The sequence below is a fragment of the Pedobacter africanus genome (genome assembly GCF_900176535.1).
Taxonomy (GTDB): Bacteria; Bacteroidota; Bacteroidia; order Sphingobacteriales; family Sphingobacteriaceae; genus Pedobacter; species Pedobacter africanus.
In genome coordinates, this window is the sequence record NZ_FWXT01000001.1 from 115344 (window position 1) to 173014 (window position 57671).

The following is a 57671-nucleotide window of genomic DNA, read 5'->3' on the forward strand; positions in this document are numbered from 1 at the left end:
TCTTACGTCGCTCACCAAAATGTACCGGCGTATATTCGGCATGTCCGGCAATAAAACGGGTAAAAGGAAGGGTTACGTTATGCCCGGCCCTATCGGCCAGTTTACTGGCTTCCATCCCCTTAACTGCTTCACGGGTGAGTTCATTTGGCCAGGTACGTTCTGTACCGGTAGGTTTATTTGCCCCGTGAAAGTCTAACATCAGCTGCAAAGCCGCTGTTTCTTTAAGGATGTCCTGGTACAGGTCTACTACATCCTTACCTTCGTGGTCAAAGAAATCCAGTTTCAGACCGGCAATGCCCATGTCATGGCACTTCTTAAAGAAGGCCTGTCTTTTGCCCGCATCCCATAAATCTTTTGAATGTTCCCAGAGCCAGATCCCCACTCCTTTTTCTTTTGAATAATTCACCAGGTCCTGCAGTTCATTGTCGCTCCAGCGCCTCCAAAACCCTTCCAGGATATTGTGCTTAAACCCTAGTTCTGCAGCCATTCTTGAAAACTCCTTCATATTGGCCACGCTACTTTCGCCGCCATCGTCCAGGTATTTCCATACTGCAGGCCCTGGTTTTATCCATGCTGTTTTGATTCCTTCAGGAAACAGTTGTTTATCGGGTGGCGGACAAAGGTTATGCACCATATCATTGTTGACCAGGCTATTCAGGTTCTCTGCAATCATAATTACCCGCCATGGTGTATGAATGGTTCCGGTAATTGCCGCGGGTTTTGAACGTTTCAAGGTGTCTTCCGGACTATAGCGCAGTTTATAAGGATATGAGGTAGGCTGGTTTTGCGGCAAGCGCAGCACCATTCCCCGTCTTCCATTGCTTTGCAAAGCCATACCACCATAATTTTTAAGATCTGCCTCGGTTATAGCCACATATAGCTTGCTGCCAGGCAGCTGAAACGTAACTGAAGGTGCTGCCCATTGCCCGGCTTTTACCGTATCCAATAACCTCTTTTCATAAACACCCTCATAATGCATGTATAAGTCGTGATACCAGGCGGCAGTGCCTTTTGGCAAGGTAAATACCGTAGCCTCGTCTGCAATTCTCTTCTGTTGTTCTTTACCTGGAACGATTAGCCTGAAAGCAGCGCCATCATTAAAAACACGCACGTCTAAAAAATAATTCAGGCTTCCTTTTGAAACAGGGATTTTTGCACCTTTATAATGGTTACGGGCAGTTGAATGTGCGCCATACCATGGATATTGTTCGTTGAGCTCATAAACTTCGGCCTTGCCCAAAGTTACCCCCTCTGTAATGGTGGCTAAATCCAAAGCCATGCTGATAGCAGAAGGTTCAATTACCTTGATATTATTGCCGGAAATGAAATAGCTTAGTTTGTTCTTTTGTACAGAAAGGTTAAACGATATTTTCTGATTGGGGCTTTTTACCACAATATTGGTCTGTGAAGAAGCTTTTGCTGCCACCAACAGCAGCAGCAAAAGCAGGTAATTAATCCTAACCATAACCAAATATATTTACAAAAAGTCAGGATTCTGTGTCCAAACGTTCCTCATGATATCCATCTGCCCGAGAGGTATCGGGAACAGGTAAGATTTGAATTTACGTTTTGCCCCCGCGTTATTGTAAGGTATTTGAGGGATAACCTGGGCTGCAATCTTCCAGCGGATCAGGTCGTTATAGCGCAAACCTTCGAAAGCGAGCTCCACGCGGCGCTCATTTCTGATGATCTCGCGAGTGAGTGCCAGTTTAGGCGGCATATTTACACCAGGCCTTGCCCTTACATCGTTCAAGGCTTTCAACGCGCGGCTGTCTGCGCCTTGCCCGCTTTCAAACATGGCTTCAGCATACATCAGCAAAAAGTCTGCATAGCGGATCTTTATCATGTGCTGATCGCTCAACGTTGCCCCAGAAGCATTATTTATGGAAAGGTTTACCCATTTTTTAATGGCCATCCCGGTATAAGGGATCTGCCCCTCAGCTGTACTTCCCAATTGTTTAAAACCCGCGGGATTATAAGCCCATGGATCGCCCGCTTCGAAAATGGTCATTTTCCTGCGCGGATCGTTGGGTTCATAGGCGTTTCTCATTTCTACTGTTGGAAATATAGACATACGTCCGCCGATTACCTGATCCAGCGAATGATAATCATCTGGGGCACGGAACTGTACCGAGAACATGATTTCCTTATTGTTGGCCTGGCCGCCAAAGAAAATACCTGCATAATCTGGTGCCAGCTGGAAAGGATTGGCAGGATCGCCAATCAGGCTCCATGCTGTGGTAGCCGCCTCGCCAAAACGCTCATTGTTTAACAGCACTCTTGTTTTTAAAGCAATAGCCGCACCTTTAACTGCACGCCCGTCTGTATAGGCAATTTGCGGCAGATTGGCAATGGCATAGTCAATGTCCTTGAGGATCTGGGTAACAACATCAGCTTTCGGCGAACGTGGGGTATTTAAAAAATCTCCCCCTGGTACTGCAGGTTGTAAAATCAGGGGCAGATCGCCATAAAGCTGCGTCAGTTCGTTATAATAATAAGCCCTCAGGAACATCGCTTCGGCCTTCATCTTTTTATTGGTTGACTCAAGCAGATTTGGCACACGGTCTACATTGGCCAGAAAATAATTGCATGCTGCAATCCCCTGAAAGCCAAAAGTAAAGGTCTTGCTTATAATACCAGTTGTGGCAGAGTTGTGATCGCCCCGCATCACCACATCAAAGGACTCATAACCCGATGTATTCGAGGCATTGTCCGACAGTGCTTCCCAATACAGGCCATTTCCACTCTGGTTTTTGCCATTGGAAAAAATAGGTTCTTTGAGTTTGGCATAGCAAGCTACCAGGGCTTTATTGGCCTCTCCCTCTGTACGCCAGTAGTTCTCTTCTTTAGGGTTGGAAAGCGGATCCTTGTCCAGTTCTTTTTTGCAGGATATGGCCAGCGCAGCCAATATCAACAGCATTCCGGTTTTTATTTTTAGTTTCATGTTATTCCTGTTTAAAGCGTAACCTTAAGTCCGAATGAATAAATTTTTGCCTGCGGGTAAATGGCTGCCCTTCCGTTTGCCGAAGCCCTTTCCGGGTCACTTCCTTCAAAGAAATTGGTGAAGGTAAGCAGATTATCACCCGACACATATAACCTTAGGGCCTGAATTTTTGCCTTGTTCAGCAATTTGGCTGGCAGGTTATAACCCAGCTGCAGGTTCTTTAACCTCAGGTAAGAAGCATCCTGTAACCACCAGTCAGAAACCTGTGTATTCGGCGCATAGAGCTCATTAAAAATATGTGGAATGGTATTGGAAGTCCCTTCGCCGTCCCAGGCATTTCTCCAGAAAGTAGGTGGCGGCCCCGCTTGTCTGAAAGGCGCAATTCCCCATTCCCTTACATAAATTTTACGTCCCTGTACCCCCTGGAAAAAGAAGCTGAGGTCAAAGTTTTTGTAATCGGCATTTACTGTTAAACCGTAATTAAATTTGGGAAAAGCCCCGCCCACCACTACACGGTCATCCGTTGTTATTTTACCATCTGGCACACCATTCGGCCCGCTTACGTCCCTATACTTCATATCGCCCGGTTTTGGTTTTACCAATGGAGTCGGTCCATTGTCAATCTCTGCCTGATTCTGATAAATCCCATCAAACAGGTACATATAAAAAGAGTTGTAAGGCAAGCCTTCCTGCCTGATGTAACCATTGGAATTGTCTATTTCACGTGCGCCAAACTTTACCAGTTTATTTTTATAGGTTTCAAAATTACCCTGTACCTTATAACGGAAATCATTTATTTTACCCTGATAGCCCAGCAGGAACTCAAAACCAGTGTTTTTCATTTCTCCGTTGTTTACCGTTGGCCCGGCAAGACCAATAAAATCAGGCACCTGTAGTTCTCTTAAAATATCTGTAGTCCGTTTGTTGTACCATTCTACCGAACCAGACAAACTTGAGTTGAACAAACTGAAATCCAGACCTAAATTGGTAACCGTTGTGGTTTCCCATTGTACATTGCGGTTGATTAGGTCGGTTTGGGTAACCCCCTGCTGTAAACTACCCCCTATAAAATAGAGATAAGGGTTTAAAACCGATTGATATGGATAAGGCATCGCTTCCCCTAAAAGCGTACGGTTTACGTTCTGGTTACCTACCTGTCCCCAGGATGCCCTTGCTTTTAGGCTATTGATCCAGTTTACATCTTTAAGAAAATCTTCCTGGTTGATCCTCCATCCTGCTGATGCCGAAGGGAAAAAGCCCCATTTATTTCCTGTTGGGAAACGTGAAGAACCATCATAGCGGAAATTTAGTTCTAAAAGGTATTTTTCTTTATAATCGTAGTTTAACCTTCCAAACAGGGATTGCAAGGCCCACTCATAGCTAAAGCCTTCAACGGTTTGTCCGCCTGGTTCAAAAATACTTGGGTCCAGCAGGTCATCTGATGGTGCATTTCTTTTAAAACCCTGCAAGCGGTCGTACCTGAAGGTTTCCTGACTAACGCCAAGCAATGCATTCAGGTTATGGTTTTCTGCAATTTTTTTGTTGTAGTTCAGGGTTCCGAAAATCGTGTACTGTACGTCCTTGTCATCGCGGACCGTCAGGTTGTTTTCACCAACCGTTCCATTCCACTGCGTGTTGTACAAGTAGCTGCCATTGGTTTCTGGCAGGAACATGTATCCTGGAACACCAACGATATGCACCTTGGTTTCTCTTTCATTGTATTTTACGGCACCTTTGATCTCGCCTTTTAAGCCTGGAAGGATGTCCACGTTCAAATAAGCAGAAGCCAAAGCATAGTGGTTATTCAGGTACCTCCCACCGTTTTCGGCCATGGCTACCGGGTTTTTATTACCGCCTTCAAATATATAGGCTTTGGCGGCATATCTTCCGCTACCGTCGGGTAACTTAGGGGTAAATGTAGGGTGAGCGGCAAGGGCGCTCAGGATCTGATCTTCGGTGGAATTCCCATCAAAATTTCCGTTTAGTGCCGTTTCATTACGTTTTCCTTTTGAGAAGGAAATATTGGTTCCGAAAGTTACCCTTTTGTTCAGCTCCGTTTTGAAGTTAAATTGTGCATCGTAACGTTTGTAACCAGTGGCAATCAGCATACCATCCTGATCCAGATAGCCCGCACCAAAATTATAGGTTGTACCTTCTTTACCTCCGTTTACACTCAGATAGTGCTGCTGCATAGGCGCTTTACGGAAAATCGCATCCATCCAATCAAAACTAGGGTACTGAGCAGGATTGGTAATCGCACCCTGACGATAAGCTTCAATTTGTGCAGGCGTATAACGCTGATTGGTACTTGTTCCGGTATGATCAATTGCCTTGTTCAGCAATTCCATAAACTCTACAGAATTGGTAATCCTGTCGTACATGGAAGTGGCACGCTGGCTACCAAAATTATAGTTGTAGTCGACATTTAACCTGCCGGCCTTACCTGCTTTTGTGGTCACCAAAATTACACCATTTGCTGCCCTGGATCCATAAATGGCTGCAGAAGCGGCATCTTTCAGCACTGATACATTTTCAATTTGATTGGGGTTCACATTATTTAAATCCCCTTCAACTCCATCAATTAAAATGAGTGGGTTATTGCTGGCCTTACTGAACGTGCCCATACCACGAATCTGGATACTTGCGGCCTCCGCTCCCGGCTGTCCGGAATTCTGGGTTACCTGTACACCAGGCATACGGCCCTGTAGCAAAGATGTTGTATTGGGTGCCTGGCGGGTGGTAAGCTCATTACCAGAAACAGAAGCAACAGCTCCTGTCAGGTTCACTTTTTTCTGGGTACCATAGCCCACCACTACCACTTCCGTAAGCGCTTTATCTTCTTCCTTCATGACTACATTGAAGCTGGTCCTGTTGTTTACCTGGACTTCCTGTGGGGCGAAACCAATAAAAGTAAAAACAAGCGTTCCTGAACCGTCGGGCAGTGTCAATGCAAAATTACCATTGCTATCGCTCATGGTTCCGGTATTGCTGCCTTTCAACTTGATGCTTACACCCGGCAGCGGCCCACCCTTATCGTCAGTTACCTTGCCCTTAATGTCTATTTTCTGCTGTACAACAGCAGCGTCGTTTACGGCCGACTGGCGCTCCCTTGGTTTTACAATTACCGCCTTGTCTTTAATCACAAAGGTAAAAGGCTGGTCTTCAAAGCAGCGTTTCAGCACTTCTTCCAACGTCTCATTTTGTACAGAGAGATCTATTCTTTTGGCATTCTTCAATGCATTCAGGTCATAAAAGAAATCGTATCCGCTCTGCTTGCGGATTTCCTTAAATAACTGTTCCAGTCGCGCACCTTTTTGCGACAAAGTGATGCGTTGTGCCCTGCTTGCCTGGGCAAATTGCAAAAATACGGTGACCAGTAATATGGTGGCTATTTTCATCACCAGTAGAAATTTGTGTACAAAGCCCCTTGGCTTACATACAGATTGTGTGTAAAAGTTCATACATTTGGTTAGTTGGGGTTTAAACGAAAATTAACTGTTGGAGGGCAATCCCAGCCATTTTTTTACCGGGGGTGGTTGCTACACTTCCGGTTTTTTTATGGCATCATCACCTCAATTTAGGGACTATCCGATATCGTATCTCTTTTTCTCATGCTGTTTAAATTTTTGGTTTTGCTGTTTATTTTGTTGTATCTGTTACGGTAATACGCTTGCCTTCTATATGGAAATGCACGCTGCCGGTTTCTTCCATAATTCCCAATACGGATGAAATATTTTTTGAGCGCGATATGGATCCTCCGAATTTAAGGTGGTCGAATACGCCTTTATAGATTACTTCTACATCGTACCAGCGGGCTACCTTTCTCATGATGCTTTTCAGGTCTTCCCCATCGAAAATAAAGTCACCTTGCTTCCAGGCGAGCACTGCTTCAAGATCTGCTTTCTTCACCTTTATGCCCTTGTTGTCCAATTCGCTTTGTTCTCCTGGCTTTAAAGTTATCTTTTCAGCTTCCGCAGCCGGGATTACACGAACTGAACCTTCAGCAAGGGTAGTTTTAACACTGCCTTCATCGGCATAACTGTTGATATTAAAATGGGTACCCAGTACATGTACTTCCTGACCGGCGGTTTTAACGATGAAAGGCATTTCCCGGTTTTTTGCTACTTCGAAATAGCCTTCTCCGGTTAGGGTTACCATCCGCTTATCTCCCACGAACTTTGCAGGGTAGCGCAATGAAGAGGCTGCATTTAGCCAAACCCGGGTACCGTCGGGAAGATTAATCTGGTATTTGCCCCCTTTAGGGGTTTCAATAGTATTCAATAAATTGGTGCTGGTTTCAGTATCTTCTTTTACTGTATAAACCAACTGTCCGTCTGCAGTTTTAGTAATACTTAATCCGGCTTCTTTGGCTATTTCGCCATTGGCAGCATCGGTAAGGGAAATTTTCCGGCCATTGGCCAGGGTCAGAAAAGCTTTATCCCCGCCCGGCACGACATCATCTTTTGCGCTGCCATTTGCCATAGGTACATCTTTCTGGCGATTGCCGGTTAAATACACAACTGACACCACTAAAAACACTACAGCTGCCCAGGCAGCAGCTTTAAAAAGATATACCTTTCCGGAGGCAGTTTTTTCTAAAGGCCTGGTAGTCTTTTCAGCCAGTGAGGTCCAGACCTGATCTTTGCTTTTCGTGATGACCTCATGCGCAGGTGCCTGCTGCCGCTCCAGTTCCAGGTACCAGCTTTCCACAATTGCTTTTTCTTCTTCAGAGCAATTACCGGATTTATATTTTTCCAATAATTTATGCGGGTCCTTTTGCATGCCGTTTACCTGTTTTTTGGTTTTATAACAGTATGACAGGAAACTCCGGGGGTATAGGGTACTCTGTTTTTAAAAAAAATAAAAAAAAATACCAACCCCGGCCGGTCTTGCCTTTCAGGGTTGGTATTTGACAAATGGAGAAGCCTACAATTTATCCAATATTGCTTCCAGCGCTTTCATGTTTAAGTCCCGGCCTATGATCTTTCCCGTCGGGTCGACCAGCACCGTAGTCGGATATTTGCTAATTGCAAATTGCTCCAGGGATACACTTTTATTGCCCTGCTCATCTATCACCTGCAACCAGGGCAATTTTTCCTTTTCCAGGTCCTTGAGCCAGGCAGCCTTACTGTTTTCTGTAGCCAGCCCTAAAATCTCAAATCCCTTACCCTGGTATTTGGCATATAAGGTCCGCAGCTCCTTAAAAGCTACATGGCATGGACCGCACCAGCTTCCCCAGAAATCGATCAGGACATACCTGCCCTTTAGCGAAGAGAACTTTAACGGCTGTCCTTGCGGATCATTTAAAGTAAAATCTTCTATAAAATTGCCGATAACGGAATTCTTACGGCCATTGATCTGACTCAGTAAATTATGGCCAAAAAAATTATCCATTACCATGGGAGCGAGCTTTTTACTCAAGGCTTCCGCAGTAGGGAGATCCAGGTTCTCTACATAACTTTGCATCAACAGCACCGAAGCGAAGGAGTTTGGGTACATATTTACTGTACTGATCAAATGCTTTTTCAACAGTTCATTATAGACTGCTTTTCCTGTGGTATACTCCGCAATCATATCTTTATATTTCTGCGCCGTGGTATCCCGCTTCATATCATACAGGTATGCCTTACCGTATTTATTGATCAGATCGTTCATCAGCTTTTCGTAAACGGGGTCTGTGGCTTTTGCAAATGCATCATAAATAAAAAAACCGCTGCTCCCCTTTACTTCCGATAGATTAAAACGCCGCATATCTGCCTTGATGCTCATTTCTGAAGCCTTTTCGAAAGGAATGATCAGCACCGAATAATCTCCAGTGGTTCTTTTCTCGTAACCACTGTAAAAGGCGTATTCACCAGCCTCTGTAAATGGCCTCGAAAAGCGGAAAGCACCGTTGCTGATTTTTGCGCTGTCGCGGACCATTTTTGGTTGATTAGAAAACAGGTAAACATATTCCCCGTTGTATTTCACATCGGCCTTGCCTTTAAAAACAACTTTTTCTGCTGTTGCTGGAGTTTGTGCAAGAGCATTGATGCCTGATCCTGTAATCAGGATCAGGGCTAATGTATAGAATTTAGTCATCATTATTCAGCAGGATTTGGTTCCATCAGACCGTTGGCGCTCATCTCGGCCACCGGAATTGGAAGTATAAAAGAGAAGCGGGATTTAACGGCAGGCCTTATGCCCTGCAGCGTGGCCATAGGAAGCCTGCGCATAGCCAACCAGTCCAGTCCGCTTTCCTGCAGGAAATTTTTCCTTACTTCCTGTACAATGAGCAATTGCAGGGCGTCAGGTGTAACTGCTTCGTCTACTTTACTGAAATCAGTTAGCCCTGCGTGCCCCATCACTGTTTTCAAATTTGATTTTGCCTTTGTAAGGTCTCCCTTTGCCAGAGTAATGGCCTCGGCCTGGGTAAGGTAAGCCTCTGTTAAGCGGAAAGCATAACTGTTGCATACCAAGGGGGCCTTAAGCGGTGCCATCACATTTCCTGAAAAATACTTTGTGATGGAAGGCAGGATGCCATTGATGTTTTTGGCGTCTTTATACATCCAGTCTTTCCTCGGATCGTTGGCCAGCAAATCCTTCAAAGCCGGTGTGACATAAAAATCTACGCTCGTGTTGTTCAGGTAAAATTTGTAACGCTCAGTCGGAAAAGGCTGTACTGCCAGCATCACCTCCTCACTGCTGAAACCCTTTACATGGAACAGGTCCTTTAAATTTGGTTCAAGTTTAAAATTACTGTTTAGAATGATGTCCTCGGTCAGGCCAACTACCTGTTCATAGTCACCTGCTGCCCCGCGGTTGATCAGCACACGGGCCTTTAACATTTTGGCTGCCCACAGATTGGCATAGTGGATCTTACTGCCTCTCGGGGGCAAACCGGCAATCGCGTCGTCCAGATCTTTAAGTATCGCATTATAAGAAGCCGCTACAGAACTTCTGGCCATTCGTATCTGTTCTGCTGATACAAACTCGTCCCTCAGTATAATCCCATATTTACTGTTTATGTCATAATATTGCCCGAAATAAAGGAGCAGGTCTGCATTTGCAAAAGCACGCAGGAACTTCGCTTCTCCGATCATTTGCTTTTTCCGCTCTGCCGGGATGTTTTCTACTGGTGCTACATTCTTTAGAAAACCATTGGCTGCGTTTACCATATCGTAGCCATACTCCCATTTAGAACTTAGGATATTGTTGGGATTGCGGTAGGCCATATTCATGAATCCATCCTGTCCGTAAGCATAAGCTACAGTTCCGGCCAGTTCTGAAGGCATGATTTCGTTAACGGTAGCCCACCTCACAGATTCTATTCCCGTAATGTTATCTGTACCTGCATAGGCAAAGGCATAATAAACACCATTTAATACGGTTTCGGCACTTTTAAGGTCTATGATCACATTACCATCTACCAGCTTGTTGGTAGGATAAACATTTAGTTGCTTGTCGCAGGAGATAAAAGTACCGGCGACCAGCAATAGCAGCAATAATCTGAATTGTATGTATTTCATTTCAATGTTGTGTTAAAATCCAAGTTTAAGTCCTAATGAAAATGTGCGCACTACCGGGTAATTGCTCACGTCAAAATAACCACCACCCACACTATAGGTATCATTGGTAGTTTCAGGATCATTTCCGGGATATTTTGTAAGGGTAAACAGATTAGTGGCCGACATAAAGACCGAGGTATTGTTCAGTCCGGCGCGCTGCATCCATTTTGCTTTGTTAAACCTGTAATTCAGGTTCATGGTCCTTAATTTAATGTACGAAGAACTGAACACATCGATGCTGGAAGGCATCGGCATGGTTCCCTCCAGCACCAGGCGCTCGCGGTCGGTACTGGTATTGCCGGCATGATAGCGGTTAAGCATAATCACATTGGCATTGGCCGCACCCGAGAACTGGCGACTGCTCACATGATCGCCCCATAGCAACCTGCCTCCCTGCGAAAAGGTAAAGAACAATTGCAGGTCCAGGTTTTTATAGCTGAAAGCCTGGCTCATTCCCCCATAATACTTAGGTGCCGCATGCGCCATGATCGTCCTTTGATCGGCAAAGGCGGAATTGCGCGATTTAAAATACTCGTAATCCAGCTGGTACATCGGGTCGCCAATGCCCAGATAAGGATATAGGATAGGCTGCAGGGGGCCGATCTCTTTTTTATAGGCATCCAGCTGTTGCTGGGTTTTAATGATGCCTACAAAGGTATAGCCCAGCATCATTCCCAACGGCATCCCTTCCCTCATCAGGGTGTTCTGCCATTCCAGACCAGTCATATTTCCAATCTGACGCAAACTGGCTGTCGGATCCAGCCTGGTCACAATAGTTTTGTTCCAGGTCAGGTTTAAGGAAGCATTCCATCTGAAATCTTTGTGCTTTATAATATCACCCTGTATGCTAAACTCAAAACCTCTGTTTTTCAAATCGGCCGTATTGGCGAGCAATGTATAATATGAGGTACTTGGTGCAATCGGCAGGTTAAGCAGGGCGCCATTGGTGCGTTTATCGTAATAATCGGCTGTAAGCTGCAACCTGTTGTCAAACAAGGAAATATCCAATCCCAGATCGACAGATTTAGTGCTCTCCCACTTGATGTTCTCATTACCAAGTTGAGTTGGCGTTAGTGCATTGGCACCGGCGTAGGCCTTAGGTGTATACAGTGTACGGTACATCTGGTCGCCAATATTCTGGCTTCCGGTAAGTCCGTAACTTCCCCTCAGCTTAATGTCTTCTATCCATTTCACATCTTTCAGGAAGTTCTCTTTGGAGATCCTCCAGCCCAAAGCCGCCGAAGGGAAATAGCCAAATTTATTGTTGGTACCAAACTTGGAGGAACCGTCTGTCCGCCCGGTAAAAGTGAACAGGTATTTGTCCAATAAAGTATAATTTGCACGCAAATAGAAGGACAACAAATAACTCTGCGGCCCGCCTGGTTCATCGCCACGCGTAAACAAGGGTGTTATGGCAGAGGAAAGGTTATTTAAGGAATGATCATTTGGATATCCCGAAGCCGTGGCACTGAAAAAGCTGTTCTTCCTGGTTTCATAAGATGTACCGGCCAACACGTTGATGTCGTGAATGTCGGCTATGGTTTTATTATAGGTAAGTGTGTTTTCCAGGAACCAGTTGCTCATCCTGCTGTTGGAATTACTGCCAATACCGGAATTTCCAGAAGTGCTGCCAAAATAATTTCCGGTAAGGATAAAGCTGGGCATGTAATTGCGCTGGTTATAGGTTTGCATGTTCAGAGAAACCGTGCTCTTAAACTCCAGTGCTTTAGTGATGTCGTATATTGCAGACAATGAGCCCAGCATACTGAATGTTTTGGCATTGTTAGTGGCCTGCAACAGGCCAACAGGGTTTTCATAACCCATGTAATCTTCGCCCGCTCGTCCTGCGAAAGAAACCGGCATGCCGTTTTCATCGTACGGTGCAAGATCGGGCCTTGCCCTTAATGCCTGTCCGTAAGCTCCATCGCCAATGTTCTGATTGGTATAACCCAGGTTTAAATTGGTGATGAACCGGAATTTGCTGCCAATCTCGTTCTCAATGTTCAGCTTGCCCGCTACACGTTCATAGTTGGTAGACTTTAGCACGCCAGGTGTCTGGTTAAAGGAAATGGAGCTGAAATATTTGGATGCAGCACCACCTCCCTGTACAGAAAGATCAGCATTGTGCGACACTGTATTGCGCGTTACTTCTTTCAGCCAGTTGGTGTTGGCCTTGCCGAAAAAGTCCTTGGGATTATTCAGTATCTGTTCTACATTTTCCGGGATATAATCATCGCCTGCCGCCTCGGCAGCATCAAATAAATTCTGTGCCGATTCGGTAAGCAACATCCTGTACTGCTCTGCATTTAACAATTTGGGCAGTTTGGGTGTGGTTAAGGTGGAATAATAATTTGCAGAGATTTGCGGTTTCATGTCCTTCTTACCCCTTTTTGTGGTAATCATGACTACCCCATTTGCAGCCTTTGAGCCGTAAATTGCAGTGGAAGAAGCATCTTTGAGGATACTGATGGATTCGATGTCCTCTACATTCAGGCCACCAAGACTATTCAGACCATTGGTAAAGGCAGTAGATAAACCAGCGTTCATGCTCCCCATTCCGTTAATTTCATTGCCGACCGGGCTGCCTACATCAAATCCCGGGTTAACGAAGTTATTGGTTATCTGCACCGGTACACCATCGATGATATATAGGGGATCGTTTCCGCCCAGTAAGGAGCTGGATCCCCTGATCCTGATGCGCACGGCGCCACCCGGAGAACCATCGGCCTTGGTTACCTGCACGCCGCTGGCCCTGCCGGCCAGTGCATTGTCTACCGTAGCAAAAGGTGCGTCTTTGATATCTGCCGCATTTACTACAGCCACAGAACCGGTAAGGTCTTTCTTTTTAGTATTGCCATATCCCACTACCACCACCTGGTCCAGGCTCGAAGTCTCGGGCTCCAGGGAAATGTTGATGGTTGTTTGATCGGCAACAGCGACCCTCTTTTGCTGATAGCCAATATAGCTGAACACCAGCAAGTCGCCCTTATCGGCTTCAATGCTGTAAGCACCAGACCCCTCAGAGATGGTGCCCTTTCCGGTCGTTTGGTTTAAGATGGTGACACCCGGTATCGGACGTCCCCCCTCATCGGTAATTTTGCCCTTAACGGGGTTCTTTTGGTTAAACAGGTTCAATACCTTGTCCGCGAGCGATTGAGGCGCTTGTTTTACAACAATGTTATTGCCGTTAACAATGCTGAACGTTAAGGGAAGTGATTTGAAATGCGTGTTCAGCACTTCTTCTATACCGGCATTTTTTACATGGATGCTTACGCGTTGCCTGTAAATATTGTTGTCGTACAGAAACACATAGCCCGTTTGTTTCTCAATTGCTTTAAAGACCTTTTCTATCGGCACGTTGTGCTCCGATAAAGATATCTTTTGGCCGTATCCTACAGCACTTGCCTGCATTAATGTTACAAATAACATCAAGGTGGTAAGCTTCATAATTCTTACTAGAAATTTTAATTTCACTACTTTTGTAAAGTTTGGATTAATAAAAAATGGTTTAGATGAATTGTTTTTCCCTTAAGGGATTGGTCCGGACGCTTATGCGGGGGTGCTGGTAACACCTCCGCAATTTTCCATTCCTAAGTATGGCTCAGGTTAGTATTTTAATCATTCTTTTTCTGGTTTAAGGTTTAACAATATTTTTCTGAGGCACTTTCGGCATGCCTTTTTCCAGGCTCAGCTCTACGTCAAGGAGTTTCAATACCTGCAGCGCCTGAGGGGCATCCATGTTTCTGTATAACTTGCCCGAGAATTTCCTGTCGGCGGGAAGTTCTGTTGAAATGAGGTCGATATCATACCAGCGTGAAAATGTGCGCAATATGGTTTTCAGGTCAGCATCTTTAAAATAGAACAACCCGTTTTTCCAGGCTATAGCCATTTCCAGATCGGCCTCGGTTATTTTTATGCCCGAACCAGAGCCAACAACAGCTTGTTGCCCTGGCTTCAGGATAATACTGCTCTGTTCGTTCGACAGGGTGTTTCTCACACTCACGCGCCCCTCCAGCAAGGTGGTTTTTACATTATTTTCATCAGGGTAACTGCTGATATTGAAATGGGTACCCAACACTGCTACCTCCTGATTTTTACTGATCACTATAAATGGCATTCTCTCTCTGCTCTTTGCTACTTCAAAGTAAGCCTCACCGCTCAACTGTACCTTTCTTTCCCTGTCATTAAATTTAGAAGGAAAGACAAGCTTAGTGGCCGCGTTTAACCAGACGCGAGTGCCGTCAGGAAGGGTTACCTGGTAGGTGCCGCCACGCGGGGTAGCAGCTGTCAGCTGGATTTCGGCAGCTGTTTTTGGCTCTTGCGGTGTGTTCACCGGACTGCCATCATTGTAACTTAGCTGATCCCTATGGACTACCACTCCTGTTTGTGCTTCACTAAGCTGAATGATTTCGCCATTGGCAAAGGTTAAGGTAGCCCGATTGTGACCTGGAGCGGTTTGGTTTACTGCAATGACCAGCTCGGGATTTGAGCCGGGTAGCTTATCCCTGAAAAACCACAGGGTTACCAAAATAACAGAGGCTGCTGCAACCATGCGCAGCCAAAGCTTTCTCACCGGTTTTTTAGCTGGCAGCAGTCCAGCCCTTTCTATAGTACCCCGCCAAAGTTCGTCGTTAAGTCTTTCAAAACTATCCATATCGGTCAGTTTTCGCTCATCCGAAGCATTTAAATACCAACATTCGATAAGCGCAGTTTCTTCTGCACTAGCCTGGCCGGCCAAATATTTTTCTAAGATTCTGTCTGCTCCCTCTTTATTCATTGATAACATGGCCTCCCTATATGGCCTTTAATAACAAAACACATCAAAAACGGACTGGGGGTATTGCCTGGCAAAATATTTTTACTTTTGCCATACCAGCAGGCTACCTTAACAGTAACAGCAGCGCCAAAGCGGTAGTTCCTGCGTCTTTTAAGCCCAGTTTAATCTGTTTTAACGATTTGTTGATCTGTTTTTTAACGGTCTCATCTGATGTGCCCAGACGTGCTGCAATTTCTTTATGACTCAGGTTTTCCTTGCGGCTCATTTCAAAAACCTGGCGCATTCTGGGTGGCAGATTTCGGATTTCGCGCTCAATGGCTTCCATCAGGTCACGCTCGTTCAGCAAATCCAGGGTCGCGTTACTGGCTTCATTGGCAAACGTAGCGAGCGAGCCAAGATAATCGTCGCGGTATTTCTGTTTACGTATCAGGTTCAGTACTTTGTTACGTGCAGACACATAAAGATACCCCGACAAATTAACCTTTTCCGGAAAGCCAGCATGGTTAATCCATAAACCACTAAACAAGTCTTGCAGCAGGTCCTTCGCTTCGTCCTCATCACGTAGCATTTTATAGATATGCGCATACATCAGGCGCCAGTACCTGTGGTAAATTACAGTAAACGCCGGTTCATCCCCGCTCCGCAGCAAGTCAGCCAGCTCCTCATCAGAAAGTTCACTGTAATCCTCCATCCTTAATGCAAACTTAGCTAAAATGTAAGGGAAACAGCTGCTAAAGCGTTCTTGTTCATAGTAAACATTTGTGTATGCTAAAACTACAAACATTTTCAGAGCCTGGAAAATTATTCAAATTTAAAAATGATCAATTGTTTATAGAGGCTGCAAAAAAACTTTTGGTGAAAAGGTATTCTGGAACAGGGCAGCCGCATCCCGGGCGCGCACTGCATGCACATCAAACTGAGGTTTTCCAATCAAATCAATACAGGTAATAAACCAGGAACAAATAGGTAATCAAACTCAACTTTGGCTTCAGTATCCTGAGGGCTTTTTTAACATGCGTCCGCACCGTATGTTCAGAAAGCTGCAGTTTAACCGCTATTTGCTTATAAGACAGATAATCCTTTCTGCTGAGTTCAAAGATCTCTTTCATTTTAGCCGGTAACGACGAAATTTCCCGCTCTACAATCCGCTTCATTTCTCTTTCCCTAAGCCTGTAATCGGCCATATAGGTATCGCGGTCAATAAAATCGCGGAGCGACTCTATATATTTATTTTCTACCTGCCGGTGCGAAATGCGGTTAATGATGCGGTTTCGGATGGCCGCATACAGGTAGGCCGATAAGCTCTGTTCAAAAGTGATACTTTCACGGCGCATCCATAAGGTCTCAAACAACTCCTGAACCACATCTTTCGCTTCTTCTTCGTCACGTATGGTCTTACAGGCATGTATAAAAAGTAAGCCGTAAAAGCGGTCAAAAATAACACTAAATGCCATATGGTCTCCGGTTTTAAGGAGATCAGCCAATTCCTCATCAGTTAATTGGTTGTAAGGCATAGTTCAATTGTCTATTATAAATTTAGTGATTAATCACCGTTTTCCATTGCAAATCGCCCGATACTTCCATCTCCCGGCTGTCGGTTACCGACAAATACCATATCCTTGTTCCGGCAGGCAGGTCTGGTAAAGTTATTTTGTTATTTTCAGTTTTCAGTTCTATCCTCTCCCATTTTTTATCTTTTAGCAAAGCCGATGCATCTGTAGTGTAATTCAGATAAGCCTTATCAACAGGTACAACAGCTTTAAAACCTGCAGTAATTTTTTTTCCGGAAAACTTTGGCGCCTGCATAACCGGCAAAGGCGCTGTGTTGTTCAGATAGCTATCTATAAAAGTGAAAATCTCTTTGTTTGCCCAGCCATAGGAATGGTTATGTTTGAGGCCGATTTTCACGGACAGGTTCCTGTTTTTAACCGAGCTGTAGGTTTTGGCATAGCTATCCAGGTAAAAATGGCTGTCGTTCGTACCATTTACAAACAGCATGGGCATTTTTGCTTTCTTTAGGTATTGAGATGGATCGTATTGTTTAACCCAGGTAGCGCTATCGGTCTTACCCAGTTTTGCCAGGTCGTTACGCATGGCGGTATTATAAAACAGATAACCACAGCCATACACCGGTACTACAGCTTTGTACCGGTTGTCAATACCGGCTATAGCACAACTGATGATCCCACCCCAGCTGATCCCTGTAAGCGCTGTGCGGTTGCTGTCTACTTCCTTAAAACTGCGGATCAGGTTATGCGCTAGTATCACATCGCCTATAGCCTGGTACATCCACTGCTCATTTAACTTTGGTGTGATGGTAAAATAAGGAGTTCCCGAACCTGGCTCATCAAAACCACCAGCAATATGTTTTTTATTGAAATCATTACCGCGTAAGTCCATAGCAATTGCTGCGTAACCTTTTTTGGCCCACATAATGGCCCAGTTTTTAAAAGCAGTACCCCCACCGCCATGAACCAGCACTACCGCAGGCAATTGCCTATCGGCCGAGCGGTTGCCGCTCAGGGTACCCGGACTGGCGTAAAAGGCATATACATTTTTGGCTTGCCCTTTATAGCTAAGCCCCTTGTAAATGATACCTATAGCAGAATCGGTACTTACCGTCTCATAAGAAGGTATGTTGTAAATCTCTTTGGTATCCCAGATGGTATGCCTGATCTGGGCACTTCCGCGGGGCATGGTAATGATGCCCCATACAGCTGTTAGCAATATAATTTGATATCTGGTTAGCATCCTCACCAAAGATACTGGATTCAGGACGGGTTAGCCCTCAAATTTTTGGCCTTTTATTCAGCGATTTTGGCTTATGGTCACACTCCACTCTTGTCCGCTGCCAATTTTAAAGGCATCGGCAAAGCTGCCCTGGTTCAGCGCAAAAGACAACTGCATCAGGCTGTTAAGGTAAGCCAGCGGTTTTCCTGTAGCCACAGCCCCAAAAGTTTCCAAAAATGGCATATCCCCTTCGTATACCTGTTTGCCGTTATGAAAAACAGAGAGCTGCAATGCATCACCATATTTAATACCTGCTTTCTTAAGCAGTTGCTGGCTGATGTTTGTCCAGACGTTGCCATACTGGATATCGAGGATAGCAATATTGCCCTTTAGCCTTCCATTTTCAAGCACTGCTTTTTGGTACGGAATGCTAACCACGGCTAAAGGCAGCGCTGCCCCAACCTGCTCAAATGTAATCCTGCCCGATGCCAGACGTGCTCCGGTGTAGGCATATACATCGCGGCCGTGAAAAGTATAGGACTGGCCCGAATTGCTGCGCCTGTTGATGGCTTCATCAATCTGTCTGAGCCCTGCAATGCCCAGCTCTTCTGCAATGAGTGTTAAGGTGCCATTATCTGGTGTCACTATAAACTGCCCGGTTTTGGTTTTTAACACTACAGATTTCCGTTCGGTACCCACTCCGGGATCTACTACAGATACAAATACCGTTCCTGCCGGGTAATAAGGCACCGTTTGAACCAGCCTGTAAGCTGCCTCCCAAATGTTGTATGCAGGAATCTCGTGGGTAAGATCGAATAGTTTCAGATCGGTGCATACGCCCATGGCCACCCCCTTCATTGCAGATACCGCACCGTCTTTTAAACCGAAGTCGGATTGAAACACCAGTATCTTGTTCTGGGCACAGGCAACGCTGCCGAACCCTACAAACAAAAGCATAAAAATTGTCCTCAAATGCTTCTTCATTTCCATAGGCTTTAAAATTCCTCCGTAATATAGTCGCTCGGTGTTCTTCCAAACTGCTTCACAAACTCTTTGCTAAAGTACTTGCTATCACTGAAGCCCACCATATAAGCCACCTCGTAAACCGTATAGGTATCCTGTCTAAGCAGTTGTGCCGCACGTTTTAAACGTACAGATTTGATAAAGTTGTTGACAGTAAGCCCTGTTAGGGTCTTGATTTTTTTGTATAAAATAGGTGTGCTCATCCCCACTTCGGCGGCCAGGATATTTACATTAAAATCATCTACACTAAAATTGTTTTCAATGATACCCATGATCTTGTTCAGAAACTCCTCATCGGAAGATTCGATCAGGATGTTGGAAGGCTGCAAGGTAATCTGCTGACTGAACTTACGGCGCATATTGGCCTGCAGCGACAATAGGTTTTTGATGTTGAGTTGTAGCACATCTATACTAAAGGGTTTGGTGATATAAGCTTCGGCTCCGGTTTTTAGCCCACTTACTTCGTGGATGTTCCCGGAACGTGCTGTAAGAAGGATAATAGGAATATGGCTGGTGCGGGGATCTGTTTTCAGCGTGCGGCACAGCTCAAGCCCATCCATAACAGGCATCATTACATCGCTGACAATGATATCCGGTATCTTTTCAAAGGCGACCTCCACTCCCCTTCCTCCATCTTCAGCTTCCAGAATATGGTAAAACGGTTTCAGCGAGGCTTTCACAAAATCACGTATTTCCGGGTTATCTTCAACGATCAGCAAAGTCACCCTTTCTTCGGCTATACTTTGTTCTGTGAAGGCAGGCTCCTCTTCCAGGGCAACTTCCTGCGGCAGCCGGTACAGATCCGGACTTTCAACATTTACGTACTGCGGTATCAGCTCTTCTTTTTTAAAGTGCTGGCTACCAGTTTTTAGTTTAAGGCAAAAGCAGGTTTGCATACTGGTCCCGTTAGGCAGCTGGTTAGACAGCAACAGCAGATCACCATGATGTAAACGGGCTATTTTTTTTGAAAGTGCCAGTCCTATTCCTGTTCCGCTGTGCCTGGAAAGCGGGTCTTTTACCTGGTAAAAATTGGTAAATATTTTATCCCGGCTATCTTCCGGTATCCCTTTACCATTGTCAATTACGCTAATCTCCACATAACCTTTTTCACCTCGCTTTACAGAAAGTACAATTACCCCATAATCGGGAGTAAATTTAAAGGCGTTGGAAAGCAGGTTAAAAAACACCTTTTCCAACTGACTGTGATCAAAATAGACTTCAATATTGTCCTCGCTGCTGTTAAACTGGTAGTCAATATGGTGTTTAATGGCCAGGTACTGGAACGAAAGGTAAATCTCTTTGGCAAATTCAACAATATTTTCGGGTGAAACATTAAGGGTCATCTTACCTGCCTCTTCCTTCCGGAAATCCATCAGTTCGTTAACCAGGCGCGTTAGCCGGCCAGCATTTTTCTTAACGGTAAGCAGTCGCCTGTTTAGGCGTGGCGACTCTTTTGTATCGTTGATCAGGTTTTCCAGCGGGCCAACAATAAGCGTTAATGGCGTCCGGATCTCGTGCGAAACATTGGTAAAGAAGTCCATTTTCATCTGGTATACTTCGTGTTCTTTCCTTAACAAAGCCCTTATCCATAAAAACCTGAACACCAGGAAAAGTATGGCAGACAGGCAGATCCCGTAAATGAGATAGGCCCACCAGGTTTTCCAGAATGGTGGGAGTACATGGATAATCATCTCCTCCGGATAATCTGCCCAGACCCCATCGTTATTGGCACCCCTGATCAACAATTTATAGGTGCCTGAAGGTAAATTGTTAAATGTAGCTGTAGGCGATGTTACAAAATTCCAGTCTTTATCTGCTCCTTCAAGTTTATAGGCATATTTGTTCTTTTCCGATTTGATATAGTTGAGTACAGCAAAATCGAAGCTGAAAATATTTTGTGAATGGGAAAAGGTGATCTCTTTGGTAAGGCTGATGTTGCGGCTCAGCAAATTGCTTTCATCGCCAATAGCAACAGTTTTATTGAAAAGCCTGAGCCTTGTAAAAATAACTTTCGGTACCTTTTTATTTTCTCTGATCTGATCGGGAAAAAAGCTGACCAAACCATTGTAACCTCCAAAAAAGAACTCGCCTTTGCTGTCTTTAAAAAAGGAATTGTAGTTGAACACGTTTCCTGGCAAGCCATCCTGAACGGTAAATGTTTTGAATACCTTTTTATCGAATTTGGCCAGCCCGTCGGCTGTGCTGATCCACAGGTAACCATGATTGTCTTCCAAAACGCCGAGCACCACATTGCTGGGCAGGCCGTTTGCTGTGGTATAGAATTTTATTTTGTTACGCGCAGGATGGTAGCGGATAAGGCCGGAATCGTAACTACCCAGCCAGATGGTACCCGTTATGTCTTCCTGTATCAGGTTGATGTCATCAAAAGCAGTGGACTTATCGGCTATCGTAAACCGTCTTACCTGCTTTGCATTTGGCCCCAGGATATAGGTTCCGGAATTGGTTGCAATCCAGATGTTCTTTTTTGAATCTTCAAACAGGTAGCGGGTAAACCTTAGGTCCTGCTGGTTACTTTGCCGGTTAAACGGACTGAAATTGTCTTCATTTTCATTATACAAAAATAAACCATGGGCCCTGGTACCCACCCACAGCCTGTCCTGACTGTCGTGCAGCAGACAGACAATCCTGTTTGAATTCAAGGCTTTGGGGTTCGATGGGTCGGGTTTATAATGCTTAAAACTGTTGGTGCCTGGCAGGTATACATCCAGTCCTCCTTCATAAGTACCTATCCATACCTTCCCTTTTTGATCTATGGAGATGGCTTTAACCAGGTTGGAGCTTAAAGAACTCGGATTTTCCGGATCGTGCTTAAAGCTGGTAAACTTTCCTGTGGTCCTGTTGTAATAGTTCAGTCCCTCGGCCTCGGTACCTATCCATAAATTATGGTTTTCATCTTCTACAATAGAACTGACCACATTACTGCTAAGACCATTTTTGCCTAAGGTAGATTTGTAACCTTTAAAAGGGGTTGAATTGGCATGATAAAAATTTACCCCCCCGTAATAAGTCCCCATCCACATAGATCCGGCAGCATCCTTTAAAATATCGTAAATAGAGTTCTGGTTCAGGCTTGAGGCATCTTCAGGATTGTGGTTAAGTACGGTAAATGTATCGGTTTCAGGATTAAAAATATTGATCCCGTTTAGGGTGGATACCCATAAGCGCCCATCCTGGTCAACCTTGATCTTCCGGATCACATTGCTGCTGATGCTGCCAGGTACACCTCTTCTGGCTGTAAAATGTTTAAAGACACCGGTTTTTGGGTTGAACAATTCAAGTCCATTATTATGTGTACCCACCCAAAGATTATGTTTTAGGTCCTCAAAAACCACACTGATATCGTTATCTATCAAGCTGTTCGGATCGCCTGTTTTATGATAATAAGATTCGAAGCGGTAATTACCTTTTTGCAGACTGATTTTGGTAAGCCCCTGCAGGGTACCCACCCAAAGGTTACCTTCATGATCTTCACAAATGGTCTTCACCAGCTGATGTGCCAGGCCTGAGCCCATTTTTCCAGGCAAGAACCGTTGAAATTTTCCATCATTGCCCAGCTTGTTCAAACCGCTGTCGGTACCCACCCAGATGTTGCCTTTTTTATCCTCGTAAAGGCTCCTGATGATATTGTTGCTCAGGCTGTTCCTATCTTCTGCATTATGCAGGTAGCGTTTAAAGGCATTTTTTTCAGGCAGGTAACGGTTCAATCCCTTTTGTGTACCCACCCATAAATTTCCCTTGCGATCGGTAATAAGTGCATTGATGTTCTGGCTGCTGCTCAATGAACTTTTATTCCCCTTTTCTCGCTTGTAGATCTCAAAACTGCGGGAATTGTATTTATTCAAACCATCCTTGGTCCCAAACCACATAAAGCCCATACTGTCCTGCGCTATAGAAAGGACACTGCTTTGGGAAAGTCCGTTTTCTACCGTCAGATGGTTGAAACTCATCTTGGTTTTTTGGCCATAAGCCACGCCATAGCCCAATATCAGGGCCGCCAGGAGCAACAGGTTAATCCGGCAAAATAATGGCGACATGTGCAGCAATTTGGTTCAGTGTAAAAATAAGGTTTTACTTCCACATTCGCTATCGCCCCCTTACAAAAAGCATCCTTTGCACTATGGCTGCAACGCTGTCATTTCCTGACACTGAACTTATACACGGTAACCGTATGGTAATCTTCTCCGGGTTTCAATACAGTTGAAGGAAAAGATGGCTGATTGGGTGAATCAGGAAAATGCTGGGTTTCCAGACAAAATGCCGAACGGTGCGGATAGCTTAGCTGGCCCTTGCCATCGCGTTCTGCACCGGTTAAGAAATTACCACTGTAAAACTGCAGGCCGGGCTCTTCAGTCAGAATCTCCATTACAATACCTGTTTTTTCACTGCTTACACTCGCTACTTTTTGTAATCCCTCTGCCTTCCTTAACACAAAGTTATGGTCGTAGCCTTTTCCGAATTTCAGCTGCGCATTGGTGTCATTAATCCTGGCACCAATCTTTGTGGGTATATTGAAATCAAAAGGTGTACCTGCAACATTTTCTATCTTCCCGGTTGGGATCAGTGTAGAATCAACCGGTGTATAGCTATCGGCATCAATGTTTAGTAAATGATCAGTAATGGTAGCATCGCCTGCACCATTCAGGTTAAAATAAGCATGATTGGTCAGGTTTACAACTGTACTTTTATCGGTTGATGCGTTATAGCTTAATTTAAGTTCATGGTTATTTGTGAGTTCATAAGTTACCTTAACTATTAAATTGCCAGGATATCCGGCCTCACCATCTTTAGAAAAATAAGTCAGTTCCAGCGTTTGATCATTTACCTTTTTCGCATCCCATACCTGTGCAAAAAAACCATCGAAACCACCATGAAGTGTATTTACACCATCATTTAACTGTAACTGGTAATCCCTTCCATCCAGACTAAACCTTCCCTTTCCTATCCTGTTGCCATAACGTCCAATAGTTGCCCCAAAAAAGGGTTCCCCTTTTTTCTGATAGGATTTCAGGCTATCGTACCCCAGTACCACATCTGTAAAGCCATTTTTATTATCAGGTACCCATAAAGAAACCAATCGGCCACCATAATTGGTAATTACCGCCTTCGCCCCTCCTTTGTTGGTTAACGTATATAAACCCACTACCTTCCCGTTCACATCTCCTTTAAAAGCCAGTGAATCTGGCAAGACTATGTTTTGTACGGCAGTGCTATCGTTAAATGCTGCACTTTTATTTGCCGAATTGGTACAGCTGCTTAGTGCCCACAGGAAAATCAAAGAAAGGCAAATGGAATTTAGTCTGTTGTTCATAAGTTTGTTTTTATATTTGACTGGTATCTAATGTAGAAAAAGAATATTAAATGTCAAAATAACAATTAATATTTGCAGATTTAGAATGTTAACCATAGCACAGCATCACCACAAATAAAAAATAATTATAAATATATGAAAAAATACACCAATCAAACCCGTTTCTTAATTGCTGTTGACTGTATTGTATTTGGCTTTGATGGTGAACATTTAAAAATCCTGCTGATCAAAAGGGGCTTTGAACCTGAAAAAGACAAATGGAGCCTGATGGGCGGTTTTGTAGGCGAAGAAGAAAGCCTGGATGATGCCGCGAACCGGGTGCTGACCCAGCTTACCGGACTTAAAGGGGTATACCTGGAACAGATCCAGGCTTATGGCAATCCTTTAAGGGACCCGATAGAAAGAACACTTTCTGTAACTTATTTTGCCTTGATAGACATCCATAAATATGAAACTCAGCTTAACGACCAGTACCATGCAGAATGGTTTCTGCTTAAAGATGCCCCGCCGTTGATATTTGACCATGATGATATGGTAGAAGCCGCAAAAAAGAAAATACGATACAAAGCAGCCCTGCATCCTATCCTTTTTGAGCTTTTACCTAAGAAATTCACCATACCACAGCTGCAGAACCTTTACGAAGATGTTTACAATACACAAATAGACAACAGGAACTTTATCCGGAAACTGACTGCGACCAAACTGCTGATTAAACTGGACGAGAAGGACAAATCGGGCTCTAAAAAAGGGGCATTTTATTTTAAGCTGGACAAGAAAAAATACAAGGCAAACTTCCAGGCCTTCCTGAACTTCATCCCTAACCCCGATAAATTACTTACTGTATAATAGCTTTTTAGCGGCTTTTAAAGCTTTGTTCAAATAAATTCTTTTATTAAAATAAATAAACGTTAATTAGACGTTTATTTAACTAAATATGAACAAAGATCAATATGTGATTGGGGTCGATTACGGGTCGGATTCTGTGCGTTCCGTGATTATTGATGCAAAAAATGGAGCTGAACTGGCTTCATCTGTATATTACTATCCCCGCTGGCAAAAGGGTTTGTACTGTAATCCTTCAAAAAACCAGTTCAGACAACACCCTTTAGATTATATAGAAGGGCTTGAACAAAGCATAAAGCACTGCATTCAAAAAGCAGGTGGCACAACTGCCGCGGCAGCCATCAGGGCCATAGCTGTAGATACTACGGGTTCCTCTCCTGTTGCTGTAAATCAAAAGGGCATACCCCTTGCCCTGCTTCCCGGATTTGAAGAAAACCCAAATGCTATGTTTGTGCTCTGGAAAGACCATACCTCTGTGAAGGAAGCCATGCAGATTAACAAGCACGCAGCACGTTACGAGACCAATTACCTTAAATATTGCGGCGGCATTTATTCTTCTGAATGGTTCTGGGCAAAGCTGTTGCACATTTTACGGGCAGACGAGGCTGTAAAAGCAGCCTGCTATTCCTGGGTAGAACATTGTGACTGGATCCCCTTTCTGCTTACCGGGGGAAAAGACATTACTGAAATGAAACGCAGCCGCTGCGCTGCCGGGCATAAGGCTTTATGGGCAGAAGAATTTAATGGCTTACCACCGAATGAATTCTTTGCTGCGCTAGACCCATTGCTGGACGGTTTTACCGGGCGTTTGTTTACGGAAACTTATACTGCCGACGTACCTGCGGGTACCATCAGCCCGGAATGGGCCGAAAGATTGGGTTTAAATACAGATGTGCTAATTGGTGTAGGTGCTTTTGATGCGCATATGGGTGCCGTAGGTGGACAAATAGAACCTTATCATTTGAGTAAAGTAATGGGTACTTCTACCTGTGATATCCTGGCTATTCCCAATGAAGATATTGAGGGCAAATTAATTAAGGGCATTTGCGGGCAGGTAAATGGTTCTGTGATACCAGGCATGCTGGGGCTTGAGGCCGGACAATCGGCCTTTGGCGATACCTACGCCTGGTTTAAAGAGCTGCTTTCCTGGCCTATTAAAAACCTGCTGCGTAATACTTCAGCTATTGATGCAATTGCCGCAGCAACCCTGGAGCAGGAACTTTTGGACAAAATGATCCCTGAACTGAGCAAACAGGCAGCCCTGCTTCCAAAAACAGAAGATGATGAGCTGGCAATAGACTGGCTGAACGGAAGAAGGACACCTGATGCCAACCAGGAGCTCAAAGGAGCTATCAGTAACCTTAGCCTGGGCAGTGATGCGCCAAGGGTATTCAGGGCGCTGGTTGAGGCCACCTGTTTTGGCGCCAGAAACATCGTAGAACGTTTTGTAGCCGAAGGTGTACCGGTGAAAGGCATTATAGGCATAGGAGGCGTGGCCAAAAAATCCCCCTTTGTGATGCAGACCATGGCTAACGTTTTAAACATGCCCATCCGCATACACCAGTTTGAACACACCTGCGCATTAGGGGCCGCGATGTTTGCTGCCGTAGTTGCCGGTATTTACCCAACCGTAGAAGCAGCCATGACAGGCATGGGCAGTGGGTTCGACAAAGAATACCTCCCTGAACCCGAAAATGTAGCTTATTACGCAAGCCGCTTTACAAAATATAAAACACTCGGTGTTTATCTGGAGAATGTTAAATCAGGAAAACAATAATAGCTATAGCCATGAGTAATTATCAGGACATCAAAGAACAGGCTTACCATGCAAATATGCTGCTGCCCAAACTGGGGCTGGTGCTGTTCACCTTTGGCAATGCAAGTGCGGCCGACAGGTCCAAAGGCATTTTTGCCATTAAACCCAGTGGGGTTGCTTATGAAGACCTAAGCCCCGAAAAAATGGTGATTGTTGATTTTGAGGGCAATACGGTTGAGGGAACTTTACGCCCTTCATCCGACACCAAAACCCACGCGGTACTGTACAAACACTGGGAAGGAATTGGGGGCATTGTACATACCCACTCTACCTATGGTACCGCATGGGCACAGTCGCAACGCCCTATTCCAATTTATGGTACTACCCATGCCGATCATCTCACGGTAGATATTCCCTGCGCCCCCCCTATGGTCGACGACAGGATCAAAGGGAATTACGAATACGAAACAGGTTTCCAGATCATGGATCACTTTAAGGAAACTGGCCTCAGTTACAAAGAAGTAGAAATGATCCTGGTAGGCAACCACGCTCCCTTCACCTGGGGCAAAACAGCCGAAAAGGCAGTTTACAATAGTGCAGTACTGGAAGAAGTGGGCCGAATGGCCCTCTTAACCGAACAAATACGAAAAGAAGTGCCCAAATTAAAAGAAGCATTAATCAAAAAACACTATGAAAGAAAACATGGTGCAGATGCGTACTACGGACAATAAAATCACGCTAAATATTCAACAATGATCAATTTAAAAAATCTGGAAGTATGGTTCATTACCGGAACCCAGGACCTATACGGAGAAGAGACCTTAAAACAGGTAGCCTTACATGCACAGCAGGTTGCAGCCTCACTTAATGAGGCCAACTCCATCCACGTCAGCATAGTTTACAAACCTATTGTAAAAACACCTCAGGAGATTTTTGATACCCTGCAGCAAGCTAACCAAAGCAAAAACTGCATTGGAGTGATGACCTGGATGCATACTTTTTCGCCTGCAAAAATGTGGATCAGGGGCTTGAATATCCTTCAAAAGCCCTTGTTGCATTTACATACCCAATTTAACCGCGACATTCCATGGAGCAGTATTGATATGGACTTTATGAACCTGAACCAAAGCGCCCATGGCGACCGTGAGTTCGGCTTTATGGTAACGCGTATGCGCAAAGACCGCAAAGTAGTAGTCGGTCATTGGCAGGACGAAGAAGTAATTAAAGAAATTGACACCTGGACCCGCGCCGCCGCAGGCTGGCACGACTGGCAGGGCGCCAGGTTTGTGCGTTTTGGTGACAACATGCGTTATGTAGCTGTAACGGATGGTGATAAAGTAGAAGCCGAACTTAAATTTGGTTTTGAGGTGAATACCTATGGCATCGGCGACCTGGTAGCCGTAATTAACAGCATCCCTGAAAATGCTATCCAGCAATTGCTGGATGAATATGAAGCCAGCTATACCATGACTGACGACCTGAAAAAAGGTGGGGAAAGGCACGATTCGGTTTACCAGGCTGCAAAAATTGAACTGGGTCTCCGGAAATTCCTCGAAGATGGGAATTTTAAGGGCTTCAGCGATACCTTTGAAGACCTGCACGGCATGGTACAGCTGCCCGGGATTGCGGTACAACGCCTGTTGGCAGCGGGTTACGGATTTGCAGGGGAAGGTGACTGGAAAACTGCCGCCCTGGTAAGGGCCTGTAAGGTAATGGGTGCCGGGCTGCCGGGCACCAGTTCATTTATGGAAGATTACACCTATCATTTCGACCCTGCAAACGCAATGGTACTGGGTTCGCATATGCTGGAAGTGGACGCAGCCTTGGCCAGTGGTAAACCACGTCTGGAAGTACATCCCTTGGGTATAGGCGGAAAAGCCGACCCGGCCAGGCTCATTTTTAATGTAGCCGGCGGCAATGCAATCAACGCTTCTATTGTGGATATGGGCAACCGTTTCCGCTTGCTGGTCAATGAAGTGGAAGCCCTGGAACCGCAGCATGAACTGCCCAAGCTACCTGTAGCACAGGTATTATGGAAACCGCTTCCAGATATGAAAACAGGCTGTGCAGCCTGGATTTATGCCGGAGGTGCACACCATACGGCCTACAGCCAGAACCTTACGACTGCACATTTGCTGGATTTTGCAAATATCGCAGGCATTGAGTATGTTAACATTGGCAAAGAGACCAGCATCAACCAGTTCAGAAATGAGCTGCACTGGAACGAAACCTTTTATAGATAACCAGATATGAACAACAGTTTAGTTACCACAGACTATGTAGTTTTCCTCATCTATTTTATAGTTGTTGCAGGCTATGGCTACTACATTTACCGGCAGCGTAAAAAGAACGAGCACGATGCCAAAGCCTTTTTCCTGGCCGAAGGCACATTAACCTGGTGGGCTATAGGCGCTTCGCTCATTGCATCCAATATCTCTGCAGAGCAGTTCATTGGCATGAGCGGCGAAGGTTTCTTTCTGGGTATTGCTGTAGCAGCTTACGAATGGATTGCGGCCATCGCCCTTATCATTGTGGCCGTTTGGTTTATCCCGGTGTACCTTAAAAACAAGATCTACACCATGCCGCAATTCCTCAAAACGAGGTATAATGAATCGGTAGCACTCATCATGGCCATATTCTGGCTGTTCCTGTATGTTTTTGTAAACCTGACCTCCATCCTGTACCTGGGTGCAGTAGCCATTAACGGCTTAACTGGCGGCGACTACCTGCATGTAATTATGGTTGGCCTGGCTGTTTTTGCACTCATCATTTCCCTCGGCGGAATGAAGGTAGTGGCCTATACAGATGTGATTCAGGTTGCCGTGCTGATATTTGGCGGGTTGGTGACCACATACATTGCGTTAACGGTAGTTGGGCAAAAGTTTGGTGTGGGCGCCAATGCCATTGCAGGGTTTAATGTACTGATGGAACAGGCACCAGAGCATTTCCGGATGATGATCCCAAAGCCTACCGCAGCGTCTGAACAGGCAGAGATCAGCAAGTACCTCACCTTTCCGGGCCTGGCCTCTTATGCAGCCGGTATCTGGATCATTAACCTGAACTACTGGGGCTGCAACCAGTACATTACCCAAAGGGCCCTGGGTGCCGACCTGCATACCGCCCGAACGGGGATCCTGTTTGCAGGTTTTTTAAAGCTGCTGATGCCTTTAATTGTAATGCTACCTGGCATTGCTGCTTATGTGTTGTACAAAGGCGGGCACCTGCCCCAGCTTATTGGCGGTAAAGACGGGGCTTACTCGGCTATCCTCACTTTCCTGCCTACCGGTTTAAAAGGCCTATCGGTAGCTGCTTTAACTGCAGCTATAGTAGCCTCGCTGGCGGGCAAGGTAAACAGTATCTCTACTATTTTTACACTCGATATATATTCGCGCTATTTCAGCAAAGGTTCAGAACAAAAGAACCTGGTACTGGTGGGCAGGGCTACGGTATTTGCGGGAATGATCCTGGCTGTGCTCTTTACCTGGGATGACCTGCTGGGTATAGGTGGCGAAGGTGGCTTTACCTTTATACAAAAATATACGGGCTTTATCAGTCCGGGTGTATTTGCCATGTTTATCCTGGGAATGTTCTGGAAAAGGACTACCGGTGCGGCGGCTGTTGCAGGTGTATTGGCAGGTTTTTTACTGTCGGTTTTCTTTAATGAAATGGCACCGCGTATGCTGGGCAACGAAACCTGGCTGTATACGGCTTATCCAAACGGAGCAGGCAGCTATGAAATTCCTTTCCACATTTGTATGGGACTGTCTTTCGCCTTTACCATGCTGATTATGATTGCCATGAGTATGGCAGGGCCTAAAGTAAATGAGAAGGCTTTTGAACTGGACAAATCTATGTTTAAAGTTGCGCCATCTACCATGATACTGATTGTGGTAACCTTACTGGTTATCGGGGCGCTGTATGTAAAGTTCTGGTAAGTTATACAGTCTGACATTTCATGAAACAGGCAGCATGTTCAATTGTGCTGCCTGTTCTAATATTCGTTTAGACTTTACCATCTTTCAAAATGCTATTGTCACTAAATTGAAAACTTATAGGATTTGGTACGTCCAACACCTTTAATTTCAAAATGATCAGTATAGATTTCCAGGATGCCATACGCATTCTTATCTGATGTCTCCACCATACCTTCAAGTGTGATACATGGTATGGATAAATGATTTCCAAAATCTCCAATATGATGATGTCCCGCAAGCAATGCTTTAACACAAGTGTATTTATCTATAACACGAAGGATCTCCTGACTGTTAAGGGCTGTAAATCCTCTCGAAAAATCGAGTGGATGATGTGAAAGGATAAATACTTTCAGCTTTTGGTTTTGCGCTTTGGCCAGTAAACTGTCGACCCACTTTAACTGTCGGCTGCTGATTCCCCCGTTATATTCCTGGGCATTAACCCCTTTAACCGCCTTGATACTGTCCATCATATTCTTTAGTTCTTTTTCTTTCCAGGTTCCGGTGACATTAGCGTATGATGCAATTTCATTGGTATTGAGGAGGATAAAAAGACAGCCTTTTTTTTCAAGAGAATAATACTCGGATGGCATGCCCAGTTTTGCAAACAAGGATTTGTTTTCTGTTACGCCATGATAGTCATGGTTACCCGTAGTGTTATAAACCGGCTTTTTTAGTCTGTCTAAAATCGACAATACAGAATCCAGGTCTTTTGGATTTCTATCAACGACATCCCCCAGGTTAAGTGAAAATTGCACCTTTTGTTGGTTAAGGTCTTCAACGCAGGCCCTCAGTTTGTTTAATGAGTTTCTGTAATAACGTGTACCTCTTGTTTCAGCATTTGCATACTGAATATCGGCAATAAGGCCTACACGTAAAAATGGCTTTGGCGCCTGCGCCTGGGTATTCAGGTTTCCCATTAATACAAACAGGGTAAAAAAATAAGCTAACTTGTTCATGTAATTAAATTTACTTTAATGTTAGCGATTTAACTATAATTATTTATGCCTGCAAAGCATTCCCCTGCGCAATCGTTTGCACACAAAATTTTATCCACCGAATCTGAAGCAAAATACAAAAGGACTCCTTTCGGGGAGTCCTTTTGCAGGATTTAATGCACTACACCATTTACCGCTAAAACCTTTTCCAGTTGTGCTTCCACCTCTTGTTCATTGCCGGAGTATACCAGGATTTTCCCCGCTTTATCCAGCAGCACATAAAAGGGCAGAAACTTTATCTCGTACAGGTTGCCTACAACTGAAGGGGCAAACTTTTCAGGAAATTCATCTACTACCTGTAGCCAGGGCATCTTTTCCTGTTCCAGTGCCTTTTTCCAGGCCTCCTGGCTTTGATCGGCCGAGAGGCTGATGAGCTCAAAGCCTTTGGCCTTGTATTTCGCATAAACGGCTTTCAAATGCGGTATGGCCTTTCGGCAAGGCACACACCAGCTGGCCCAGAAATCGATCAGCACATATTTTCCGCGTGTATCCGAAAGCTTTAGCTTTTTCCCACCGGGCATCATCAGGCTGAAATCGGGGGCTAGATTGCCAGGCTTCAGCTTTCTTTTCTTTTCCAGTACGGACTCCATTGCCAGATAACTTTTAGTTTCCTTTGCCGCACCAGTAAATTTTTCCATCAGTGCTTCCTGTTGCTCCAAGCTGGTCTGGTAATCAAACTTCAGGAACTCACTGAGAAAATAAGGGCCGGAAACCGAAGCCGGGTTTGCACTGATGTATTCAGTGATCCACTTCAGGCGCTCAGGCCTTTTCAGTTTACTGATGGAGTCGTTCAATGCCTTGTCCTGCGCATTGGCCGATGGGATCGCGATCCCCAACAGGAGGATAGCTGTAATGATATATCTTAACATAATCTGCTTTGTTAGTTTTTAGAATAACCGGGGTTCTGGTCACCAAACAGCGGATTGTATAAAAATTCATCTTTTGGTACCGGTAAAATATATTGCGTTTGACTGGTTATGGTCGGTTTTACCTGCTTTACCGTTTCAAATGGCAGGCGCAGCAAGGCCATCCACTCCATGCCGTCTTCTGCGATCAGGCTTTTTACCGTTTCCTTGTAAATCTCGAACAGCAATGTAGCCGGTGTGCCGGCATTTTCTACCGCGTTGTAAGGCTGGCTATTTGCCGTAGCGGTAATCCCTGCCTTTTCCTGCACCTGATGAACCGGTATTCTTGCCTCGGCCAGATTACCTCCCGAACGTACAATAGCCTCGGCTTTTAACAGATAAACTTCGGTTAACCGCAACACATAATAGGTTTCAGATAATGCCGATGGCACACCGTTTTCCTTCATGTACTTGGTAAAGAAAAAATAGGCCGGCCGTGGCCTTACGCTACCAATCATCCAGGCCTGGCGCGGATCATTGTCGTACATGGTTTTCAAAGCCGTCTTTGCGACATACAGGGAAGATGCGCCCGGCCAGTATTGGGCACTGGTGCTGTAGGTTTCTTTTTCCTGGTTGGCCTGTGGCTTGATGCCCAGGATCACTTCCTTACTGGCCAGTCCGTTCTTATGAAAAACATCTTCAGCTATGGCTTCCAGTTTATAGGGACTATCGGCTATCAGGGAATTGGCCAGCGTAATGATTGTTCCATAATCTGCAGCACCGCCCCTGCTCATCAATACCCGCGTTTTTAAAGCCATTCCTGCCCATTTGCTGACATAATGGTTAGGATTGGTTGCCGGGCCATTAATGATCACATCGTCCAGATCGGCCAGGATATAATCATAGCTTTCCTTTACCGTACTCCGCTTTTTTGGGATATTGCTGAGGGTTGAAAGCTCATCGCGCAACAGTGCCCCCCGGGGGCTGTCGGCCTTGTACCATTCCCCGTAAAAAGTAAGCAGTTTAAAGTGCGCATAAGCCCTTAAAAAACGGGCTTCGGCAATCATCTCCTTCTTCCTGTTCGCAGTAAATTTTTCGGCTGGCAAGGCATTTATTCCACTAATCACTCCGTTTACGGCGTTGAGCAGCGTGTACGATTCTGCCCAATACGAACTGCTGGCCCGGTCATTGCGGTTTTCCTCTTCCGGCAATATGCTGGAGTACATCCCCAGGTAGCCTGCAAACATAGGCGGGATGATCTGATGGCTCTGCCAACCGGTTTTGGTAATGGTTGCGTTGGCAAAACGGTAGTAAGCACCATTTAATGCAATCTGGGCTGTAGCCTGATCCAATATGGTATTTGCATCAACCTTAGCATTTTTGGGTAGTGCACCCAGTTCCTTTTTACAAGCATAGCAGCTGATGAAGAGTACTGCTATCGCAATATATTTATAGATTAATATTTTCATCTCTCTGTGTATTAAAATCCAAAACGAAGTCCAAAACTAAACTGCCTTACTGTTGGGTATCCCCCTGCATCACTATAGCCCCCAATCAGGCTGTACGGATCATTACTTACCTCCGGATCTGCTCCGGGATAATTGGTAATGGTCAGCAAATTAGTTCCTGAAACATATACAGAAGCTGTATTTAGTTTCAGTTTTTTCATCAGCAAAGGGGAAAGCTGGTAACTCAGTGTTACAGATTTCAGCTTGATAAAAGAAGCGTCATATACGTTATTGCTCGCTCCGGTCACATTGGTACCCTGGCCCAAGATCAGCCTTGGCCTTTCGGTATTTTGGTTTTCCGGTGTCCATCTGTCCAATATTCTGATGCCCTTGTTGGTACGGGTACCCGCATCTGCATTTTGTACATCCGCCAGGTAATAAATGTCACCGCCATAAGAAAAAGTGGCCAGCGTAATCAGACTGAAGTTCTTATAGGTAAGGCTATTGGTATACCCCCCATAATATTTTGGCTCGGCATGCCCTATGATCTCACTTTTATTGAAGCGTGTTGCCGGGTCGAGTATATAACGGGTGTCGCCAATCCCCAGATAAGGATACTGCCCAAACTGGGCAAACAGGTTTTTACTCTTATAATCGTCTACTTCTGCCTGCGTCCGCAATAATCCGTCAAACCTGTAACCCCACAATAAACCCAGAGGTTCGCCTACCTTGAGCACATTATTCCCATAAGTATAGGTTTTCGGATTGGCAGGATCAGAAAAATCATTGGACAGTGCCAGCACTTTAGACCTGTTGCCGGATATGTTAAAAGTACCCGACCAATGGATGTTTTTGCTGCGTATAAAATCGCCACGCAGTGAAAGTTCAAGCCCCCTGTTCCTGATGTCGGCAATATTAGCCGTTACCCCGGTAAAACCCGAACTACGTGCTACGGTTGCCGGAAACAAAATCCCGTCGGTAGATTTCTCATAATACCCTATGCCCCCGCTTAACCTCGAATTGAAGAAGGCAAAATCAATACCAGCATCTTTTTGCAGGGTAGACTCCCATTTGATCCTATCGTTACCCAATTGGGTTGGGGCCAGTCCGTTTAGTCCGGCATAGGAAACGGGGGAATAAAGGGTATAGAACAGGTTATCTCCTATGTTCTGCGTACCGGTATAGCCGGCGCTTGCCCTCAGTTTAATCTCACTGATCCATTTTACATTTTTCAGGAAATTTTCTTCAGAGATACGCCAGGCTACACCACCCGAGGGGAAATACCCCACCCTGTTCTTTTCCGGAAATTTAGAGGAGGCATCTGAACGTCCGGTAAAAGTGAACAGGTATTTTTCGTACCATGCGTAGTTTGCACGCATGTAAAAACTGAGCAGTGAATTCTGCCCCGAAATACCGGTAGACGGTAAAGTTAATGCTGCAGAAGACAGGTTATTCAGGTAATTATCGTCCGGAAAGCCCTGGCCACTGGCCGAAAAGGAATTGCTCCGTGTAATCTGCCAGGAAGTCCCGGCCAGGATATTGATCCTGTTGTTTTCATTAAACTGCTTGTCCCAGGTCAGCGTGTTCTCATAAAACAGGTCTACATTTTGTGATTGTGCCTGTGTGGCCACTCCGTTTTTGGAGCCACTCGCATAGCCACCGCTTCCCGAGATCTGCGCCGTACTGGGTACATAATTGGTCTGGCGGTAGTTGTTGTAATTAACCGATACAGTAGATTTGAGTTTCAGGTTCTTAAGGATATCGTATTCGCCCGATAAAGACCCCAGCAGGGTCATGTTGTTGGATTTGTTGATGCCTTTAAGCAACAACAATGGATTCTGATAACCTTCAAAACCATAAGTTCCGTTCTCGTTTGCACTGATTACCTTTATGCTGCCGTCGGGATTGTAGGCGTCCAGGGTAGGCGGTGCAAATAAGGCTTGCGAATACATCCCGTTGGTAAGGTTATTGGTGCTAAAGCCGTAATCCAGATTGGTATTGATCCGTAAACGACTGTTAATTTCATTATCGAGGCTTACTTTCCCTGCAATCTGGGTAAAATCTGTGCCTACGATGGTACCATTATTTTTATTATAGGCCAGGGAAGTGTAGTACCGGGAACCCGTACCGCCACCTCTTACTGCAATATCTGCATTTTGGGTAATGCCATTTCGCAGTACCAGATCCAGCCAGTCTGTATTTCCTGTACCCAGAAAATCCGGATTGGTTAAAATATTGGTGGCTGTTGGGTCTGGTGCAAGTGCCGGAACCAATGCTGCCCGGGCATCGTTCAGGTTTTTTGCAGCCTCTTTCATGATCATGATGTACTGATCCCTGTTTAGAAGTTTTTCTTTAATGGGGCTGGTGATTCCTGCATAATAATTGGCTTCAAAGATTGGTTTCTGATTGTGTTTGCCCTTCTTTGTTGTAATGATGACCACCCCATTTGCAGCCCTCGAGCCATAAATCGCCGTTGCAGATGCATCCTTCAGGATGTCTATGGTCTCTATATCGTTGATGTTTAGCCCCCCCAAACTGTTCAATCCGCGTGCAAAAGAGCCCGAGATGGTCTGACTGGCATTAGGGCCATAGCCTTCTACCGGGCTAAGAATTTCTGCCGCACTTTGCAGATACCTGTTCTGGATTTGTACCTGTATGCCGTCGATAATGTACAAAGGGTCATTTCCGCCCATCAGGGAAGTCCCGCCCCTGATCCTGATCTTGGCCACACCACCCGGTGAGCCATCGGCCTGAACCACCTGTACACCTGCAGCCTTGCCGCTCAGTGCCTGGTCTACCGTAGCAAAAGGCACATCCCTCACTTCCGTCACATTTATTGACGCTACGGACCCGGTAAGGTCTTTTCTACGGGTGCTGCCATAGCCTACAACCACCATTTCGTTAAGTTTATTGGGATCCAGCTGCATGACAATGGTCATGTTCTGCTGAGCGGCTACCTCCCTGGTCATAAAACCTACGTAGCTTATGACCAACATGGCACCCTCTTCCGGCACGGTGATCGTAAAACGTCCATCCGAACCGGTTACCACAACCTTGTTATACCCTTTTACTTTAACACTAGCCGAGCCCACCGGCTTTCCGCCTTCATCCACCACACGGCCCTTTATTTCCGTGGCCGTAAAAAAGCCGCTCATTCGGTCAAGGAAGTTTTTTTCCCGGCTTTTGATAATGATGGTCCTGTTTTCGATGGTATAAGTTAAGGGCTGTCCTTTGAAACAGGCTTCCAGGGCCTCTTCCAGCGATACATTCCGCAGGTTCAGGGTTACAGGATTTGCCCTTCCAATGTTAAAATCGTTATAAAACACATCCATCCCCGTCTGCTTTTTCAGGCTTTCCATTATGGTTTTTAGCCTGGCGTTTTTTTCTATCAGCGTAACCTGCGCCCGGCTGGCCGCACTTACCTGAATCAAAAACACCGTCATTATGATGATAGTTAATCGCATCACACGCAATAGTTTTTTCATTATCTTTGATTGTTTAGGTTTATTCTTCACAAAGCGCAGGTTGTCTAAGCTATACGCTTTGTTTCAGTTGATTGCAAGAATTAACAGTATAGATCCAAACAAAGACCGGGAGTAGGTCGAAGCACTCCCGGTTATTTAAGGATCTCTTTTTAAGCAGGTAAAACTATTTCATCACCAGGATCCTCCTTCCTTCAATTTTAAAATGTACATCATTGGTCAGCTCTATTGTGCGCAGCACCTTTGCCACATTGTCAAATTTGCTGAACGAGCCACTGAACTGTCTGTTCAGTAATTCATCTTTGTAAACAATTTCCACATCATACCATCTCGCAATCTGGCGGAGGATGCTTCCAATATCTTCACTTACAAATTCAAACTTCCCGTTTTTCCAGGCTATGGATTTCTCTGCATCGGTATGGCTAAGGCTTAGGTTCTCGCTGCTGAGAATGGCTTGCTGACCAGGTTTCAGGACTGCAGTCTCTTCCCTGTTTAAAGCACGCAAACCTATACTTCCTTCCAGTAAAGTAGTTTTGGTTATGGGCTCATCTTCATAACTGCTTAGGTTAAAATGGGTGCCCAATACCTTAATCTCCTGTTTGTCTGTAGTAACAAAAAAAGGTCTGTCCTTATTTTTTGCAATTTCAAAATAAGCTTCACCGGATAGGGAAACGCGGCGTTCTGTCCCCATCGCAAAGTTTGCAGGATATTTTATTGAGGATCCCGCATTCAGCCAAACATCTGTTCCGTCGGGCAAATGTACCTGGTAAGTTTCGCCGGTACTGGTTGAAAGCGTATTGAAACGTGGTGCATCTCCGGGTGCACTATAGGCGTTCCCCATCGAGTACACAAGTTTCCCATCCCTGTCCTTATGGATGAATACACCAGCTTCTTTTATAATTTCGCCGCTAACCTGATCAGATAGCTTTATCTTTTTGCCGTTGGCAAGGGTTAACGTTGCGGAGTTATGCCCCGGCCTGATGTTGTGCTGGTAGGTAAGCAATGTGGCAGGTCCCTGGTTAATATACAGAAATAGCGCAGCGAATGCGATCAGCAATACAGCCGCTGCCGCGATCCCCTTCCACCAAAGCTTCAGTCTTTTTGGCTTTTCTGCTATTGCCCGGCTGATATTGCTGTAGATTTCTTTTCGCAGATCTGACTCGGATGCAGAAAAATGCCGGGGTACCTCCAGCTGCACTGCATAAGCATTTAACCAATCCATCAGTTCTTTTTCCTCGGTTTTGGTTGCTGCTCCGTTTTTCCATTTATTTGAAAGGTAGCTATACCGTTCCTTGTTGTCGGGATGCTTCATTTTTTGCTGCTTTTACCTATATGTCAGTTCAGCAGAACAAATCCCTTAGTGGTCATTAAAAAAAAATTAGAGCAGACTAAGGAGAAAGCTTTTCAAGCCTGTTTTCAATGTTTTAATGGCCTTACCCAGGTGGGCTTCAACGGTCTTTTCGGAGATGTCCAGTTCCTGCGCGATCTCCTTCTGCGACATGCCCTGCTCACGGCTCATGGTAAATACAAGTCTGCATTTTTCGGGCAAATCGGCAACCAAAGCTGACAGCCGTTCTTTCAGTTCCTCAAATTCCAGCCATTCCTGGGTAGAATTGTCAATTTCGGAAACAACTGGCAGACTGTCCAGATACTTTTTACGGATGTAATGCTTATCCAGCGAATTGATAATGCGATATTTTACAGAAACTGAAAGATAGGCCGAGAGGCTCCCTTCTATTTTCAGACTGTCCCTACGTTCCCACAAGCTGATAAAAATATTTTGCACAATTTCACGGGCCTCCTCCAGTTCAAATACCTTTTGCCCCGCTGTTGTAAATAGCTTTTTCCAGTAGCGGTTATAAATTTCAGTAAATGCACTCCGGTCATCCTGTTTCAAGAGCACAACCAATTCACCATCAGAAAGGGTATTGTAAACCACCATGAAGAATTGCCCCAAGCTTAAATCATTCTTTAGGCTAAAGATACTTCTTTATTGTTTAAAAATTCAGCTATCGCATTCAGATATTCATCGGGCACCTCTTCACAGGTCTTGTTACAAAGGGAATATTGACCGGAATTGAATTTCTCAATAAAAATGCCGCTCCTGGGATCGAACTTCAGATAGCCCAGGTCAAAAAATCGTTCGGCCAGATCACCGGATGCATCCATCGATCTGAACTGCAAGGGTTTGATCGCCAGGTTCTTTTTGTTAATCAGAAGCCACTGAAATTTATGTGCAGCAGCCGCATCATCAGGGACATATTTTTTAATCTCAATAATGCACAGGTCATTATTGTCTAAAAAATACAGACATTCAAAATTAACTCGCATAATCTGGTTTGGTTTTACCTGGGGTGCTAAACAAAATTCAGGCCAGTTACGGGAAACATCGCCAGGCACTATTTTTTACAATCAGGACTGCAGGAGCCGTTACCTATGTTACCCAAAGCCGGAAATTATTGCTCAAAAATTCATACCTGATTATTTACCAATTTGCATTTAGCTACTTTATTGTAACTTTAGGATTATGCTGTTGAAACTTCTTGCACTCTTTACCCTACTGCTTTCTTCACTGGCCTTTTCTGCTGCTGCACAGCAAAAGCCCAATGTGATCTTTATTCTGGCCGATGACATGGGTTATGGCGACCTGGGTTGCTACGGACAAAAACTTATTGAAACGCCAAATATAGACCGGTTGGCTGCAGGTGGCATGCGTTTCACTCAGTTCTATGCCGGTACATCGGTATGTGCACCGTCCAGGGCTTCGCTCATGACGGGCCTGCATACAGGGCATACTCCTATCAGGGGTAATTACGAAATCAAACCTGAAGGACAGCTGCCCTTACCCGATTCAGCCTGTATCATACCCGAGATGTTTAAAGCTGCAGGCTACAAAACCGGGGCCTTTGGCAAATGGGGCATGGGTTATCCCGGATCGGAAGGCGACCCTATAAAACAGGGATTCGACCAGTTTTACGGTTACAATTGCCAAAGGCAGTCCCATAACTTTTTCCCGGATCATTTGTGGAACAACCAGCAGCGGATAGTGTTGAACAATACGCTTACCGAACAACGCGATTATGCTCCGGAACTGATCCAGCAACAGGCCATGACCTTTATAGAGCAGAATAAATCCAATCCCTTTTTCCTGTACCTGGCTTACACCCTACCTCATGCAGCCCTGCAATTGCCTGCCGCTGACCCGGTATTTGAGCATTATAAAAAGAAATTCAAGGAACAGCCAAAAACCATTATAAAAGATTGGAATGGCATAGGCTATCAGCCCCAGGCCTATTCCCATGCAGCTTACGCGGCTATGGTAACCAAACTCGACAATTATGTAGGCGAAGTAGTGGCCCGGTTAAAAAAATTAGGACTGGACAAAAATACCATGATCATCTTCACGAGCGATAACGGGCCCCACAAAGAAGGAGGAAATGAACCTGCCTTCTTTAACAGCAGTGCGGGGTTCAGGGGCATAAAACGTCAGCTTTCGGAAGGTGGCATCCGGGAACCGATGATCGTTAGCTGGCCTGGAAAAATCAAAGCCAGGCAGGTCTCCAATCATGTGGGCGCCTTCTGGGACTTTATGCCAACCTTTGCTGAACTGACCGGGCAAATTCTGCAAGGCCATACAGATGGACTGTCCATTTTACCTATTCTGCTCCACAAGGGCCAACAGCAGCAACATGAATTCCTGTATTGGGAATTTCATGAAGATGGCGGCCGGCAGGCCGTCCGAATGGGCAAATGGAAAGGTATCCGTGAAAAAGCCATTAAAAATCCGTATAGTGCTATTGCACTATACGACCTGGCTAATGATCCGGGCGAAACAAAGAACCTGGCTTCAGCCTTTCCTGAGGTGGTCAGCAAAATCAGGAAAATCATGCAAAATGAACATACCGAGCACAAGGATTTTCCTTTCTTTAATTGAGCCTGTATTCCTGGTATTTGCCTAATACCGGGCTAAAATAAGTCCTGTAGCCATGCCTTTTCTGGCAATCTGCACAGCCACAGTCGCCTGCCGGGTGCACACAGTGGCAGCATCTTTCACAGCCATTAGGGTTCCTGTCAAACAGCATGCTGATCTCCCAGTCCCATTCGTTATACGTTTTCATACGCCCTCCTTTCAAAGTCAGACATGAGTCATCTGACGGGTTAAAGGTAGCGCCGCTGGTATTCTTCTGAAATATGGCATCGTTATAAAGGCAAAATCGATAGCCGAACCGGCCTATCCGGGCGTTAATTTATAATGCAACCATAGCTTTTATCACGCCATTCGCCGGATCAAGCCAGTTTTTGAACTGATCTGCAACCTGGTCAAACATCACCCTATGGGTAATATAGGTAGCCGGTTCCAGCAGTCCGGCCTTCATACTGGCAATCACATGTTCAAAATCTTCCCTTGTGGCATTTCTGCTGCTCATCAGGGTAGCCTCGCGCTTATGGAATTCGGGATGGCTAAAGGATATTGGCTCCTTTTGCAACCCGATCAAAACAAAACGCGCACCGTGTGCCATATATTGAAAAGCATTGTTTATCGCTTTAAGACTCCCCGTGGCATCTATAACGGCTGTAGGCATATCCCCGGCTGTGATCTGCTGTAATTGCTCCAATACGTCCGGATCAAGCGCGTTCACCACATGTGCCACCTTCAACTTATCTTTGCAAAACTGCAATCGGGTAGAATTGATGTCGAGCGCTATAACCTTTGCACCAGCTATACGTGCAAATTCCATAGTACCCAAACCAATAGGACCTGCCCCTATAACCAACACAAATTCATCCTTTTGGATACCCGCCCTACGTACCCCGTGTGCACCAATGGCCAGCGGCTCTACCAGGGCAAGTTCATCGTAACTCAGGCCTTCCCCCTGGATCAAAGAAACTGAAGGCACCGAAAGATATTCTGCCATCCCCCCGTCTACATGCACGCCACATACTTTAATGTCTGTACAGCAATTTGGCTTGCCAGAGCGACAGGCAATACATGTCCCGCAGTTGAAATAAGGGATAAAAGTTACTTTTTCACCTTGCTCAAAACCGGGGGCGCCATCCGCTTCCACCAGTTCTCCTGCCAGTTCATGGCCCAATATCCTGGGGTAACTGAAAAAAGGCTGTGTACCTTCAAAGGCATGCAGGTCGGTTCCGCATATCCCGATCCTTTTGATCCGTATTATTGCACGGCCCGAACCAGGTACAGGTTTTTCGGCATTTGCATATTCAAATGCTCCGGGCATGGTGCAAACCAATGTTCTCATCTTCTCCATGATCTTGTAAATTATCGTTTGCCCGGCAGGTTCCCCAGCCAGTTCACCAGGTCCTGCCCGGCTTTAAAGTTCTCATATTCCGCAGGCAGCTTCCTTCCATCTACATACTCATTATACAACCATGGATCTCCGATCACAAATACCGTCCCTTTACCATATTTACTTACAGCAATGACATTGTCACTGTCCTCATCTTTCAATACCGGTTTTGCCTGGCTTCCCAGTGTCAGACTGCAATATTCCTTAACATACAGCTGTCTGGCCGTCTTCAAAATTGCATTTCCTTCCGGTACCAATACTTTACCCATCTCAAAACGGTTGTTGACTACCCGTCCCTTGCTATTGTAGTTAAACTGAATGTCAAATGTTTTTGCCAGGGTATTGAAATGATCCAGTTCTGTATTTCCTGTATCGTTGGCCATCAAAACCAGCAAACCGCCAGCTTTTACCCAATCTGCAATGACTTTAATGTGGTCTTTATTGATAAAATTGGGCTTAGGCACCTCCTTTTCCGTATCAGGGTCTACGATAATATAAACCGATGCACTCTTTAAACTGAGGGCGGTGGGCGCCGCATTTAAAGTTGCGGTTTTGAAACCGGCATTGCGAAACTGTTCTCCCCACAGCGAAAAACCACCGGCAGCCATTTCCTCCCATTTGTAATGCCAGGAAACCTCGTTGCCCTGCTGGTCTTTTTTCTTTTCGTTGTTGAACCAGGAATCCAGCAGCACAGTTTTGCCCAACCCGGGTTTAGGCATTGCGGCAATTTCCATTTCGTTGGCAGCCAATAAAAAGGCTCCTACTCCTTTCGGATCATTGCTAACCACCTTTTCGCTCATGTAATACGCATAACTACCATCACGGTAGGGTTTCCCGCCCAGGCCCGATACGCTGACTGTCCCCTTCAGGTTAACCTTACCTTCGCCGCGCTGCTCCACAAATTCCTGCTGCATACCTTTGTAACCTTTAGCGGCAACAGCAAAATAGCTTGCAGGCAAACAACCCAGGCGTACACCTTTTGCAAGGGCATACACAAACATGGCAGAGGCTGATGACTCAAAGTAATTGCCCTTTTCGTTAGGCAGGTCCAGAATATCGTACCAAACCCCCGTTTTGTCGTTCTGCGTACTTTTAATGGCAACTGCAAGCCGGTTTAGAATGTTAATCAGTTCTTTGCGTTGTGGATGGTTCTGAGGGAAATAATCCAGTGTTTCCACCAGGGCCATGCCATACCAGCCCATAGCCCTTGCCCATATGTGCGGAGAAAGACCCGTTTTTGGGTCTGCCCATTTTTCGATCTTCGATTCATCCCAGCCATGATAAAGCAATCCTGTTTTTGCATCCCTGGTGTTTTTTTCAATCCAGATAAACTGGCTGGCAATATCATCAAAGGCTTTTGCATTGCCGGTCAATGTGGCATACGCTGCATAAAATGGCTGTCCCATATACAAACCATCCAGCCATACCTGGTTGGGATAGATCTGCTTATGCCAGAAACCGCCTTGTTTGGTGCGGGGCTGTTTTTGCAGTTGTTCCCACAACAATGTGGCTGCTTTAAAATATTTGGCCTGCCCGGTTACCTGATAAAGGTTCAATAAAACTGTTCCGTTTTTTACATTGTCGATATTGAAATGTTCCTGGCTGTAGGTGTCTATCGCCCCATCTGCAGATATAAAGGCATCCATATCTTTCTGGATATATTTGAAATAGGCCGCATTCCCCGTACGCCTCCATAGGGCAGCCATCCCGTCCTGTACCACGCCATGATCATAAGACCATTTTTTTGCGCGCTCCGGCCAGATCTCCATTACGGTGGCCGCCATCTGTTCGGAAAGGGGTTTTGGATTGCTTTGCTGAGCCCTGACCTGTGAGGCAGCAGCCATACAAACTATCAGACTAAATATAAGGGAGATTCTTTTTTTCATTTGTCATGCTATAAATGGTTCTTACAATTCTACATAGTTTTAGGCTGGGATTGCAGTAAAAGGGCCAAAATAACTACGCAATCGTTGCCAAAATCTTATTTCATCATCAGTATAATATCTTTCCTCCTGGACTCGGGGACGACCCTGAGCAGTTCCAGCTTCCCCTTTTTGAACATCACTTCAACCGTAGTCTGATCAGGTGCATGGAGCTTAAAATGCACATCCCATTCTTTTGGCCAGGCCGGCAGCACATAGATTTTTCGATGATGGCTTTGCAGCAGCATTTCCTGCAAGCCCATCATCCCTGATCCGCCCCAATTGTGATCGGGTACCCAATCGAATCCGGGCCCCCAAAAGGCGGGAAAACGCCTGCCCGAATCTTTCAGCTTTAAAAGGTTCAGTTCAGCAGCTGCTGCAGTCAGCCCCAGCCTTGCTGCAAAAATATTATCCTGTTTCCAGCCTACATGACTCCTGAATTTCAGGACATCTGCATCGTATTTAAAGGTATTGATTGCTGTATCCAGGCCGCTTCTGCCAATGCCGTATATCCCCCATGGAAAGACCGGGTACAATTGCGGACTTTCGGTATTGTTTACCCGTTCCCATGTTTTTGCAGGGGCAATGGTTGGATGTCCGCCGAAATCACGGAAACTGAGGGGCGGTATGCGTTTCAGCATGGCTGTCCAATCTGTACGCTGCTGTTCAGAAATACCCTCCAGTGCCAGCAAACTCCCCAAAACCGTTTTCAATGCGGCAATGGTTGAGCTGGCATTATAGGCCATTTTATAGGTTTCAGCAGCAGATCCCGGGTACAAGATCAGGTGTCCATCTGCATCCAGTGCTTTACTGCCCCTTTGCCTGGCCAGCATGGTGTAGTGCGCATCAAAAAAACTGACACAGCTTTCAATGAAAGGCAGGTACTCCTTTACATCCTTACCTGCATAGTTTTGAATTTCCAGCATCATCTGGCAGAACTCCAGTACGGTATCCCACTGGTATTCCAGCCAGGCATTGTATTCCATCCCCGGATCGTAGCCCTCCGGTCGTTTCCAGCCATATTCAGCCGGGTTAGGCAGTCCAAAATTTTCCAGTTGTTCCGTAAAACTGGCCCCTTTGTGTTTCCAGTAAAAGGCTGTTCTTATTTCTGCATTTTTCAGCAGACGGATATAAAAATCAAACTGCGGCCTCATCAGGTCCGCATCCCCGCTTTTCAGCATGGGCCAGTATACCAGGCGCTGATTTTGTGCGGTATGGGTCCCTCCGCCCCAGTTTCTGAAGTCAGGTGTAAAATTTAATGTTGTATCTACAAAAACCGGATCATAGGTAAAAAGCCCGCCGTTAAATTTTGTAGGGTAAGTACCAAAAGCATTACAGCCCAGCATATAGCGGAACAACTGATAGTTTTTGCCAGCCTGTGTAACCAGTTGCTCCTCCTCGTTGTTCATGTGAATAAAACTGCGCTGCCAATAGGCATTCCACCATTTTTTACTGGCTTTAAAGTCACGCTCAAAATCTTCCGCCTTCTGTTTTGTCTGGGCCAGGCCTTTTAGCCATTCCTGCACACTACCGGCCTGCGCTGTATGCAGTGCGATTGTAATGCCAATGGATTTCAGTGCCCGGGTATTTTTTAACTTCCAGCCTTTGAAAGGTACCCCGGCATAACTGCCGCTATAATTACCGTCGGCCATCATTCCGTCGCCCTGCATTGAGCCGCCAAACACCAGGTTCTTCAGCGGATTAAACAGCTCGTCTTTCAGGCTTTCCATTCCCTGCTGTTTTACCGTAACGTCAAAAACAGATTCGGCCTTATTCTGATGAAAAAACAATACAGTTTTGTTATTGAATGTGATGCTGTCCCTAAAGGTTTTCACTTCGCCCTGTGGTGCCCATTTATAGGAATTCTGGTTATTTTCCTTTCCTTTGGTGATGCGATCGTTATGCCTCCAGCTTTCGTATCCCGCCACTGCGATGGTTTTATGGTTACTTTTTACGTCCAGGTGCACCACAGGTTTAAATACATCAACCCATACATTTACTTCTGTACGTAGGCTGCCCCTGGCGCCTGTAATTTTAACATAACCATCTTTCAAAACAAGCTCTTGTTTAAATGAAGACTTTTCATCAAAAGGGTTCGGGCTCAGTTTCAACCGCATTCTGCCCAGCTTAAGCAGCGTATTGTTTTCATCAAAGGTTCCGCTTCTGGCTATATAAAGGAACAGTTCCCCATGCTCTACCCATACATTTAAGCCAACATCACCCCCGCCGCAAGGCATAGAAGCCGCAGCATTGGCACTCTGACTTGTCCATATTACATTTTCATCAGGATTTGCCCTGCTTTGTGCCTTGGCACCAAACAGAAAGCCTGCCGACAAAAACAGCCACACGATATATTGTTTAATTCCTTTCATCAATTGTCCCAATCGTCCGTTCTAAATGAAGATACCGGTAAGCCATCTGTTCCGTATAAATCGCCGGTCACAAAATCCTTAAATGCATAGCGCACAGCTACCGGATTTTTTACCTGCTCTGCTGAAACAGTAATGCTGCTCCCCGAAATCTTCGCTACAGCCGGAAAGAATTTTTTATCTGCTCCGGCTATTTCAAATAAAGTTAAGCTTTTACCAAAAGATGTAAGGCCGTTTGCTGCATTTTGAAACTTCAGCACTACAGCATTGTCTTTTATACTCATAGATTCATAGGCTGGGCTGGCATAACTAAAGCCCTTGATGCCGTAGGTATTGCCCAGGGCCAGGTAAGCCAACCTCGTTCCTCCCTTTTCTTTATTGGCAGGATGAATGGAATTTTCTTCACCAATATCCATAAGCACTGCCATACCCGAAACAGGTATTTTGGCCAGGGATTTACGTTGCGCATCCCTGATAAATGCCGAATTGTATTTACCGCCTTTGTGGTATGGCGGCAGCTGAGCATAGTTATAGGGTGCAATCTGTGCATAATAGAAAGGAAATTCCCCTGCGCCCCATCCCTCTCTCCAGGCTTTCACCATCGCAGGGAACAGTGCTTCATAACCGTCTGAACGCTCGTAATTGGATTCGCCCTGGTACCAGATGGCTCCGCGTATGCCAGAACCGATAACCGGATACAACATGCCATTATACAAAGTAGTTGGGGTGCGGCTCACTTCCTTTATCGTATCGGTCTTTACAGGGATTTTAATTTCCGTAAAAGGCTGCAGCTGTTCGGGCGACATCCAGGCCTCAATAGAGGATCCACCATAACTGTCGTTAATCAATCCTACAGGTACCTGCAGCAGCTCATTGAGCAGCCTGCCAAAATAATAAGCCGTTGCACTGAAATTAGCTACTGTTTCAGGTGCAGCTGTTTTCCATTCCGAGGCCTTGCTGTTGTCCTGCTTTTCTGTAACCGAAGAACGCGGAACGGTGTACAGCCTGATCTGCGGATTGGCGGACTTCAGAATGGCCTCATTTGAGCCCAGCACAGGCTGTCCCTTAAATCCTTTCATCGGCATTTCCATATTGGATTGCCCGCCACAAAACCATACTTCCCCAATCAGGATATCCTTTAAAACAAGGGTGATGCCATCGCTGACACTGATATCATACGGTCCTCCGGCCTTTGGCGTGCTTATTTTCAACTTCCATTTTCCGGCAGCATCCGCTTTTATACTGTATTTCTTCTTATCCCATGACGGCACAACGGTAATATTTCCATTGGGTTTTGACCAGCCCCATAAAGCGGCTTCCGTTTTTTGCTGCAATACCATATGATCGGTAAAAATTGAAGCCAGTTTTACCTGCGCAAAAGACAGGCTTTCGGATAGTAAAACCAGGAGTAAGGTGAGTATTGTCCTATAGACATTGAAGCTAATTTTATTCATGCGAAGTTTGGTTTAATTCTTCCTTTTCTTCTTTTATTGCCTTTTTACGCCAGTAATTGGCGAGTATAGATCCCGAAATGTTCATCCATGGACTAAAAACAGCCGCTGCCAATCCAACAGTTCCCAGCTTGCCCATTGATCCGGCCAGCCCCGAGGCCATTCCTCCGTTTTGCAGTCCAACCTCAAATGCGACTGTTCTGGACGACTTTTTATCCAGACCGAACAAACGGCTCAGGAGATAGCCAAAAAAGTATCCGGCCCCGTTATGGATCACCGAAGCCAGGAACAGCAAAAAACCAACCTGCATCAGGTTATCCCGCCCTGCGGCTGTAGTCACTGTAGTAAAATAAACGATGCCAAACATGGAAATATAAGGCATAGCCGCATCCAGTTTATCAAATTTTATGGCACACCAGTGGTAAATCATTCCGGTTAGTACTGCCCCTGCAAAAAAACTCAGGATCTCGGCCGAAGCCATTGCCTGTTCAGGTAAAACTCCTTCCATGCTTTTCCATAAGCCAAATGGTAGCGCTGTAAGCCAAATAATACAGCCTGCGGCAATCAGGTTCATTTTTTTTTGTCCCGAAGGGCTTGCATTTTTAAGGTAATCATGGATCAGTGCCGCCCCAATTGGAACAATGACAATCTTAATGATTTCCATCATCATATTGATGAATTTGATCTCAATCAATGTTCCCGCCAGCAGCTTCATCAGTAAAGGTGTCATGAAGGGTGCAATAAGGGTGGCCATAGCCGTAACTGCAACCGAAAGCACCAGGTTTGCCCGGGCAATGTAAACCATTACATTGGAGGCCAGGCCACTGGAGCAGGAACCAATTAAAATGATACCTGCTGCAATTTCAGTCTCAAAATGAAATACACGGGTTAGCAGCAAACCCATTAAGGGCATGATCGAAAAATGGCAGAGCAGACCAATAACCACACCCTTGCCGGTAGATGCCAGGCCAGTAAAGTCACGGATACCCATCTGGATTCCCATACCAAACATCACCAGTTGCACCACTACCAAGATGAGCCACTTGTTTCTGAGGTCGAAATCGCCCCATTTTAAAAAAGCTGCAGGGTATACCATTCCCGCTACGACAGCAGCAATGATCCAAGCAGTATACTGATAGTTTTTCAACGGCCCGACCGCGCCGATCCCAATAGCTGCACCTACAGCCAGTACAACTGAAGCTGGTTGCCACAAATGGGCATCATTGCGAAAAATCCCCAGCAGCAGCACAATAAGGCCAAGTAATGCGGCAAGCAGGAAAAACCTGCGGATGGTTCTCATAATTCCTATTTAAACAAGTCTGCAAGGTGCTGGATGGCCAGTACCGGGCTGGCTAAGATGGGGATGCGCCTGGCTGACTCCGGCAGGCCATCTACCACCCGCGACATAGATGCCTGGGCCAGGACAATCACATCTACCTCCGCAGACAATTCCATCAATGCCTTTGCCACCATTTCATCGTGTTTTTCTGGGTTGCCCCCCATAAGCGCCTCAAACGCACCTTCACAAAGTTTTGAGCGGAGTTCAATTTCCTTTCCCGCAATTGCAGCGCGCCGTCTTACCAGATCACTGGTAGGTCCGAGTGTGGTAGGTAAGGTAGCAATCACACCAATTTTTTTCCCTGTTTTCACTGCCAGATCAGCCATGGGCTGGTCTACCCTTAACACAGGTACAGCGGTTAACCCGGCCGCAGCCTCAACGGCAGCGCCAATTGAGGAGCAGGTAACCAGGATAAAATCTGCACCCGCATCGGCTGCCGAGCCTACATGGTCCACTACTCTTCTGGCTGTAAGCGCTGTCAGTTCATTGCGCCTGATCACGTCCTTAATCAGACTGTCGTCAACAATATTAAACACATTGACATCAGGTAAATATTGGCTGCATAGCTGCTGAAAAACAGGAACCAGTGTAGCTGAGGTATGGACAAGTCCAAGTGTTTTAGTTTTCATATTTTTAGGTTATATCTGTTTCATTTAAAAAAATCTTCCTTTCCTACCTGGCCACCTTTGAATACCACCTGCAGGCCGTCTACTGTTGAACCTGGTGCATATGCCCGGCAAAGCGGGGCGCCGGGACTAAGTGGGGCAATCATTTCCACCGCTTCAATACCCATTGCCCTGGCAGCATAGCTGGAGGTATCGCCCCCGGCCACAATGATGCGCTGAATGGGCACCTGTCCAGCAGTAAAACGCGCTATCATTCCCAATAAAGTGCCATAGAGTTGTGCGGTCTCTGCTTTTCCAAATCCTTTTTCGTCAAATAGTCCATCAGTTGCGGCAACCCTGGGATCGTCCATACCCAGGCTGGTATGCAGCAGCACATCTATCCCATCAGCGATTAGTGCCGAGGCCTGTGCTGCATATTTTAATGCCGCAGTATGAATAAAACCGGCATTTGTGCTAAAGCCTCCGGCCGGAGCTTCGGCGGCCAAAGCCGCTGTATCTATGCCGATTCCGGTGAATCCGTTTTTAAGCGCATAGGCAATCTGCGCTGCAGTTACCGATGAGCAGCTGCCCGATACCACGAGCAGGGGGCCTGATTTGTCTGGCTGCTGCCAGGATACCTGGTGATTTAACATTCCCCTTTCCCGCCAATGTGCACCAAGGGCCATTTCAATGCCGGAAGATCCTGCAGAGAACAACGGTTTTTCTGCCACAGTCATGCCATCTATAATTGCACCGATACTTTTCAGGTCTTCCTGCTCAAGCGCATCAAAAAGCAGCACTTCCTGCGTTTCAAGATGTGGTTTTTGAGCCTGTTCCTGATACCGGCGCAGCTCAAGGATATCGAAAAGACCTATTTTTTTGTCGGTTTGCCTGCCCAGATGCAGACGAAGGTCACTTTCATCAGCAGGCGTCACCGGGTGATTGCGCATCGAAGGGTGCCGGTCAAGACGGTAAATCCCACCTTCGCTGCCAATTCCCATGCGGGCAAACAGGTTGCCAAACAGGCAATAACGGCCCAATGCCGGGGCAGCAACCAGTAAAGGTACAACTCCAGTCTGGAATACCTCTGCGCCAATATCGATGGCTTTACCAATGCTTCCTATGGAAGGGGAAGAATCAAAGGTAGAGCAGACTTTGTAATGAACATGTCGTGGATTTAACAGGGCCAGGGCAGTAAATACGGGTGTGAGCTGTTCGTCCATTTCAGCGGGCGACATGGTCCTCCCCGTTCCGGCGATACCGATAGCCTGCAATTGCGGATAACGCTGCAGCTGTTCCTCCGATGGGGCAGCAATAAACAGCACAGTTTTGATGCCGGAGCGCCCCAGAAATTCCAGTGCATCGGTAGATCCTGTGAAATCATCGCCATAAAAGGCCATTAGTAAACGGCTATTGTCCATTGCTTCTATTATTTTTTGCCAAATACGGTTACAGAATGTCCAAATTCAGGGTATTTTACTGCAGCTTCAGCTATCGACAGTCCATCTACTGCTGCCTGCCATGCTTGCTGCATGGCAATTACTCCCCCGGCCGGGCCATCGGGATGGGCCATAATCCCTCCTCCTGCCATGTATAAAAGATCTACAGATTGAATGCGGCGATAAGTTTCCGGTGCCTGCCCGCCCCATTGTCCGGACGAGACCACCGGCAATACCGAATAGCCACCAAACATAGGCCTGTAACAAGCCTCTATTGAGCGCACCACAGAATCGTCAGATTCCCAGAACTTATTCTGAATGCCATTTACATGGATCTGGTCTACTCCTGCCAGGCGCCAGAGCTGCTGATAAGCCGGAAACTCGATTCCAAGCAAAGGGTGCCTGTTTAACATCCCCCATCCATTACGGTGTCCGTGAATAGCGAGCGCACCCATATCGGCTATTTTTTTTACTCCGGAGAGCCCCACACTGTTTAAGCTGATCATTGCGGATGTTCCACCGGTGTTGACAATCTTTTCGTAGTTATGCTGCATCTGGTCTATATCATCGCTGATGTTAAAAGCGTACATTACTTTCTTTCCACTGCGGTCGGCCTGCCTGTTGATCACTTCCATAACTGCATCCACCCTTTTGTCAAAAGCTGAGTTGGCCGATGAGCCCAGCAGTTCATCGTCTTTGATAAAGTCTATACCTGCAGCTGCCAGTGTACCTACCAGTTCGGCGGTTTGCTCCGGACTCATGCCTATGCTGGGTTTAATAATGGTCCCTATCAGCGGCCTGTCGTAAACACCGGTTAGTTTCCTGCAACCTTCAATTCCAAATACCGGCCCCCTGAAAGCAGTTGCAAATGAAGGTGGCAGTTCAATATCCATTAATTTAAGGCCGGTAAACTGGGTCAGCTCATACAAATTGCCCTGCAGGGTAGAAACCATCACCGGCAGGTTGTAGCCAAAATTCTCAATCGACCAGGAAACTTCGATCATCGCCCGTTGGTACTTTCCACCAGAGACAAGCACACCAGGTATAGCCGGTTCATCGGCAGTATCTAAAACCGTGATCTTTTCTACCCTGGCTGCAAAGCGCTGCTTCAATTCTTCGGTTTCGCCCGGCACGGCAATAAAGGTGCCCGAAGACTGCTCACCTGCAAGTACGGCGGCCGACTTCTCCAGATCCAGTGGTGTTTCTATGTAATATTTTGCAGTTATTCTTTCCATAGTCTTGTTGTTATCTGCTGAACGGTAGCCAAACCGACATTTCCGAATGCCCGCGGTTGCCCCAGGCAAAATAAGGTACCAGTTTTACAGGAACGGTAGTTTTGGCCTCCGTAACCGGTCTGTACAATACATTTTTCCAGTTTTTTTGCTCAATCCAGGTAGCATTGCCTTCCAGGCTCATCATATCTGCCCCATCAATTTTTATAGGAGTGGCCTTCAGCTCTATGCCGGAAGGCAGACACACATTAAAAATCCTTTTACCAGGCATATCCGGGGATTCCAGGCAGTAAACAACCGGGCCACGTTTCACAGCAACCTGGTTTCTGTTCTCTTCAACCAGGGGATTGGCCTCTATCAATTGTGCCTCCATTGGCAGTATCAGCTCTACCTGGTCTCCAGCCTTCCATTTTCTGTTCAGCTCAGCATAAGTACCCGGAGTAATGGCAATAGCCGCTTCCTTTCCGTTCAGCTTTAACACCCCCTTTGTTGCCCAGCCCGGTATCCGGAAAAACATAGCGAAAGGCTTGTCGCCAGCAGATTTTACAATGATCCTGATGTTTCCATCCCAGGGATAATTGGTTTCCTGGCTCAGGCTCAGTTTTGATCCGTCTTCCAAAGTGGTGTTGATGTTATTTCCGCCGTATAAATTAAACCATAAACCCTTAGCTGAAATGCTGTAAGCATAATCGCTGACCTCGGCAATTGTGCGTACTACGTTTGGCGGACAACAATTGGACAAACCGATGTATGGAACACGGTCTTTGGACCAGCGCTGTTTAAAGGGCAGGTCATCCGAATAACTCAGCGGATTGGTATACAGAAATTTCTTCCCGTCCAGGCTGATACCAGACAATACACTATTGTGCAGGGCCAGTTCCATCACATCTGCATACTTTGCATCACCTGTAATCTGCAGCATGCGCCAGTTCCAGAGTACATTGCCAATATTGGCACAGGTTTCATTGTGTGCCGTAAAATTAGGCAGCTGGTAATCCCGGCCAAAAGCCTGATGGATCTTCTGCACCTCAGCAGGGTTATAAGAGGTGCCGTCTGGCGAAGTGCCATCATACAAAGAACCGCAGCCGCCGGTTACATACATTTTATGCTGGTTTACATCCTCCCACATCAGATTAAGGGTACGTATTAAAGAATCGTTACCGGTTTCAGCATACAGATCGGCTACACCTGCATACAGGTAATTGGCCCTTACCGCATGGCCCATTGCTTTCGTTTGCTGCAAAAAAGGAATCCTGTCCTGGTTATCATCTGTACCATCCTCTATTTTTCCTTTGATGGCAATCAGGTGTCTGGCCAGCTCCAGGTAACGCGGGTCCCTGGTGGTCCGGTACATTTCAATTACCCCCATATAATGCGAAGGACAAATGGCGTTCCTGGCCAGAGCGGGAGAAGCTTTTTTGTAGAAGTTGTACAGATATTCTGTTGCCTTTTTAGCCACATTGAGGAGCGAAACCTTACCGGTTGCACGGTAATGCACACAGGCAGCAGTCATCAGGTGGCCAATGTTATAGGCTTCAAAACTCAGGCGGTCCTGAAACTGGTTCTTGGAGCCTGTTTTCCGCTGCTCAATCATGGCCTTGGTGTATATATAACCATCGTCACGCTGTGAGCGGGCAATCACAGCAATGGCCTTATCCATCATTTCGTTTAATTTCGGATCAGGTGTTGAAGCATAAAGACTGGCCACCGCTTCCAAAGTTTTGTAATAATCGCCATCATGAAAAGAGGGGCCTTTATGTGATCCTGTATCCAAACCCGCGGCTATTTCAAAGTTTTTGAAAGCATGGCTGATGTTTGCATCATTATAAATGGCCCACATGTTAGGCACCATCGTTTCGCGGGCTACTTTAAACCGGTCTGCCCAGAAACCTTTGGTCCAGCTCACATCGCTCATATTCAGACTGCGCAGCTTAACATACTTGCTTTGAGAGGTATTTACCAGGCTTTTATCCTGGGCTTTACTGAACCCCACATACAGGATAAAACAAAATCCTAAAACAATTACTTTTTGCAGATTGATCATCTTTTTCTTTTTTAATTTTCCAATGTCTTAAACACACGTACCGGACCAAGCAAACCAGCCTCATTCAAAGGTTTACCCTCCAGCCGCAATGTGGCCGTTGTTTTGGTGATCCTTTTGTTTTCAGGGAGGTGCTGGTCGCCCATCAGCCTGTTGGCCCAGGTATTGGTTACTTCAATACGCAACTGGTTGTTTCCGCTGCGCAAAGCGGCAGTAATGTTTACCCTGTAGGGGCTTGTCCAGGTCACCCCGCAGGAAATTCCGTTCATTTTTACCTCTGCTATACAACCTACGTTGCCCAGATCAAGAAAGTACGCTTGTCCGGCCTCCTTTTTAATTTTAAAATTGCTGGTATAAACAGCTGTCCCGGAATAATACCTGATCAGGCTATCCGGATGTTTGCTCCAGTCGCTCAACGCTTTGAATACAACGGGTTTTGCAGGACCACCATAAGCGGGGTCAAAAGCAACCTTCCATGCCGCGTTTATCGTACTCAGCTGATGCAATTCCGGCCAGTTGTTACCAGTATATACCTCTTTTGCACTGACATTATCTTTGAACAGGACAAAAACTGAGGCATTGGCTGCCAGCTTAAGCGAAAACACCGTACGGTTATTTTCTGCTTTCCAGTTCTTTACCGGATTGCTTTGGTCGTTTACCGCATCGTACAACACAGGAATTTTTCCCGACGTCCTGAATGAAAACTGCAATATCCTTTCCTTATTTTCCTGATTGGCAATAAAATAAATTTCTTTATCGGGTGCAGTGCGATGGGTATAAGTCATCTTTTTTGCGTAGCTGCCGGTGTGTTCTTTTATGATCAGGTCCTGTGTTACACCCAATGGATCTAAAGTCTCCTGCTGATACGGCCCAATGACCACCTGTCCGGCACCAATATTTCCACCGCTCCACAGTTCATCAACAATTTTTTTAAACCCGGGGGCCTGTTTTAAACCCGGCTGGTAAAGCGGCTTTTCGTTCAGCAGCACTTTGGCCCCTGCTTTAACCAGTTCAAGCAATTTCTTTACGGTTTCAAAATTGACATATTCGTAATTTGGGTTCAAGGCCATTTTACCAGGAACAACCAGTACACTATAAGTAGCACCGCTTTCAAATACTACTTTTCCATTTTTAACAACCGCAGTATACAAGGCGTCCGGATTAAATGAGTCGTAAGCATAGCCCCTTAACGGGTTTATCCAGTCCTCCGCGTCGGCCATATTTGCCGAATGTGTTACACCAACCGGTTTCTGGCGTACAGGTTCACCGGTATTGGACAATCTTCTGGCTTCAGCCTCCACAACATCTTTTCCAAACAGCCCGGGCAATGCATTTACCAGCCTTTCTGGCAAAACTGACCGCCTTGGCAGTTCATCACCGGTAAATACAGCGATATCAGCCACTGGCTTACCTTGCTGCAATAGCTCCTGGCAGCGCTCAGCATAGGCCACCCATGCCTTGCCTGGTTTCCACCAGGTTTGATCACGCTGGAAGTAAAGGCCTATCCCATCCAGGGTCATGCCTGGCTTGCGGTCTGTCCATGGGTTAAGTGTAAACACATGGTACACCATTTTATTGATGCCAAGGGCATAGTTCCGGTCCAGCAATGTCTTCATATTGGCCGGATGCTCGTTCCAGTCCATCCGCAGTGTGGTAAATGCTTCGGCCTGAATGATATTCTTTCCATAAATATGTGCGCCCGAAATGGCATCCAGCATGTCGTTTGGCTTGTCGTGTGTTGGGCTGTTGAGCCAGAACTCTCCCATGGGTACATCAACATTTTTGAAGTGCAGCAAACCATCGCTCAGCATGGTTGGCGCAACATTTTCAGCGGCAAAATTTACGCCCTTTTCCTTGGCCAGCGCAGCCAGGGTAACATAAAACTGATCTGCTACCAATTCAGCAATGGTTTGTCTGACATCATATAAAAAGCCTTCAGTAACTTCACTGTTTTGTAGCGGTATGCCCAGCATAGCCGGTAAATAAGGCATAAGATCATATCCGCGTCGCTGCTTAAATTCAGCAGCAAATAAGTACGACCAGTTCTGGCTGCCGCACTCCCAGCTGTCGACATAAAAATAATTCAGCACTTTTTTAGCAAGTTCAGGCCCAACTTTTTTCAGCGCTTCCCCATACCAGCTATCAAATTGTAGTTTAACCGCAGCAGGGTTAAATTTATCGCATTCCAGTCCCATACCCCCACCGCCCGTAGCATTTTTATGCCCGGTTGAAGTATGGCCCATCCTCAGTATGGTCCAGTTGCCCGGTGGC

At 45.8% G+C, this 57671-nt stretch carries 38 protein-coding genes (2 of these 38 cut by a window edge); 6 read left to right on the forward strand and 32 right to left on the reverse strand.

Annotation, left to right across the window (positions count from 1 at the left end):
• The 14 genes from B9A91_RS00400 to B9A91_RS00470 form a co-directional block, all read right to left on the reverse strand.
• A protein-coding gene (locus tag B9A91_RS00400) for a glycoside hydrolase family 97 protein (RefSeq protein ID WP_084236337.1) crosses the window boundary here: on the reverse strand, positions 1 to 1465 show its 5' portion. It extends 416 nt beyond the left edge of the window; the window shows 1465 of its 1881 coding nt (coding positions 1-1465); it begins with the start codon at positions 1463 to 1465; the stop codon falls past the left edge of the window.
• A 12-nt stretch (positions 1466 to 1477) separates the two neighbouring features.
• The gene (locus B9A91_RS00405; RefSeq protein WP_084236339.1) at positions 1478 to 2944 is read right to left on the reverse strand and encodes a RagB/SusD family nutrient uptake outer membrane protein; all 1467 of its coding nucleotides are present in this window, start codon (positions 2942 to 2944) and stop codon (positions 1478 to 1480) included.
• Positions 2945 to 2955: 11 nt separating this feature from the next.
• Entirely contained in the window at positions 2956 to 6405 is a 3450-nt protein-coding gene (locus B9A91_RS00410) for a TonB-dependent receptor (protein WP_235012320.1), read from the reverse strand.
• 178 nt (positions 6406 to 6583) lie between these two features.
• Complete coding sequence (locus B9A91_RS00415; protein WP_084236342.1) at positions 6584 to 7726, reverse strand: FecR family protein; 1143 nt, start codon at positions 7724 to 7726, stop codon at positions 6584 to 6586.
• A gap of 144 nt (positions 7727 to 7870) precedes the next feature.
• Entirely contained in the window at positions 7871 to 9028 is a 1158-nt protein-coding gene (locus B9A91_RS00420; RefSeq protein ID WP_084236344.1) for a TlpA family protein disulfide reductase, read from the reverse strand.
• Positions 9028 to 10452: a RagB/SusD family nutrient uptake outer membrane protein gene (locus B9A91_RS00425; RefSeq protein WP_084236346.1), complete on the reverse strand. Its 1425-nt coding sequence runs from the start codon at positions 10450 to 10452 to the stop codon at positions 9028 to 9030. The genes B9A91_RS00420 and B9A91_RS00425 overlap by 1 nt, the downstream gene beginning before the upstream one ends.
• A 12-nt stretch (positions 10453 to 10464) precedes the next feature.
• Positions 10465 to 13938 (reverse strand): SusC/RagA family TonB-linked outer membrane protein, encoded by a 3474-nt coding sequence (locus B9A91_RS00430; protein ID WP_084236348.1) that lies wholly within the window; start codon positions 13936 to 13938, stop codon positions 10465 to 10467.
• Between the two features lie 187 nt (positions 13939 to 14125).
• Positions 14126 to 15268 (reverse strand): FecR family protein, encoded by a 1143-nt coding sequence (locus B9A91_RS00435; protein ID WP_159451595.1) that lies wholly within the window; start codon positions 15266 to 15268, stop codon positions 14126 to 14128.
• Positions 15269 to 15371: 103 nt separating this feature from the next.
• Positions 15372 to 15959: an RNA polymerase sigma factor gene (locus B9A91_RS00440; protein ID WP_084239520.1), complete on the reverse strand. Its 588-nt coding sequence runs from the start codon at positions 15957 to 15959 to the stop codon at positions 15372 to 15374.
• 244 nt (positions 15960 to 16203) lie between these two features.
• Positions 16204 to 16782, reverse strand: coding sequence for an RNA polymerase sigma-70 factor (locus B9A91_RS00450; RefSeq protein ID WP_084236353.1), 579 nt, complete (start codon positions 16780 to 16782; stop codon positions 16204 to 16206).
• Positions 16783 to 16804: 22 nt separating this feature from the next.
• Complete coding sequence (locus tag B9A91_RS00455; protein WP_084236355.1) at positions 16805 to 18019, reverse strand: alpha/beta hydrolase family protein; 1215 nt, start codon at positions 18017 to 18019, stop codon at positions 16805 to 16807.
• Between the two features lie 57 nt (positions 18020 to 18076).
• Entirely contained in the window at positions 18077 to 18982 is a 906-nt protein-coding gene (locus B9A91_RS00460; protein WP_084239521.1) for an SAM hydrolase/SAM-dependent halogenase family protein, read from the reverse strand.
• A gap of 11 nt (positions 18983 to 18993) precedes the next feature.
• The gene (locus B9A91_RS00465; RefSeq protein WP_084236357.1) at positions 18994 to 23076 is read right to left on the reverse strand and encodes a hybrid sensor histidine kinase/response regulator transcription factor; all 4083 of its coding nucleotides are present in this window, start codon (positions 23074 to 23076) and stop codon (positions 18994 to 18996) included.
• 98 nt (positions 23077 to 23174) lie between these two features.
• On the reverse strand, positions 23175 to 24350 hold the full coding sequence (locus B9A91_RS00470) for an aldose epimerase family protein (RefSeq protein ID WP_084236359.1): 1176 nt from the start codon (positions 24348 to 24350) through the stop codon (positions 23175 to 23177).
• A 135-nt stretch (positions 24351 to 24485) separates the two neighbouring features.
• Between B9A91_RS00470 and B9A91_RS00475 the strand changes: the two genes are divergently transcribed.
• From B9A91_RS00475 to B9A91_RS00495, 5 genes are all read left to right on the forward strand, one after another.
• Positions 24486 to 25196 carry an NUDIX hydrolase gene (locus B9A91_RS00475; RefSeq protein WP_084236361.1) on the forward strand — a complete coding sequence of 237 codons (711 nt, stop codon included), beginning with the start codon at positions 24486 to 24488 and terminating at the stop codon, positions 25194 to 25196.
• A gap of 88 nt (positions 25197 to 25284) precedes the next feature.
• Positions 25285 to 26970, forward strand: a complete 1686-nt coding sequence (locus B9A91_RS00480) for a ribulokinase (protein ID WP_084236363.1) — start codon at positions 25285 to 25287, stop codon at positions 26968 to 26970.
• 11 nt (positions 26971 to 26981) lie between these two features.
• Positions 26982 to 27680, forward strand: coding sequence for an L-ribulose-5-phosphate 4-epimerase (locus tag B9A91_RS00485; protein ID WP_084236365.1), 699 nt, complete (start codon positions 26982 to 26984; stop codon positions 27678 to 27680).
• A 21-nt stretch (positions 27681 to 27701) separates the two neighbouring features.
• A complete protein-coding gene (araA, locus tag B9A91_RS00490) occupies positions 27702 to 29192 on the forward strand; it encodes an L-arabinose isomerase (RefSeq protein WP_084236366.1) in 1491 nt (496 codons plus the stop codon).
• A 6-nt stretch (positions 29193 to 29198) separates the two neighbouring features.
• Entirely contained in the window at positions 29199 to 30884 is a 1686-nt protein-coding gene (locus B9A91_RS00495) for a sodium:solute symporter family transporter (protein WP_084236368.1), read from the forward strand.
• A 101-nt stretch (positions 30885 to 30985) separates the two neighbouring features.
• Here the strand turns inward: B9A91_RS00495 and B9A91_RS00500 are convergent, their stop codons facing one another.
• From B9A91_RS00500 to B9A91_RS00530, 7 genes are all read right to left on the reverse strand, one after another.
• Positions 30986 to 31879 (reverse strand): metallophosphoesterase, encoded by an 894-nt coding sequence (locus B9A91_RS00500; RefSeq protein ID WP_084236370.1) that lies wholly within the window; start codon positions 31877 to 31879, stop codon positions 30986 to 30988.
• A gap of 152 nt (positions 31880 to 32031) precedes the next feature.
• The gene (locus B9A91_RS00505) at positions 32032 to 32787 is read right to left on the reverse strand and encodes a TlpA family protein disulfide reductase (RefSeq protein ID WP_084236372.1); all 756 of its coding nucleotides are present in this window, start codon (positions 32785 to 32787) and stop codon (positions 32032 to 32034) included.
• 11 nt (positions 32788 to 32798) lie between these two features.
• Positions 32799 to 34232 carry a RagB/SusD family nutrient uptake outer membrane protein gene (locus tag B9A91_RS00510; protein WP_084236374.1) on the reverse strand — a complete coding sequence of 478 codons (1434 nt, stop codon included), beginning with the start codon at positions 34230 to 34232 and terminating at the stop codon, positions 32799 to 32801.
• Between the two features lie 11 nt (positions 34233 to 34243).
• Positions 34244 to 37696: a TonB-dependent receptor gene (locus tag B9A91_RS00515; RefSeq protein WP_235012324.1), complete on the reverse strand. Its 3453-nt coding sequence runs from the start codon at positions 37694 to 37696 to the stop codon at positions 34244 to 34246.
• Between the two features lie 163 nt (positions 37697 to 37859).
• On the reverse strand, positions 37860 to 39005 hold the full coding sequence (locus B9A91_RS00520) for a FecR family protein (protein ID WP_084236376.1): 1146 nt from the start codon (positions 39003 to 39005) through the stop codon (positions 37860 to 37862).
• 66 nt (positions 39006 to 39071) lie between these two features.
• On the reverse strand, positions 39072 to 39650 hold the full coding sequence (locus B9A91_RS00525) for an RNA polymerase sigma-70 factor (RefSeq protein ID WP_235012328.1): 579 nt from the start codon (positions 39648 to 39650) through the stop codon (positions 39072 to 39074).
• Positions 39651 to 39664: 14 nt separating this feature from the next.
• Positions 39665 to 40024, reverse strand: coding sequence for a hypothetical protein (locus B9A91_RS00530; protein ID WP_084236380.1), 360 nt, complete (start codon positions 40022 to 40024; stop codon positions 39665 to 39667).
• Between the two features lie 196 nt (positions 40025 to 40220).
• On the opposite strand from B9A91_RS00530, the gene B9A91_RS00540 reads away from it, so the two are divergent.
• Entirely contained in the window at positions 40221 to 41627 is a 1407-nt protein-coding gene (locus tag B9A91_RS00540) for an arylsulfatase (RefSeq protein WP_084236384.1), read from the forward strand.
• Here B9A91_RS00540 and B9A91_RS00545 read toward each other — a convergent pair.
• The 11 genes from B9A91_RS00545 to B9A91_RS00595 form a co-directional block, all read right to left on the reverse strand.
• Positions 41620 to 41811, reverse strand: coding sequence for a hypothetical protein (locus B9A91_RS00545; protein WP_084236385.1), 192 nt, complete (start codon positions 41809 to 41811; stop codon positions 41620 to 41622). The genes B9A91_RS00540 and B9A91_RS00545 overlap by 8 nt on opposite strands.
• A gap of 129 nt (positions 41812 to 41940) precedes the next feature.
• Positions 41941 to 42963 (reverse strand): zinc-binding alcohol dehydrogenase family protein, encoded by a 1023-nt coding sequence (locus B9A91_RS00550; RefSeq protein WP_235012330.1) that lies wholly within the window; start codon positions 42961 to 42963, stop codon positions 41941 to 41943.
• A gap of 11 nt (positions 42964 to 42974) precedes the next feature.
• On the reverse strand, positions 42975 to 44888 hold the full coding sequence (locus B9A91_RS00555) for a glycoside hydrolase family 88 protein (RefSeq protein WP_084236389.1): 1914 nt from the start codon (positions 44886 to 44888) through the stop codon (positions 42975 to 42977).
• Between the two features lie 95 nt (positions 44889 to 44983).
• Positions 44984 to 47296 carry a DUF5703 domain-containing protein gene (locus B9A91_RS00560; protein WP_144008813.1) on the reverse strand — a complete coding sequence of 771 codons (2313 nt, stop codon included), beginning with the start codon at positions 47294 to 47296 and terminating at the stop codon, positions 44984 to 44986.
• The gene (locus B9A91_RS00565; RefSeq protein ID WP_084236391.1) at positions 47296 to 48747 is read right to left on the reverse strand and encodes a sialate O-acetylesterase; all 1452 of its coding nucleotides are present in this window, start codon (positions 48745 to 48747) and stop codon (positions 47296 to 47298) included. The genes B9A91_RS00560 and B9A91_RS00565 overlap by 1 nt, the downstream gene beginning before the upstream one ends.
• The gene (locus tag B9A91_RS00570; protein WP_084236393.1) at positions 48740 to 50044 is read right to left on the reverse strand and encodes a bile acid:sodium symporter family protein; all 1305 of its coding nucleotides are present in this window, start codon (positions 50042 to 50044) and stop codon (positions 48740 to 48742) included. Before B9A91_RS00570 ends, B9A91_RS00565 begins: the two co-directional genes overlap by 8 nt.
• Before the next feature lie 5 nt (positions 50045 to 50049).
• On the reverse strand, positions 50050 to 50712 hold the full coding sequence (locus B9A91_RS00575) for an aspartate/glutamate racemase family protein (RefSeq protein ID WP_084236395.1): 663 nt from the start codon (positions 50710 to 50712) through the stop codon (positions 50050 to 50052).
• Between the two features lie 20 nt (positions 50713 to 50732).
• On the reverse strand, positions 50733 to 52109 hold the full coding sequence (locus B9A91_RS00580) for a four-carbon acid sugar kinase family protein (RefSeq protein WP_235012332.1): 1377 nt from the start codon (positions 52107 to 52109) through the stop codon (positions 50733 to 50735).
• 8 nt (positions 52110 to 52117) lie between these two features.
• Positions 52118 to 53362 carry a ribulose-bisphosphate carboxylase large subunit family protein gene (locus tag B9A91_RS00585; protein ID WP_084236399.1) on the reverse strand — a complete coding sequence of 415 codons (1245 nt, stop codon included), beginning with the start codon at positions 53360 to 53362 and terminating at the stop codon, positions 52118 to 52120.
• A 10-nt stretch (positions 53363 to 53372) separates the two neighbouring features.
• Positions 53373 to 55403, reverse strand: a complete 2031-nt coding sequence (locus B9A91_RS00590) for an aceric acid hydrolase (RefSeq protein WP_084236401.1) — start codon at positions 55401 to 55403, stop codon at positions 53373 to 53375.
• 11 nt (positions 55404 to 55414) lie between these two features.
• On the reverse strand, positions 55415 to 57671 hold the 3' portion of the coding sequence (locus B9A91_RS00595) for a glycosyl hydrolase (protein ID WP_235012336.1). 1100 nt of this gene lie beyond the right edge of the window; the window shows 2257 of its 3357 coding nt (coding positions 1101-3357); its start codon lies beyond the right edge, outside the window; it ends in the stop codon at positions 55415 to 55417.

Excerpts from the sequence above, each read along its gene's own strand:
- B9A91_RS00405 (WP_084236339.1), bottom strand. The coding sequence starts at position 2,944 with ATGAAACTAAAAATAAAAACCGGAATGCTGTTGATATTGGCTGCGCTG.
- B9A91_RS00410 (WP_235012320.1), bottom strand. The coding sequence starts at position 6,405 with ATGAACTTTTACACACAATCTGTATGTAAGCCAAGGGGCTTTGTACAC.
- B9A91_RS00415 (WP_084236342.1), bottom strand. The coding sequence starts at position 7,726 with ATGCAAAAGGACCCGCATAAATTATTGGAAAAATATAAATCCGGTAAT.
- B9A91_RS00420 (WP_084236344.1), bottom strand. The coding sequence starts at position 9,028 with ATGATGACTAAATTCTATACATTAGCCCTGATCCTGATTACAGGATCA.
- B9A91_RS00425 (WP_084236346.1), bottom strand. The coding sequence starts at position 10,452 with ATGAAATACATACAATTCAGATTATTGCTGCTATTGCTGGTCGCCGGT.
- B9A91_RS00430 (WP_084236348.1), bottom strand. The coding sequence starts at position 13,938 with ATGAAGCTTACCACCTTGATGTTATTTGTAACATTAATGCAGGCAAGT.
- B9A91_RS00435 (WP_159451595.1), bottom strand. The coding sequence starts at position 15,268 with ATGAATAAAGAGGGAGCAGACAGAATCTTAGAAAAATATTTGGCCGGC.
- B9A91_RS00440 (WP_084239520.1), bottom strand. The coding sequence starts at position 15,959 with ATGGAGGATTACAGTGAACTTTCTGATGAGGAGCTGGCTGACTTGCTG.
- B9A91_RS00450 (WP_084236353.1), bottom strand. The coding sequence starts at position 16,782 with ATGCCTTACAACCAATTAACTGATGAGGAATTGGCTGATCTCCTTAAA.
- B9A91_RS00455 (WP_084236355.1), bottom strand. The coding sequence starts at position 18,019 with ATGCTAACCAGATATCAAATTATATTGCTAACAGCTGTATGGGGCATC.
- B9A91_RS00460 (WP_084239521.1), bottom strand. The coding sequence starts at position 18,982 with ATGAAGAAGCATTTGAGGACAATTTTTATGCTTTTGTTTGTAGGGTTC.
- B9A91_RS00465 (WP_084236357.1), bottom strand. The coding sequence starts at position 23,076 with ATGTCGCCATTATTTTGCCGGATTAACCTGTTGCTCCTGGCGGCCCTG.
- B9A91_RS00470 (WP_084236359.1), bottom strand. The coding sequence starts at position 24,350 with ATGAACAACAGACTAAATTCCATTTGCCTTTCTTTGATTTTCCTGTGG.
- B9A91_RS00475 (WP_084236361.1), top strand. The coding sequence starts at position 24,486 with ATGAAAAAATACACCAATCAAACCCGTTTCTTAATTGCTGTTGACTGT.
- B9A91_RS00480 (WP_084236363.1), top strand. The coding sequence starts at position 25,285 with ATGAACAAAGATCAATATGTGATTGGGGTCGATTACGGGTCGGATTCT.
- B9A91_RS00485 (WP_084236365.1), top strand. The coding sequence starts at position 26,982 with ATGAGTAATTATCAGGACATCAAAGAACAGGCTTACCATGCAAATATG.
- araA (WP_084236366.1), top strand. The coding sequence starts at position 27,702 with ATGATCAATTTAAAAAATCTGGAAGTATGGTTCATTACCGGAACCCAG.
- B9A91_RS00495 (WP_084236368.1), top strand. The coding sequence starts at position 29,199 with ATGAACAACAGTTTAGTTACCACAGACTATGTAGTTTTCCTCATCTAT.
- B9A91_RS00500 (WP_084236370.1), bottom strand. The coding sequence starts at position 31,879 with ATGAACAAGTTAGCTTATTTTTTTACCCTGTTTGTATTAATGGGAAAC.
- B9A91_RS00505 (WP_084236372.1), bottom strand. The coding sequence starts at position 32,787 with ATGTTAAGATATATCATTACAGCTATCCTCCTGTTGGGGATCGCGATC.
- B9A91_RS00510 (WP_084236374.1), bottom strand. The coding sequence starts at position 34,232 with ATGAAAATATTAATCTATAAATATATTGCGATAGCAGTACTCTTCATC.
- B9A91_RS00515 (WP_235012324.1), bottom strand. The coding sequence starts at position 37,696 with ATGAAAAAACTATTGCGTGTGATGCGATTAACTATCATCATAATGACG.
- B9A91_RS00520 (WP_084236376.1), bottom strand. The coding sequence starts at position 39,005 with ATGAAGCATCCCGACAACAAGGAACGGTATAGCTACCTTTCAAATAAA.
- B9A91_RS00530 (WP_084236380.1), bottom strand. The coding sequence starts at position 40,024 with ATGCGAGTTAATTTTGAATGTCTGTATTTTTTAGACAATAATGACCTG.
- B9A91_RS00540 (WP_084236384.1), top strand. The coding sequence starts at position 40,221 with ATGCTGTTGAAACTTCTTGCACTCTTTACCCTACTGCTTTCTTCACTG.
- B9A91_RS00545 (WP_084236385.1), bottom strand. The coding sequence starts at position 41,811 with ATGAAAACGTATAACGAATGGGACTGGGAGATCAGCATGCTGTTTGAC.
- B9A91_RS00550 (WP_235012330.1), bottom strand. The coding sequence starts at position 42,963 with ATGGAGAAGATGAGAACATTGGTTTGCACCATGCCCGGAGCATTTGAA.
- B9A91_RS00555 (WP_084236389.1), bottom strand. The coding sequence starts at position 44,888 with ATGAAAAAAAGAATCTCCCTTATATTTAGTCTGATAGTTTGTATGGCT.
- B9A91_RS00560 (WP_144008813.1), bottom strand. The coding sequence starts at position 47,296 with ATGAAAGGAATTAAACAATATATCGTGTGGCTGTTTTTGTCGGCAGGC.
- B9A91_RS00565 (WP_084236391.1), bottom strand. The coding sequence starts at position 48,747 with ATGAATAAAATTAGCTTCAATGTCTATAGGACAATACTCACCTTACTC.
- B9A91_RS00570 (WP_084236393.1), bottom strand. The coding sequence starts at position 50,044 with ATGAGAACCATCCGCAGGTTTTTCCTGCTTGCCGCATTACTTGGCCTT.
- B9A91_RS00575 (WP_084236395.1), bottom strand. The coding sequence starts at position 50,712 with ATGAAAACTAAAACACTTGGACTTGTCCATACCTCAGCTACACTGGTT.
- B9A91_RS00580 (WP_235012332.1), bottom strand. The coding sequence starts at position 52,109 with ATGGACAATAGCCGTTTACTAATGGCCTTTTATGGCGATGATTTCACA.
- B9A91_RS00585 (WP_084236399.1), bottom strand. The coding sequence starts at position 53,362 with ATGGAAAGAATAACTGCAAAATATTACATAGAAACACCACTGGATCTG.
- B9A91_RS00590 (WP_084236401.1), bottom strand. The coding sequence starts at position 55,403 with ATGATCAATCTGCAAAAAGTAATTGTTTTAGGATTTTGTTTTATCCTG.